General features: G+C 64.8%; 50 protein-coding genes and 1 pseudogene (2 of these 51 cut by a window edge). 29 read left to right on the top strand and 22 right to left on the bottom strand.

All coding sequences use genetic code 11. The features are described from left to right. On the top strand, positions 1–263 hold the final stretch of the coding sequence (locus AC4BBN_RS14235; protein WP_490592623.1) for an ABC transporter permease. 607 nt of this gene lie to the left of the window's left edge; 263 of the gene's 870 nt are visible here — the last part of the coding sequence; its start codon lies beyond the left edge, outside the window; it ends in the stop codon at positions 261–263. A 97-nt stretch (positions 264–360) separates the two neighbouring features. On the opposite strand, the gene dxs is transcribed toward AC4BBN_RS14235, so the two are convergent. From dxs to AC4BBN_RS14220, 3 genes are all read right to left on the bottom strand, one after another. Next, positions 361–2,277 (bottom strand): 1-deoxy-D-xylulose-5-phosphate synthase, encoded by a 1,917-nt coding sequence (gene dxs / locus AC4BBN_RS14230; protein WP_490592622.1) that lies wholly within the window; start codon positions 2,275–2,277, stop codon positions 361–363. A 140-nt stretch (positions 2,278–2,417) separates the two neighbouring features. Continuing rightward, entirely contained in the window at positions 2,418–3,380 is a 963-nt protein-coding gene (locus AC4BBN_RS14225; RefSeq protein WP_490592621.1) for a polyprenyl synthetase family protein, read from the bottom strand. Beyond that, positions 3,377–3,631, bottom strand: coding sequence for an exodeoxyribonuclease VII small subunit (locus tag AC4BBN_RS14220; protein WP_490592620.1), 255 nt, complete (start codon positions 3,629–3,631; stop codon positions 3,377–3,379). The genes AC4BBN_RS14225 and AC4BBN_RS14220 overlap by 4 nt, the downstream gene beginning before the upstream one ends. A 227-nt stretch (positions 3,632–3,858) precedes the next feature. On the opposite strand from AC4BBN_RS14220, the gene AC4BBN_RS14215 reads away from it, so the two are divergent. The 5 genes from AC4BBN_RS14215 to AC4BBN_RS14195 all read left to right on the top strand — a co-directional run bounded on the left by AC4BBN_RS14215 (position 3,859) and on the right by AC4BBN_RS14195 (position 9,722). Beyond that, the gene (locus AC4BBN_RS14215; protein WP_490592619.1) at positions 3,859–4,989 is read left to right on the top strand and encodes an aromatic ring-hydroxylating oxygenase subunit alpha; all 1,131 of its coding nucleotides are present in this window, start codon (positions 3,859–3,861) and stop codon (positions 4,987–4,989) included. A 66-nt stretch (positions 4,990–5,055) separates the two neighbouring features. Next, positions 5,056–5,964: a DMT family transporter gene (locus AC4BBN_RS14210; RefSeq protein WP_490592618.1), complete on the top strand. Its 909-nt coding sequence runs from the start codon at positions 5,056–5,058 to the stop codon at positions 5,962–5,964. Positions 5,965–5,977: 13 nt separating this feature from the next. After that, on the top strand, positions 5,978–6,832 hold the full coding sequence (locus AC4BBN_RS14205) for a sulfurtransferase (RefSeq protein WP_490592617.1): 855 nt from the start codon (positions 5,978–5,980) through the stop codon (positions 6,830–6,832). A 92-nt stretch (positions 6,833–6,924) separates the two neighbouring features. Further along, entirely contained in the window at positions 6,925–8,487 is a 1,563-nt protein-coding gene (locus tag AC4BBN_RS14200) for a DUF1800 domain-containing protein (RefSeq protein WP_490592616.1), read from the top strand. An 8-nt stretch (positions 8,488–8,495) separates the two neighbouring features. Then, positions 8,496–9,722 carry a DUF1501 domain-containing protein gene (locus AC4BBN_RS14195; protein ID WP_490592615.1) on the top strand — a complete coding sequence of 409 codons (1,227 nt, stop codon included), beginning with the start codon at positions 8,496–8,498 and terminating at the stop codon, positions 9,720–9,722. Positions 9,723–9,855: 133 nt separating this feature from the next. Here AC4BBN_RS14195 and AC4BBN_RS14190 read toward each other — a convergent pair. Beyond that, positions 9,856–10,090: pseudogene (locus AC4BBN_RS14190) on the bottom strand (transposase); the annotation flags it as partial. A gap of 91 nt (positions 10,091–10,181) precedes the next feature. Continuing rightward, on the bottom strand, positions 10,182–11,198 hold the full coding sequence (locus AC4BBN_RS14185; RefSeq protein WP_490592614.1) for a GGDEF domain-containing protein: 1,017 nt from the start codon (positions 11,196–11,198) through the stop codon (positions 10,182–10,184). 179 nt (positions 11,199–11,377) lie between these two features. Here AC4BBN_RS14185 and AC4BBN_RS14180 point away from each other — a divergent pair, with 179 nt between their 5' ends. Beyond that, positions 11,378–12,337 (top strand): DMT family transporter, encoded by a 960-nt coding sequence (locus AC4BBN_RS14180; RefSeq protein WP_490592613.1) that lies wholly within the window; start codon positions 11,378–11,380, stop codon positions 12,335–12,337. Positions 12,338–12,352: 15 nt separating this feature from the next. On the opposite strand, the gene AC4BBN_RS14175 is transcribed toward AC4BBN_RS14180, so the two are convergent. Further along, positions 12,353–12,793, bottom strand: a complete 441-nt coding sequence (locus AC4BBN_RS14175) for a GNAT family N-acetyltransferase (protein ID WP_490592612.1) — start codon at positions 12,791–12,793, stop codon at positions 12,353–12,355. A gap of 109 nt (positions 12,794–12,902) precedes the next feature. Next, positions 12,903–13,796, bottom strand: coding sequence for a LysR family transcriptional regulator (locus AC4BBN_RS14170; protein ID WP_490592611.1), 894 nt, complete (start codon positions 13,794–13,796; stop codon positions 12,903–12,905). 202 nt (positions 13,797–13,998) lie between these two features. On the opposite strand from AC4BBN_RS14170, the gene amaB reads away from it, so the two are divergent. The 4 genes from amaB (at position 13,999) to AC4BBN_RS14150 (ending at position 18,394) form a co-directional block, all read left to right on the top strand. Then, positions 13,999–15,531, top strand: a complete 1,533-nt coding sequence (gene amaB, locus AC4BBN_RS14165; RefSeq protein ID WP_490592610.1) for an L-piperidine-6-carboxylate dehydrogenase — start codon at positions 13,999–14,001, stop codon at positions 15,529–15,531. A 4-nt stretch (positions 15,532–15,535) separates the two neighbouring features. Beyond that, positions 15,536–17,206, top strand: a complete 1,671-nt coding sequence (locus AC4BBN_RS14160) for a thiamine pyrophosphate-binding protein (RefSeq protein ID WP_490592609.1) — start codon at positions 15,536–15,538, stop codon at positions 17,204–17,206. A gap of 82 nt (positions 17,207–17,288) precedes the next feature. Further along, on the top strand, positions 17,289–17,756 hold the full coding sequence (locus tag AC4BBN_RS14155) for a DUF4019 domain-containing protein (protein ID WP_490592608.1): 468 nt from the start codon (positions 17,289–17,291) through the stop codon (positions 17,754–17,756). A gap of 14 nt (positions 17,757–17,770) precedes the next feature. Further along, positions 17,771–18,394, top strand: a complete 624-nt coding sequence (locus tag AC4BBN_RS14150; protein WP_490592607.1) for a glutathione S-transferase family protein — start codon at positions 17,771–17,773, stop codon at positions 18,392–18,394. A gap of 72 nt (positions 18,395–18,466) precedes the next feature. Here AC4BBN_RS14150 and AC4BBN_RS14145 read toward each other — a convergent pair whose 3' ends face one another. Next, complete coding sequence (locus AC4BBN_RS14145; RefSeq protein ID WP_490592606.1) at positions 18,467–19,294, bottom strand: ZIP family metal transporter; 828 nt, start codon at positions 19,292–19,294, stop codon at positions 18,467–18,469. A 286-nt stretch (positions 19,295–19,580) separates the two neighbouring features. On the opposite strand from AC4BBN_RS14145, the gene AC4BBN_RS14140 reads away from it, so the two are divergent. After that, positions 19,581–21,551, top strand: a complete 1,971-nt coding sequence (locus AC4BBN_RS14140; RefSeq protein WP_490592605.1) for a methyl-accepting chemotaxis protein — start codon at positions 19,581–19,583, stop codon at positions 21,549–21,551. A 121-nt stretch (positions 21,552–21,672) separates the two neighbouring features. Here the strand turns inward: AC4BBN_RS14140 and polA are convergent, their stop codons facing one another. Next, positions 21,673–24,468 (bottom strand): DNA polymerase I, encoded by a 2,796-nt coding sequence (polA, locus tag AC4BBN_RS14135; protein ID WP_490592604.1) that lies wholly within the window; start codon positions 24,466–24,468, stop codon positions 21,673–21,675. A 197-nt stretch (positions 24,469–24,665) separates the two neighbouring features. Here polA and AC4BBN_RS14130 point away from each other — a divergent pair, with 197 nt between their 5' ends. From AC4BBN_RS14130 to AC4BBN_RS14105, 6 genes are all read left to right on the top strand, one after another. Continuing rightward, positions 24,666–25,673, top strand: a complete 1,008-nt coding sequence (locus AC4BBN_RS14130; protein WP_490592603.1) for an iron-siderophore ABC transporter substrate-binding protein — start codon at positions 24,666–24,668, stop codon at positions 25,671–25,673. Beyond that, a complete protein-coding gene (locus tag AC4BBN_RS14125) occupies positions 25,670–26,698 on the top strand; it encodes a FecCD family ABC transporter permease (RefSeq protein ID WP_490592602.1) in 1,029 nt (342 codons plus the stop codon). The genes AC4BBN_RS14130 and AC4BBN_RS14125 overlap by 4 nt, the downstream gene beginning before the upstream one ends. Further along, on the top strand, positions 26,695–27,723 hold the full coding sequence (locus tag AC4BBN_RS14120; protein ID WP_490592601.1) for a FecCD family ABC transporter permease: 1,029 nt from the start codon (positions 26,695–26,697) through the stop codon (positions 27,721–27,723). The genes AC4BBN_RS14125 and AC4BBN_RS14120 overlap by 4 nt, the downstream gene beginning before the upstream one ends. A gap of 4 nt (positions 27,724–27,727) precedes the next feature. After that, on the top strand, positions 27,728–28,531 hold the full coding sequence (locus AC4BBN_RS14115) for an ABC transporter ATP-binding protein (RefSeq protein ID WP_490592600.1): 804 nt from the start codon (positions 27,728–27,730) through the stop codon (positions 28,529–28,531). A 1,012-nt stretch (positions 28,532–29,543) separates the two neighbouring features. Continuing rightward, positions 29,544–30,059: a hypothetical protein gene (locus AC4BBN_RS14110; protein ID WP_490592599.1), complete on the top strand. Its 516-nt coding sequence runs from the start codon at positions 29,544–29,546 to the stop codon at positions 30,057–30,059. Positions 30,060–30,314: 255 nt separating this feature from the next. Then, positions 30,315–31,616 (top strand): UDP-N-acetylglucosamine 1-carboxyvinyltransferase, encoded by a 1,302-nt coding sequence (locus tag AC4BBN_RS14105; RefSeq protein WP_490592598.1) that lies wholly within the window; start codon positions 30,315–30,317, stop codon positions 31,614–31,616. Positions 31,617–31,823: 207 nt separating this feature from the next. Here AC4BBN_RS14105 and AC4BBN_RS14100 read toward each other — a convergent pair whose 3' ends face one another. The 3 genes from AC4BBN_RS14100 to AC4BBN_RS14090 form a co-directional block, all read right to left on the bottom strand. Then, positions 31,824–33,956, bottom strand: coding sequence for a TonB-dependent siderophore receptor (locus AC4BBN_RS14100; RefSeq protein WP_490592597.1), 2,133 nt, complete (start codon positions 33,954–33,956; stop codon positions 31,824–31,826). A 217-nt stretch (positions 33,957–34,173) separates the two neighbouring features. Then, a complete protein-coding gene (locus AC4BBN_RS14095) occupies positions 34,174–34,374 on the bottom strand; it encodes a YbdD/YjiX family protein (RefSeq protein WP_490592596.1) in 201 nt (66 codons plus the stop codon). Between the two features lie 7 nt (positions 34,375–34,381). Beyond that, a complete protein-coding gene (locus AC4BBN_RS14090; protein ID WP_490592595.1) occupies positions 34,382–36,451 on the bottom strand; it encodes a carbon starvation CstA family protein in 2,070 nt (689 codons plus the stop codon). A 145-nt stretch (positions 36,452–36,596) separates the two neighbouring features. On the opposite strand from AC4BBN_RS14090, the gene AC4BBN_RS14085 reads away from it, so the two are divergent. Together AC4BBN_RS14085 and AC4BBN_RS14080 are read left to right on the top strand one after the other, a co-directional pair. Continuing rightward, complete coding sequence (locus AC4BBN_RS14085; protein ID WP_490592594.1) at positions 36,597–37,973, top strand: cache domain-containing protein; 1,377 nt, start codon at positions 36,597–36,599, stop codon at positions 37,971–37,973. Next, positions 37,973–38,605 (top strand): response regulator, encoded by a 633-nt coding sequence (locus AC4BBN_RS14080; RefSeq protein WP_490592593.1) that lies wholly within the window; start codon positions 37,973–37,975, stop codon positions 38,603–38,605. Before AC4BBN_RS14085 ends, AC4BBN_RS14080 begins: the two co-directional genes overlap by 1 nt. 63 nt (positions 38,606–38,668) lie before the next feature. On the opposite strand, the gene AC4BBN_RS14075 is transcribed toward AC4BBN_RS14080, so the two are convergent. After that, on the bottom strand, positions 38,669–39,556 hold the full coding sequence (locus AC4BBN_RS14075) for a DMT family transporter (protein WP_490592592.1): 888 nt from the start codon (positions 39,554–39,556) through the stop codon (positions 38,669–38,671). Between the two features lie 108 nt (positions 39,557–39,664). Next, entirely contained in the window at positions 39,665–41,062 is a 1,398-nt protein-coding gene (locus AC4BBN_RS14070) for an MFS transporter (RefSeq protein WP_490592591.1), read from the bottom strand. Between the two features lie 606 nt (positions 41,063–41,668). Here AC4BBN_RS14070 and AC4BBN_RS14065 point away from each other — a divergent pair. From AC4BBN_RS14065 to AC4BBN_RS14040, 6 genes are all read left to right on the top strand, one after another. Further along, positions 41,669–44,062 (top strand): penicillin-binding protein 1A, encoded by a 2,394-nt coding sequence (locus AC4BBN_RS14065; RefSeq protein ID WP_490592590.1) that lies wholly within the window; start codon positions 41,669–41,671, stop codon positions 44,060–44,062. A gap of 8 nt (positions 44,063–44,070) precedes the next feature. After that, the gene (locus tag AC4BBN_RS14060) at positions 44,071–44,421 is read left to right on the top strand and encodes a GlpM family protein (protein WP_490592589.1); all 351 of its coding nucleotides are present in this window, start codon (positions 44,071–44,073) and stop codon (positions 44,419–44,421) included. A 108-nt stretch (positions 44,422–44,529) separates the two neighbouring features. Beyond that, entirely contained in the window at positions 44,530–44,796 is a 267-nt protein-coding gene (locus AC4BBN_RS14055) for a hypothetical protein (protein WP_490592588.1), read from the top strand. A 3-nt stretch (positions 44,797–44,799) separates the two neighbouring features. Then, a complete protein-coding gene (locus tag AC4BBN_RS14050; RefSeq protein ID WP_490592587.1) occupies positions 44,800–45,762 on the top strand; it encodes a homoserine kinase in 963 nt (320 codons plus the stop codon). A gap of 17 nt (positions 45,763–45,779) precedes the next feature. Next, entirely contained in the window at positions 45,780–46,577 is a 798-nt protein-coding gene (locus AC4BBN_RS14045) for a BPSS1780 family membrane protein (protein WP_490592586.1), read from the top strand. 43 nt (positions 46,578–46,620) lie between these two features. Further along, positions 46,621–48,027: an MFS transporter gene (locus AC4BBN_RS14040; RefSeq protein WP_490592585.1), complete on the top strand. Its 1,407-nt coding sequence runs from the start codon at positions 46,621–46,623 to the stop codon at positions 48,025–48,027. Positions 48,028–48,092: 65 nt separating this feature from the next. Here AC4BBN_RS14040 and AC4BBN_RS14035 read toward each other — a convergent pair whose 3' ends face one another. After that, positions 48,093–49,019 (bottom strand): LysR family transcriptional regulator, encoded by a 927-nt coding sequence (locus tag AC4BBN_RS14035; protein ID WP_490592584.1) that lies wholly within the window; start codon positions 49,017–49,019, stop codon positions 48,093–48,095. 61 nt (positions 49,020–49,080) lie between these two features. On the opposite strand from AC4BBN_RS14035, the gene AC4BBN_RS14030 reads away from it, so the two are divergent. Further along, positions 49,081–50,073: an NAD-dependent epimerase/dehydratase family protein gene (locus AC4BBN_RS14030; protein ID WP_490592583.1), complete on the top strand. Its 993-nt coding sequence runs from the start codon at positions 49,081–49,083 to the stop codon at positions 50,071–50,073. A 42-nt stretch (positions 50,074–50,115) separates the two neighbouring features. On the opposite strand, the gene arsH is transcribed toward AC4BBN_RS14030, so the two are convergent. The 7 genes from arsH to AC4BBN_RS13995 all read right to left on the bottom strand — a co-directional run bounded on the left by arsH (position 50,116) and on the right by AC4BBN_RS13995 (position 55,854). Then, entirely contained in the window at positions 50,116–50,820 is a 705-nt protein-coding gene (arsH, locus tag AC4BBN_RS14025) for an arsenical resistance protein ArsH (RefSeq protein ID WP_490592582.1), read from the bottom strand. Then, on the bottom strand, positions 50,810–51,238 hold the full coding sequence (arsC, locus tag AC4BBN_RS14020) for an arsenate reductase (glutaredoxin) (RefSeq protein WP_490592581.1): 429 nt from the start codon (positions 51,236–51,238) through the stop codon (positions 50,810–50,812). Before arsC ends, arsH begins: the two co-directional genes overlap by 11 nt. Further along, positions 51,231–51,935 (bottom strand): aquaporin, encoded by a 705-nt coding sequence (locus AC4BBN_RS14015; RefSeq protein WP_490592580.1) that lies wholly within the window; start codon positions 51,933–51,935, stop codon positions 51,231–51,233. Before AC4BBN_RS14015 ends, arsC begins: the two co-directional genes overlap by 8 nt. After that, positions 51,922–52,251 (bottom strand): ArsR/SmtB family transcription factor, encoded by a 330-nt coding sequence (locus tag AC4BBN_RS14010; protein ID WP_490592579.1) that lies wholly within the window; start codon positions 52,249–52,251, stop codon positions 51,922–51,924. Before AC4BBN_RS14010 ends, AC4BBN_RS14015 begins: the two co-directional genes overlap by 14 nt. A gap of 100 nt (positions 52,252–52,351) precedes the next feature. Further along, positions 52,352–53,011 carry an HD domain-containing protein gene (locus tag AC4BBN_RS14005; RefSeq protein ID WP_490592578.1) on the bottom strand — a complete coding sequence of 220 codons (660 nt, stop codon included), beginning with the start codon at positions 53,009–53,011 and terminating at the stop codon, positions 52,352–52,354. Positions 53,012–53,112: 101 nt separating this feature from the next. Beyond that, positions 53,113–53,358, bottom strand: a complete 246-nt coding sequence (locus tag AC4BBN_RS14000) for a hypothetical protein (protein WP_490592577.1) — start codon at positions 53,356–53,358, stop codon at positions 53,113–53,115. Positions 53,359–53,460: 102 nt separating this feature from the next. After that, entirely contained in the window at positions 53,461–55,854 is a 2,394-nt protein-coding gene (locus AC4BBN_RS13995) for a UvrD-helicase domain-containing protein (RefSeq protein WP_490592576.1), read from the bottom strand. 21 nt (positions 55,855–55,875) lie between these two features. Between AC4BBN_RS13995 and AC4BBN_RS13990 the strand changes: the two genes are divergently transcribed. Continuing rightward, positions 55,876–56,559 (top strand): hypothetical protein, encoded by a 684-nt coding sequence (locus tag AC4BBN_RS13990; RefSeq protein ID WP_490592575.1) that lies wholly within the window; start codon positions 55,876–55,878, stop codon positions 56,557–56,559. A 56-nt stretch (positions 56,560–56,615) separates the two neighbouring features. Beyond that, a protein-coding gene (locus tag AC4BBN_RS13985; RefSeq protein ID WP_490592574.1) for a CBS domain-containing protein crosses the window boundary here: on the top strand, positions 56,616–57,078 show its 5' portion. The gene runs 221 nt beyond the window's last position; only the first 463 of its 684 coding nucleotides appear in the window; the start codon lies at positions 56,616–56,618; its stop codon lies beyond the right edge, outside the window.

Here is a 57,078-nt window from a genome sequence, read left to right as displayed (position 1 = left end):
CCGCGCTGCCATCGATCCTGGCCGGGTTGAAGATCAGCTGGGCCTTTGCCTGGCGCACCTTGATCGCGGCCGAGCTGGTGTTCGGCGCATCCTCGGGCAAAGGTGGCCTGGGCTGGTACATCTTCCAGAACCGCAACGAGCTGTTCACCGACCGCGTGTTCGCCGGCTTGGTGATGGTCATCGTGATCGGTTTGCTGGTAGAAAGCCTGGTGTTCCAGACGCTAGAGCGCTTCACCGTGCGCCGCTGGGGCACGCAGCGCTGAGCTGCATGCAAGGTGGATTCTGGCGCCTTTTACAGGGTGCCGGCTCCCCTGCCCACGGGACGGCGACTGCCCATTGAGCGTCAGCTAGCGAAACAAATTACGCTACCAATTTAAGAGCAGACTTCGCAGTACTTACCTGCGCTGGAAAGCGTTTTTCTATAGATGCCTCAATGCCGGCAGCGTCCAGGCCTTGCATCGCCATCAGCTTCACCGGGTCGCCGTGTTCGATGAAGTCGTCGGACAGGCCCAGCTGCAGCACCGGTAGGTTCACGCCCGCAGCCTGCAGGGCTTCCAGCACCGCGCTGCCGGCGCCGCCCATCACGGCACCGTCTTCCACTGTGACCAGAGCGGCGTGGCTGGCGGCGACCTGCAGCAGCAGTTCCACGTCCAGCGGCTTGGCCCAACGCATATTCACCACGGTGGCGTCCAGCTTTTCGGCTACGGCCAATGCCGGGTACAGCAGTGTGCCGAAGGCCAGGATGGCGATGCCCGAAGTCTGCTTGCTCTGGCGGCGGATCTCACCCTTGCCGTAGGGCAGCGGCTGCAAGCCCGGCTCCATGGCCGCACCGGCACCCGCGCCACGCGGATAGCGCACGGCCACCGGGTTGTCCTGCGCAAACGCGCTGCTCAACAGGCGCCGGCATTCGTTCTCGTCGGCCGGGCAAGCTACGCCCATGTTCGGGATGCAGCGCAGGAACGGGATGTCGTAGGCACCTGCATGGGTGGCGCCGTCGGCACCGACCAGGCCGGCCCGGTCCAGAGCAAACACCACCGGCAGGTTTTGCAAGGCCACGTCGTGGATCAGCTGGTCGTAAGCGCGCTGCAAAAAGGTGGAGTAAATCGCCACCACCGGCTTCAGGCCTTCGCAGGCCAGGCCGGCAGCGAAGGTCACAGCATGTTGCTCGGCAATGCCCACGTCAAAGTAGCGGTCTGGAAACAGCTTTTCAAATTCCACCAGGCCAGAGCCTTCGCGCATCGCCGGCGTGATGCCGACCAGGCGACTGTCCTGCGCAGCCATGTCGCACAGCCAGCGGCCAAACACCTGGGTGAAGGTGGGCTTGCTGACGCCGCTGGCTTTTTGCAGACCCACGGCCGGGTCGAACTTGCCAGGGCCGTGGTAAGCCACGGGGTCGGCCTCGGCCAGCTTGTAGCCCTGGCCTTTTTTGGTGACCACGTGCAGGAACTGCGGGCCGGTCAGGTGCTTGATGTTTTCCAGCGTGGGGATCAGCGAGTCCAGGTCGTGCCCGTCGATGGGGCCGATGTAGTTGAAGCCAAACTGCTCGAACAGCGTAGCCGGCACCACCATGCCCTTGGCATGCTGCTCGAAGCGTTTGGCCAGCTCGAACAGCGGCGGCGCGCCCTTGAGCACCTGCTTGCCCACGCTCTTGGCGGCGGCATAGAACTGGCCGCTCATCAACTGGGCCAGGTAGCGGTTCAGCGCACCGACGGGCGGGCTGATGCTCATGTCGTTGTCGTTCAGGATGACCAGCAAATTGCAGTCGCTGACGCCGGCATTGTTCAGCGCCTCGAAAGCCATGCCGGCGCTCATGGCGCCGTCGCCGATGATGGCCACGCTGCGGCGGTTCTCACCCTTTTGCTTTGCCGCCAGGGCCATGCCCAGCGCGGCCGAGATGGAGGTGCTGGAATGCGCCGTGCCAAACGCGTCGAACGGGCTCTCGGAACGGGTCGGGAAGCCCGACAAACCGCCCAGCTGGCGCAGCGAGGCCATGCGGTCGCGCCGGCCGGTCAAAATTTTGTGCGGATAGGTCTGGTGGCCCACGTCCCACACCAGGCGGTCTTCCGGGGTGTTGAAGACGTAGTGCAACGCCACCGTCAACTCCACCGTACCCAGGTTCGAGCTGAGGTGGCCACCGGTTTTGGACACGCTGTCGATCACAAACGCGCGCAGCTCATCGGCCAGCGGTTTCAGCTCGGTGCGGGGCAACAGGCGCAGGTCCGCCGGGTCGTTGATGGTTTCCAGCAGCGGAAAGGTCGATGGTTTCGCGGTAGGCATAGTTTCAATTCTTGTGTAGGCGTAAACAACGGACCTCGCCAGAACACCCCAGAACCGGCTCTGCCGGGCTGGCGGTGTTGCCCCCTGCAAGGGGGTTGGCGTAGCGACACATAGTGCGCGAAGACTGGGGGTGTGCCATATCAGCTGGACCGGTTCACCACCATATCGGCCAGGGCACGCAGCGCCTGGGTGTTGGGCAGGTCGCTGGCGTCGAGCGCGGCCAGGGCCTGGGCCAGCAGTTCCTGGGCGTAGGCAGTGGAGCGCTCCAGGCCCAGCAGGGATACATAGGTGGGTTTGTCCTGGGCGGCGTCCTTGCCCACGGTTTTGCCCAGGGTGGCGGCGTCGGAGGTAACGTCCAGAATATCGTCCACCACCTGGAAAGCCAGGCCCAGCGCGGCACCGTAGTCACGCAGCGCCGCATGGGCGGTGGCGGACAGCGCGCCCTGTTTGCAGGCTGCGCCCATCATCACGCTGCCCTGCAGCAGGGCGCCGGTCTTCAGGCGGTGCATGCAGCGCAACTGGTCTTCGCTCAGCGCCAGGCCGATGCTGGCCAGGTCGATGGCCTGGCCACCGGCCATGCCCTGGTAGCCCGCGGCCTGGGCCAGCAGGCGGCACAGCGTGGCCTGCACGCTGGCCGGGGCTTCGCTGCCTTCGGGCGTGAGCAATTCAAATGCCAGAGCCTGCAACGCATCGCCAGCCAGCAGGGCCTGGGCCTCGCCAAACTGCACATGCACCGTGGGCTTGCCACGGCGCAGGATGTCGTTGTCCATGCAGGGCATGTCGTCATGCACCAGCGAATAGGCGTGGATCAGCTCGGCCGCGCAGGCGGCACGCAGGGCTGCGTCGTCCAGGCCCGCCGTGGCGGTGGCGGCTTCACCGGTGGCCACGGCTTCGCGGGCGGCCAGCACCAGCAAGGGGCGCAGGCGCTTGCCGCCGTCCAAAACGGCATAGCGCATGCCTTCGCGCAGAGCGGCAGGGGCGGGATGTTCGTCGTCCACCACGCCACCAGCGGCTACCCAGTCGCTCAGCGCCTGTTCTACACGGGCCAGCTGCTGGCTGCTCCAGCGGGGCAAATCAAATGCGTCAAATGCGGTCGTAATCATTCTTGCGTCCATGGCTTCAGTACACCCTGGTCCAGCACCTTGATCTGCTGTTCCACCGCGTCCAGCCGGTCGCGGCAGAACTGCAGCAGCTGGGCGCCGCGCTGGTAACCGGACAGCAGCTGTTCCAGGGGCAATTGGCCCGATTCAAGGCGGCTGACCAGTTGCTCCAGCTCCTGCTGGGCGGCCTCGTAGCTGGCAGGCAAGGCCTCTGGCGGGGCGTCGGATACGGTTTTGGCGGCGGCCTTGGGCATGGGTGGGGCAGAGGTTGGAATCGGCAAAGAGGGGGGATTTTACGGGCTGGCACGGGCGCCTGCGCCGCACGCGCCAGCCCAAAACACCCCGGCGGGTACAATCGGCCCTCTTTTCGCCACCGGTGACCGTGCATTTGCTGCACCGCCGGAGCTTCTTCCCGCGCAAAATCCCTGGATTCGCGCCTAACCTGCCCCTTCATAGGGGGAGTCTCTAGGTCAGGACAACCATGTCTGATTTAAGTCTTCAACTGCAGCAGGCCTCAAGCCAACTACCAGTTTCAAGCTATTTTGACGAAGCGCTGTTTCAGCGCGAGATCGAAACCCTCTTCCAGCGAGGGCCACGCTATGTCGGCCACAACCTGGCCGTGCCCGAGGTGGGCGATTACTACGCCCTGCCGCAAGAGGGCGAAGGCCGCGCGCTGGTGCGTACGCCGAACGGCGTGGAACTGGTTTCCAACGTATGCCGGCACCGCCAGGCGGTGATGCTCAAGGGTCGGGGTTCGCTGAACACCACCCAGCAGGGCAGCGCCGGTGGCAATATCGTCTGCCCACTGCACCGCTGGACCTACAGCGGCGGCAATGGCACGCCCACCGGCACGCTGCTGGGCGCGCCGCATTTCGCCCAAGACCCCTGCCTGAACCTGAAGCAGTACCCGCTGCAGGAATGGAATGGCCTGCTGTTCGAAGGCTCCAGAAATGTGCAAGCCGACCTGGCGGGCATGGGCCCGCTGGCCGACCTGGACTTCACCGGCCATGTGCTGGACCACGTGGAGCTGCACGAATGCGACTACAACTGGAAGACCTTCATCGAGGTCTATCTGGAGGACTACCACGTAGGCCCCTTCCACCCCGGCCTGGGTGGCTTCGTCACCTGTGACGACCTGCAGTGGGAGTTCAAGGACCAGTATTCGGTGCAGACCGTGGGCCTGGCCCAGCGCCTGGGTGTGGCTGGCAGCCCAGCCTACCAGCGTTGGCAGGATGCCCTGAAGGCGTACAACCAGGGCGCTGCCCCCAAGCACGGCGCCATCTGGCTGACCTACTACCCGAACGTGATGGTGGAGTGGTATCCGCATGTACTCACCGTCTCCACGCTGCACCCCATCAGCCCAAACAAGACGCTGAACATGGTGGAGTTCTACTACCCTGAAGAAATCGCCGCCTTCGAGCGCGACTTCGTCGAGGCCCAGCAGGCCGCCTACATGGAAACCTGCGTGGAAGACGACGAAATCGCCCTGCGCATGGACGCCGGCCGCAAGGCCCTGCTGCAACGTGGCGACAACGAGGTCGGCCCCTACCAAAGCCCGATGGAAGATGGCATGCAGCACTTCCACGAGTGGTACCGAAATGCTATTAAATAAATAGCTGCTAGCGCAGGATCTATTTGTGCTAGCGGCCTATTTTTCATAGATATAGAAAGCGGAGCGATGCAGGCTTTATGGATGGTGCTGGCGGCTTTTGTATTTGCCAGCATGGGGGTTTGCGTCAAGTTCGCCTCGGCGCACTTCAATCCGGCTGAACTGGTCTTCTACCGTGGGCTGATCGGCATGGCCTTCCTGGCCACCCTGGCGCGCGCCCAGGGCGTCAGCCTGAAAACCAGCTACCCCGGCATGCACGCCTGGCGCAGCACGATTGGCGTGGCCTCGCTGGGGGCCTGGTTCTACGCCATCGCCCACCTGCCCCTGGCCACGGCCATGACGCTGAACTACATGAGCAGCATCTGGATCGCCGCCTTTCTGATCGGCGGCGCACTGCTCACCTGGCGCCCCGGCCAGGGCAATTCAGCCCTGCAGCAAGGCCCACTGGTGCTGACCGTGATGGCAGGCTTCATCGGCGTGGTGATGGTGCTGCGCCCCAGCCTGGACCAGAATGAAATGTTTGCCGGGCTGATCGGCCTGCTGTCGGGCATGGCGGCGGCATTCGCCTATATGCAGGTGATGGCGCTGTCGCGCATGGGCGAGCCGGAGGCGCGCACCGTGTTCTATTTCGCCGTGGGCTCGGCCGTGGCGGGCGGTCTGGGCATGCTGCTGACCGGCGCATCCGCGTGGCACTGGCCTACGGCCTTGTGGCTGCTGCCCATAGGCGTGTTTGCGGCGCTGGGCCAGCTGTTCATGACGCGCGCCTACGCCTCCGCCAAAACCCAGGGCGCCATGCTGACGGTGGCCAGCCTGCAGTATTCGGGCATTGTGTTTGGCGCGGTTTACAGCCTGCTCTTGTTTGGCGACAAAATCTCGTCCCTGGGTTGGCTGGGCATGGGCCTGATCATGGCCAGTGGCATCGCCGCCACCGTGCTGCGTGGCCAGGCCGCGCCGAATGCCCCCGCCGAAGAACACTGAAAGGTAAGCACCGATGTACAGCACCCTCATCTCCGTCGAACAGCTCCAGGCCCTGCAAGCCAGTGGCCAGCCTTATATGGTGTTCGACTGCACATTTGATCTGGCCCAGCCCGACGCCGGCCAGCAGCAGTACCGCGCGGCCCACATCCCCGGCGCGGTATATGCGCATCTGGACCACGCCCTCAGCGCCAAGACCGGCCCGGCGGTATCCGGTGGCCGCCACCCGCTGCCCACCCAGGAAGCCTTTGCCACCTGGCTGTCCAGCGTGGGTTTCAGCAATGACATGCAGGCCGTGGTGTACGACCGCAACGGCGTCAACTACTGCGGTCGCCTTTGGTGGATGCTGAAGTGGATGGGACACGCCGCCGTGGCCGTGCTGGACGGCGGGCTGCAAGCCTGGCAGGCCGCAGGCGGCGCCGTGACCGACGCGGAAGAGCCGCATAAATTCACAACCAACTTCACTCCAGCGCAGAGCCTATCTGCGCTGGTAGCTACAGAAACTGTAGTAAGCAAGCTGGGCCGCCCGGGCCAGACCATCATCGACGCCCGCGCCACGCCACGCTTCAAAGGCGAGGTCGAGCCGCTGGACCCGGTGGCTGGCCACATCCCTGGCGCGCTGAACCGCCCGTTCGGCCTGAACCTGGGGCCGGACGGCAAGTTCAAGCCCGCCGCCCAGCTGCGCGCCGAGTTTGAAGCCCTGCTAGGGAACCGCGACCCCGCCAGCGTGGTCCACCACTGCGGCAGCGGCGTCAGCGCCAACCCGAACCTGATCGCCATGGAAATCGCCGGTCTGGGCACGACCGGCCTGTACGCCGGCAGCTGGAGCGACTGGTGCAGCGACCCGTCGCGGCCCGTGGCCCAAGGTTAAAAGCCGGTGACAGGGGCAAACTTATGTAAAGCCCGTCATCGCTGAGGACCGCGCGGTCGTTGCACACTGAGCGACTCACAAGGAGACATGCGATGAGCGTCCCGCCTTTCCGATGGTTTCCCCCCGCGCTACTGGCCAGCCTGCTGCTGGGTGCCTGCGCCACCCATGACCCAGCCAAACCCTCGGCCACATCGGCCAGCACATCCCGCCCCGCCCCGGTAGACGCCTACAAGCTGAGCAACCGCCTGACCTGGGGTGCCACCACAGCAACGCTGGAACAGGCCGAATCCAAAGGGCTGCCGGCCTTTCTCCACCAGCAGCTACACCCCGGCCCCGCCACCCTGCCCCCGGTCGTCCAGCAACAGATTGCGGCCATGACGATCAGCCAGCAGCCGCTGGTGCAACTGGCCACCGACATGGAGAAACGGCAGAAGGACGTCAACGCCACCTTCGCCAATGACGACGATAAAAAAGCCGCACAGCAGGCCTACCAGCAGGAGATGAACCGCCTGGGCCGCGAAGCCGCCACCCGGCACCTGCTGCGCGCCCTGTACTCCAGCAACCAGGTGCAGGAGCAAATGACCTGGTTCTGGCTGAACCACTTCAACGTGCACCTGTACAAAGCCAATCTGCGTGCCATGGTGGGCGACTACGAGGACACCGCCCTGCGCCCCCACGCTTTAGGCAAGTTCCGCGACCTGCTGGGCGCCGTAGCCCACCACCCGGCCATGCTGCGCTACCTGGACAACGAGCAAAACGCTGCCGGCCGCATCAACGAGAACTACGCCCGCGAGCTGATGGAGCTGCACACCCTGGGCGTCGGCGCGGGCTACAGCCAGCAAGACGTGCAGGAGATGGCGCGCATCCTCACCGGCGTGGGCTATAGCTTCAACCCCGACGCCCCCAAGCTGCGCAAAGAGCTGCAGGGCGACTACGTGCGCCAGGGCCTGTTCGAATTCAACCCCAACCGGCACGACTACGGCCCCAAAACCTTACTCGGCCAGCCCATCAAAAGCCGAGGCCTGGCCGAGCTGGACGAAGCACTGGACCGCCTGGCCAAGCACCCGGCCACAGCCCATTTCATCAGCCGCAAGCTGGCCCAGTACTGGCTCAGCGACACGCCGCCACCCGCCCTGGTGGAGCGCATGGCGCAAAGCTTTTTGCGCAGCGATGGCGACATCGCCGTGACCCTGCAGACCCTGATGACCTCGCCGGAATTTGCCCAGGGTGCCGGCCAGAAGTTCAAGGACCCGATGCACTACGTGGTGTCTGCTGTGCGCCTGGCCTATGACAACCAGCCCATCCTGAACGTAGGCCCTATGCTGAACTGGCTGAACCGCATGGGCGAGCCCTTGTACGGCCACCAGACGCCCGACGGCTACGCCCTGGACACTGCCGCCTGGGCCAGCCCCGGCCAGATGGCCACACGCTTTGAAATCGCCAAGGCCATAGGCTCGGGCAACGCCGGCCTGTTCAAGACAGACGGCCCGCAGCCCGTGGAAAAAGCCGCCTTCCCACAACTGGCCAATGCGCTCTACTACCGCGCGCTGGGCCAGACCCTGGGGCCGAATACGCAAAAGGCATTGGCAGAAGCCACCTCGCCGCAAGAGTGGAACAGCTTCCTGCTCAGCTCCCCCGAGCTGATGCACCGTTAGGAGAAAAAATGCAACGCCGCCACCTGCTCCAGACTGCTACTGCCCTGCCCTTTGCGCTGAACGCCGGCCAGCTGTTTGCTGCGGCCGCCGCCCCCAACACGGCCACGCCACGCCTGCTGTTCGTCTTTTTGCGCGGGGCCTACGACGCGGCGAACCTGCTGGTGCCCACCAGCAGCGACTTCTACTACGCGTCCCGGCCCGAGATCGCCATTCCGCGCCCTGGCACCGACCTGAACACCGCCATCGCGCTCAATGCCGACTGGGGCCTGCACCCGGCGCTGCGCGACACGGTGTACCCGCTGTTCCAGAAGGGCGAGGCCAGCTTCATCCCCTTCGCCGGCACCGACGATGTGTCGCGCAGCCATTTCGAGACACAGGACAGCATCGAACTTGGGCAGCCGCTGACCGGCCCAAAAAACTTCCGCTCCGGCTTTCTGAACCGGCTGGCGACGGTAGTCAACGGCGCCACGCCCATGGCCTTTACCGACAGCCTGCCGCTGTCCATGCAGGGCACGATGCAGGTGCCCAACACGGGACTCAAGTCGGTTGCCAAACCAGCCGTAGACCCGCGCCAGACGGCCATCATCGCGGCCATGTACCAGGGCACACCACTGGCCAGCCCTGTGACCGATGGCTTTGCGGTACGCGACGAAGTCACCCGCGAACTCAGCGGCGAGATGCTGGCCGCCAGCCGGGGCGCCATCAGCGCCAAGGGCTTCGAGCTGGAAGCCCAGCGCATCGCCCGGCTGATGAAAGAGCGCTACAACATCGGCTTTGTGGACGTGGGCGGCTGGGACACGCACGTGAACCAGGGCGGCGCCACTGGCTACCTGGCCTCGCGCCTGGACGAGCTGGGCCGGGGCCTGGCCGCCTTTGCGCAAGAGATGGGGCCGGCCTGGCGCAACACCACGGTGGTGGTGGCCAGCGAATTCGGCCGCACCTTCCGCCAGAACGGCAACCGAGGCACCGACCACGGCCACGGCTCGGTGTACTGGGTACTTGGAGGTGGTCTACGCAGTGGACCGAATGCAGGTGGACCCAATGCGGGCGGCCAAATCGCTGGCGAGCAGCAAAAGGTAGAACAAGCCACCTTGTTCCAGAACCGCGACTACCCGGTGCTCAACGAATACCGGGCGGTGCTGGCCGGCCTGTTTGCGCGGCAGTTTGGGCTGAACAGCAAGCAGCTGGACCAGGTGTTTGCGGGCGTGAAGGCCAAGGACATCGGGCTGGTGTAAGTCGCACCTGGCACAACGGGGTAGGCCCAACCCAGCAGCTTGCGGTACTTCACAAAGCCGCTCTTGTCGGCCGCCGCGCAAAGCGGGTGGGCAGCTTGCTGAAGGCGGCAAGCCAAGCATAGGTGCGCTCGGCCAGCAACGCCAAGTGCAAACAATGCCATACGCCTGCAGTTTGCCAATCGCGTAGGCGCCTGCAGCAGGGCATACCACTGTCGAAGCCCAGTTCCTGGGGCAGATGCTCCCATGGCGTGCCTGTACGCAGTACCAACAGAATGCCATTCAAGGCTTGCTCGTCACGCAGCCTGGGTCTGCCTCCCCGTGGGCGAAGGCTGGGAGACCGGCAGCAATGGCTCAATTCTTTTGGACATCGCTGCGCTGATCTCTTTGTTTCTGTTTTTCCCCATGCCGCGTCAACCGCACGACCTGCGTTGCACGATGACAGGCTTTTGTTAGCCGCTCTTATTGGGCTATGGCAGCTTTGCGGGCCAGCTTGACCTTGTACATGGCCGCATCGGCGGCCTTCAAAGCCTGAGCCGCATCGTACGTGCCTGGTGCCACCCCTAGCACCCCCACACTGGCGCCTGGGTAATGCAACAGCACCTCGCCCAGGTTGTATTCCCCCACCGTGGCCTGGAACACGCGTTCCTGGAAGGCACTTTGCGCGGCGGGCAATAGTTCGGGCTGTTCAGGCCCAAAGGCAATCACCACAAACTCATCGCCGCCCAGACGGCCAGCCAAGTCCTCGCTGCGCAGCAAGGTGCGCAAACGGTCGGCCAGCGCAACCAGAAATTGATCGCCCATGTGGTGCCCATGTGTGTCGTTGATGGCTTTAAACCCATCCAGATCAATAAAAGCCACCAGCACAGAGCTCCCCCGCCGCGCGCCCTGAGCCAGCAAGCGGGTCAGTTCCTCGTGCAGCGCGCGCCGGTTGGGTAGCTGGGTGAGCGAGTCGGAGGTCGCGTATTCGGTCAGCCGTGCATTCGCTTGGAGCAGTTTCTGCATCAGTTGCTCGCGCTCCACCTGCTGCCCAATCAAGCGGGCAAACAGTGACAGCAAGCGTTGCGCCTGGGGCGGCAGCGCGTGCCGCTCGGAACTGGCCGCGCACAAAGTGCCATACAGCGAACCGTCGGTCAACTGCACGGGGTTGCTGAGATAGGTCTGGATGCCTAGGGCGCGTGCCGCAACCGAATCGCCCCAGCGTGTGTCTACATCGTTAGCGAACGGGTGGCCGTCGTCCAGGGCCCGTTTGCACAAGGTGTCTTCCCAGGCCACGCTCAGCCCCTCTGGCATCTGCATCGTGCTGGCGTTGCGGGCGTAAAGAATGTGCTGAACGCTGTGTTGCAGGTCGATAGTGGTCAGATAGGTGGACTCCATGCCCGTGATCGACTCCAGCATTTCCAGCAGCGGACGCGTCAGCTCCTCCAGGGTATTGGCCGACGTGACCGTCGAGGAAAGGTGGTCGAGTAGGGTGTCCATAAAGTAATTATTGCCTACGTCGCCCCAGCCGGCGCATCCCGGTGGCTCCACCACGCGGCTTCAAATGGACCATGAACAGGCTGTGAACGTGTCGCATGCCAGCTATATTGTGGTGCCCGATTGAAAGCGACCGTTTCCTGAACGCATAGCCTAACTCCCTGCATAACGGGGACTTCTAGATGGAAAAACGGCTTGTACTGGGCATAGCGGCAGCCATCTTTGCCGCGTTTTCGTGGTCGCTAGGCTTTGTTGCGCCCTACGTGATCGGCCCCTATTCCATTTACGACCTGGCGGTATGCCGATTTGTGCTGTCAGGGGTGTTTGCACTCGCCATCCTGCTGGCGACACCAGGCCAGCTGCGTGGCCTGGGCGCCATGGACTGGATAGTCGCCGCATGGCTGGGGCTGATCGGCTATGTGGGGTACTTCTTGATCATCGCGGCCGCCGTGGTCTACGCGGGGCCCATCATTCCGCCGGCCTTTGTGGCGACGGTGCCGGTAGTTCTGGCTGTCATCGGCAACTTCGGGCCGGATCGTATCTCCTGGCGCGGCTTGGCATTGCCTCTGGCGCTGACCCTGGCTGGCCTGCTGATGGTGAATGCGAGCGGGCTGACAGGCCCCGGCGACGCAGCCCAGGGCAACGTCTTGCTGGGCATAGGCTTCTCACTTGCCGCCGTGGCGCTCTGGACGCTGTTTGGCATCAGCAACCAACGTGCGCTGCGCCAACGCGCCAACGTCAATGCCCTGACCTGGACCGCGCTGATGATGTTGGGCGGCGCGATTGAAGTCCTGGCCTTCATTCCCTTGGGCTTGCAGCTGGGGCTGTTCAACACCCCCGTGCTTGGCCTGCACTGGAGCGTGGCCGCGCCCTTGTTCCTGTCGTCCACTGCGCTGGCACTTCTAGGCGCCATCGGTGGATCGTGGGCCTGGTCCATCGCCACACGCCGACTACCCATCGGCCTGGCCGGCCAGCTGATCGCTACAGAAACGATATTTGCCACCAGCTTCGGCCTGATTGCACACCAGCGCGCACCCGCCTGGTCCGAGGCCGGCGGCATAGCACTCTTGCTGGTGGGCGTGATCACCGCCGTGGGTGCCTTCCACCGGGCGCAGCGCAGGCCTGCAGCACACGGCGGCTAGAACGCCCCGTGCGGATCAGCCCAGCAGCTTGCGGTACTGCACAAAGCCGCTCTTGTCGGCGATGTGGTCGTACAGCTGCATGGCTTGCAGATTGCTCTCGTGCGTCAGCCACCAGACGCGGGACGCATGGTCATGCTCGGCGCTGGCATACACATGCTCGATCAGCGCCCGGCCCACGCCCTTGCCGCGCAGGCCGGGCTGGGTGAACAGATCCTGCAGATAGACGTAGTCGCCCTCGGTCCAGCAGCTGCGGTGGAAGATGTAGTGCACCATCCCCACCAGTTCGCCATCGATCTCGGCCACCGCGCAGTGCATGGGTTCGCTGGCGTCCAGAAAGCGCGCCCAGGTGCGCTCGGTCACCGCCTCGGCGATATCGACCTTGTAAAAAGCCTGGTAGGCCTTCCATAGCGGCAGCCACTGCGCATGGTCTGCGGGCTGGGCCATTCGGATGTTCATTTGGCAACTCCATTGTTTGAAGCACCAAGGGTACGCACAAGCTGGCTCCTTCGCCAGCACCACCAAGCAGGAAAAAAATAGGTCCACGCCTGCTGGCACCAGCGCGGCATCAAGCCCCCGCCGCAGCCCGTATCCAATCCCGAAACGCGCGCACCAGCGGCGCCTCGGCACGCGACTCGGGGTAGACCAGGTAGTAGGCGTCGCTGCTGTTCAGCGCCTGCGCAAACAGCTGCACCAGCGCGCCGGATGCGATCTCGGCCTCGACCAGAAAACGCGGTAGCAGCGCAGCGCCCAGGCCCGAAACTGCGGCCTGGGCAATCATGGCGAACTGCTCGTAGCGCGGGCCGCGCAGGGCGTGCACGCCGTCGGCACCCACCTGTTCGAACCAGTCGGCCCACTGGGTGGGACGGGTGGTTTGCTGCAGCAAGACCACCTTGGACAAATCCTGAACGTGGGCCACACCGTGCTGGGCCTGGTAGGCGGGGCTGCAGACGGGCACCACCTGCTCGTGCATCAGGTACTCGCACACCGCACCGGCCCACAGCGGCGCGCCGAAGTGGATAGCGGCGTCCAGCGGCTCCTGGGCAAAGTCAAAAGGCTCGCTGCGGGCGGCGATGTTGACGGTGACATCCGGGTGGCGCCCGGCGAAGTCGCCCAGCCGTGGAATCAGCCAGCGGGTGCCGAAGGTGGGCAGCACGGCCAGATTCAGCAGGCCGCCGCCATCGGAATAGGCCATGGCCTTCTGCGTGGCGCTCGCCAGTTGCTGCAGCACGGCGCGCACGTCGGCGGCGTAGACCCGGCCCGCATCGGTGAGCACCACGCGCTGGCGCACCCGGTGGAACAAGGCCATGCCCAGCTGCAGCTCCAGCTGGCGGATCTGGCGCGACACCGCGCTTTGCGTCAGGTGCAGCTCTTCGGCGGCGCGCGAGATGCTGGTGTGGCGGGCGGCGGCCTCAAAAGCCAGCAGGTCGGCCACCGGTGGCAAGAAGGTTTTACGAAACATGGTTATGCCCCCGGGGAATGAAGCAGAGCGGCTGCTCTCAAGCCATTTCACGCTCTAGCGCAGATTTAATCTGCGCGAGCAGCTAGCATCTTTGCAAACACTTGATTCCATTTTCGCATCAAGTCGTTCTAATTTGTCGCTATGCAAGCCGTCCGTATTGCGCGATATTGGGGCCACTTCTCCACACCCCGCCTATCGCACCATGTCCCAAGCCATTGCCACCCTCCCCTCTGAAGTCGACCAGCTGCTGCAACGCCTGGGTGTGCCGCGCACCGCCTATACCGGTGGCACGCTGGCCGTGCGCTCGCCCATCTCGGGCGAGACGATTGCCAACCTGCCGCAAACCTCGGCCGCCGACGCCACAGCCGCTATCGCCCGCGCCCACGCCGCCTACCAGGCCTGGCGCAACGTGCCCGCTCCCCGCCGGGGCGAGCTGGTGCGCCTGCTGGGCGAAGAGCTGCGCGCAGCCAAGGCCGACCTGGGCCTGCTGGTCACGCTGGAAGTCGGCAAGGTGCCCAGCGAAGGCGCTGGCGAGGTGCAGGAGATGATCGACATTTGCGACTTCGCCCTGGGCCTGTCGCGCCAGCTGTATGGCCTGACGATTGCCACCGAACGCGCCGAGCACCGCATGATGGAAGCCTGGCACCCGATGGGCGTGGTCGGCGTCATTTCGGCCTTCAACTTCCCCGTCGCCGTATGGTGCTGGAACGCCGCGCTGGCCCTGGTCTGCGGCAATGCCGTGGTGTGGAAGCCGTCCGAGAAGACACCGCTCACCGCCCTGGCCACCATGGCGATTGCCCAGCGTGCGCTGGCCCGCTTTGGCGATGCTCCTGCGGGCCTGCTGGAGCTGCTGATTGGCCAGCGCGACATCGGCGAAGTGCTGGTGGACGACGAACACGTCAAAGTGCTGTCGGCCACCGGCTCCACCGCCATGGGCCGCGCCGTGGCGCCGCGCCTGGCCGGCCGCTTTGCGCGCGCAATTCTGGAGCTGGGCGGCAACAACGCTGCCATCGTCACCCCCTCGGCCGACCTGGACCTGGCGCTGCGCGGCATCGCCTTTGCCGCCATGGGCACGGCCGGTCAGCGCTGCACTACGCTGCGCCGCCTGTTCGTGCACGCCAGCGTCTACGACAAGCTGGTGCCGCAACTGGCCCAGGTTTACGGCAAGGTGCAGGTGGGCGACCCGCGCGCTGCCGGCACCTTGGTCGGCCCGCTGATCGACCGGGCAGCCTATGACGGCATGCAAAAGGCCCTGGAAGAGAGCCGCGCCCTGGGCGCCACGGTGCACGGCGGTGCGCGGGTGGACGGCATTGCCGGTGCCGATGCCTTCTACGTGCGCCCAGCGCTGGTCGAGTTGGACGCCCACGCCGGCCCGGTGCTGCGTGAAACCTTTGCGCCCATTCTGTACGTGCTGCGCTACGAGTCGTTTGACGATGCGCTGAAATGGCACAACGCGGTGGGCGCGGGCCTGTCGTCGTCCATCTTCACGCTGAACCTGCGCGAGGCAGAACAGTTCATGTCCAGCGCGGGCTCGGACTGCGGCATTGCCAACGTCAATATCGGCCCGAGTGGCGCGGAAATCGGCGGCGCCTTTGGCGGCGAGAAGGAAACCGGCGGCGGCCGCGAATCGGGCTCGGACAGCTGGAAGGCCTATATGCGCCGCGCCACCAACACCATCAACTACTCCACGGCCCTACCACTGGCACAGGGCGTGAAGTTTGATGTAGGGGACTGAAGCCATGGCCCACTCTCGCACAGGCGGCCAGATCCTCGTTGACCAACTGCTGACACACGGCGTACAGCAGCTCTTTTGCGTACCTGGCGAAAGCTTTCTGGCGGTGCTGGACGCCCTGCACGACACATCGATCGCCGTGACTGTTTGCCGCCAGGAGGGCGGTGCCACCATGATGGCCGAAGCCCAGGGCAAGCTGACCGGCCAGCCCGGCGTGTGCTTTGTGACACGCGGCCCCGGCGCCACCAACGCAGCGGCGGGCGTGCACATCGCCCACCAGGACTCCACGCCGCTGCTGCTGTTCGTCGGCCAGGTCGCGCGTGCAGCGCTGGGGCGCGAGGCGTTTCAGGAGCTCGACTACAACGCGGTGTTCGGCAGCATGGCCAAGTGGGTGGTGCAGATCGACGACCCCAAGCGCCTGCCCGAGCTGGTGTCGCGCGCCTTCCACGTCGCCACCTCGGGGCGGCCAGGCCCCGTGGTGATCGCCCTGCCGGAAGACATGCTGACCGAAGCCGCCACCGTGGCCGACGCCCTGCCCTATGCGGTCACAGAAACGTACCCCGGCCCTGGCCAGCTCACAGAACTACAACAACGCCTGGCGGGGGCCCAGCGCCCGGTGGTCATCCTCGGCGGCAGCCGCTGGAATGACGCTGCCGTGCAGCAGTTCAAAGCCTTTGCCGAGGCGTTCGCGCTGCCGGTGTTTTGCTCGTTCCGCCGCCAGATGCTGTTTGACCACCGCCACCCCTGCTACGGCGGCGACCTGGGCCTGGGCGCAAACCCACGCCTGCTGGCGCGCATACGCGATGCGGATCTGATCTTGCTGGTCGGCGGGCGCCTGTCCGAGGTGCCGTCGCAGGGCTACGAGCTGCTGGCCATTCCCACGCCCCGTCAGGCACTGGTGCATGTCTTTGCCGACGCCGATGAATTCGGCAAACTGTACCGCGCCACCCAGTCTATCCACGCCACGCCGCAGGCCTTTGCCGCAGCCCTTGGCACGCTGCGGCCGGCATCGCCCCCGGTGTGGGCGGCGAACACGGAAGCAGCGCACGCAGACTACCTGCGCTGGAGCGACCCCGCGCCCATCCATATCCCCGGCCCGTTGCAAATGGGCGAGGTGATGCAGCACTTGCGCGAGGTGTTGCCTGCCAACACCATCTTCTGCAACGGGGCTGGCAACTTCGCGACCTGGGTGCACCGCTTCTGGCCCTTCACCAGCTACGCCAGCCAGCTTGCGCCCACCAGCGGCTCCATGGGCTACGGCCTGCCGGCCGGCGTGGGCGCCAAACGCCTGTGGCCCCAGCGCGAGGTGGTGGTGTTTGCGGGCGACGGCGACTTCCTGATGCACGGCCAGGAATTTGCCACCGCCGTGCAATACGGCTTGCCCATCATCGTGGTGCTGCTGGACAACGCCATGTACGGCACCATCCGCATGCACCAGGAACGGCACTACCCAGGCCGCATCAGCGCCACCCAACTGAAGAACCCCGACTTTTGCGGCTACGCCCAGGTGTTTGGTGGCCACGGCGAAAAGGTAACCACCACCGAAGAGTTCGCCCCGGCCCTGGCCCGCGCCCGCGCCAGCGGCAAGCCCGCCATCTTGCACTGCCTGCTGGACCCGGAGGCCATCACACCCACCAGCACGCTGCAAGGCATACGCAGCGCGGCCCAGGGTGGCTGAATCACTTTGCGACACGGCTTTACACCCTGGTCGCATAGTCCGCCTACACTGCCGGTTCTGCATTTTTTGCTATCGGAATCCTATGCATCTGTTGAAACTGGCCCCGGCCGCACTGTGTCTGGCCGCATCGGCCTTGCTCTACACCCCGCTGGTATCGGCCCAGGCCGCAGCCCCCGCAGCCACCGCCGACAAGGAGCAAGCCGCTAAGGAGGCCGACGGCCAACTGGCCGCCGCCGGCTGGCTGATGATGCTGGACCAGCAAAACTGGGGCGGCGCCTACGAGGCGGCCAGCCAGTCCTTCCGCAACTTGGTACAGATCGGCCAGTGGATGGACAGCATCCCCGGCGTGCGTGCACCCTTTGGCGCATTCGAGAACCGCACCCTGGCGCGTGTGGTCTACAAAACCACCATGCCGGGGCGGCCTGATGGCGAATATGTCACTTCGATTTTCAACACCGACTTCGCCAACAAAAAAGGCGTGGAAGAAATCGTCGCCACCGTGCGGGACACCGACGGCAAGTGGCGCGTCATGGGCTACGCCCCGCGCTAAAACAGGCTTTAGCCATGCTGCAGATCCTGGGTAAACCCACGTCCATCAACGTACGCAAAGTGCTGTGGCTGTGCGTGGAAATGGACTTGCCTTATGCGCTGGAACCATGGGGTGCGGGCTTTCAGTCCACCGACACGGCGGCCTTCAGGGCACTCAACCCCAACGCCTTGGTCCCTGTCCTCCGCGACGGTGACTTTGTGCTGTGGGAGTCCAACGCCATATGCCGCTACCTGGCGGCCAAGCAAGGCCGCACGGATCTGCTACCAGCCGGGCCTGCGGCACGCGCCAAGGTGGAGCAATGGATGGACTGGCAAGCCACCGAGCTGAACAACGCTTGGCGCTATGCCTTCATGGGCCTGGTGCGGCACAGCCCAGACCACCAGGACCCAGCCCTGCGCGCCGCCAGCGTGCACAGCTGGAACCGCCACATGCAGATCCTGGAAGACCAGCTGCAAGGCACCGGCGCCTATGTGCTGGGCGAGGACTTCACGCTGGCCGACATCGTTTTGGGCCTGGCCGCCCAGCGCTGGTACATGGCGCCGATGGAGCGGCCCGCCCTGCCAGCGGTACAGGCCTATTACGAACGGCTGAACCTGCGCCCGGGCTACCGCCTGCACGGCCGCAACGGCATGCCCTGAGCCTGCGTCTACATCAGCAGGTTTTCGGCGATCTCCAACGCGACCACGTCGCCGGGCAGGCCGGCCATAGACTCAATGCGCATGGCCGTGGGCTAGCCCGCTGACAAAAGTCACCAGCCCTATGCCCAGCAAGAGCCAGGCGATTTGGGCCACAGTTTGCGCAGCACTCAGGCGCTTTTGCAGCTGGGGAATCAGGTCCGCCAGTGCCACATAGATAAAGCTGCTGGAGGCCACCACCAGAAAGTACGGCAGCCATTCGTGCAACAGGTCCACCAGGGCAAAGCCCACCACGCCGCCCAGGGCCGTTACCGCACCCGCCAGCGACACCTTGACCAGCGCCGCACGCCGGTTACTGGAGGTGCCACGCAGCACCACCAGGTCGCCCATATGGTGTGGCACCTCGTGCACCAGCACGGCCAGCGCCGCCACCCAGCCCAGGTGCGCATCGGCCATGAAGGCCGAGGCAATCAAGATACCGTCGCCAAAGGCATGCACGCTGTCGCCCGTAAGCACGGCCCAGCCGCCGGTGCGCAAGGGCGCAGCGTGGTGGTGGTCATGCGAATGGCCGTGGCCGTGATCATGCCCGTGGTCATGGCCTTGGCCATCGACCTGCGGACCTTGGTGGTGTTCATGGCCGTGGTGCCACAGCTCGGCTTTGTCGAGCAGGAAGAAGAACACCAGCCCCACCAGCAGCGTGCCAAACAGCTCTTGCGCGCCGGCCTGGCTCTCGAAGGCTTCGGGCAATAGGTGCATGAATGCCGTGGCTAGCAAGGCGCCCGCCGCCAAGCTCAGCATGTGCTGCGTATAGCGCGCCAGCACGCCAAAACTGAGCGCAGCCGCCAGCCACACACTGCCAATACCAGCACACAGGGTGCCAACCAGAATTGCAAGAAGAGTCATGGGGTCCATCAGACAAAAAGCCGACATCGACGGGCTTGGTACACATTTGTGTCACCTGATCTTAGCAAGACGACCCTAACCGCCCCGGCACTGGCTCAGCCCCCGCAATAAAAAGAATTGCAAGATATACATCTCGCGCCGCAGAATGCCCGCTCGGTCACCAGCAGAATGCAACAGGTTCTTATTTCGGTATGAAATTTGCGTGCATTTTTTCTTGGTTAAGTAAATGCCGCTGATTTAAACCCTACACTGTTTGTAGTTATTTGTAACTACTGGGACCTGATACATGAGCACTAGACACCCTAACTACGACGCCGGCTTCGGCTCCTTCTTTCGGTACCACGGTTGGCTAGCTCCTGGTGTCAAGCTCTTCCGCTCCATCAGCTTTCCTGCAAAAGCCGCCTGGATATCCATCATGCTGGTGATACCGCTGGCACTGCTGGTATGGCTATTCTGGCAACAGACCAGCGACCAGATCAACATCACCCAAAGCGAGCAGCAAGGCATTGCGTACGTAACGCCAATCACAGAATACATTGCAGCGGCACAAAACCTGCGCCGCTCGGCCACAGCCAAATCGGCTGACATGGCCGAGATGCAAACCAAGGCCAATGCCGCGTTCGAGAAAGTTGTAGCCCAGCAAAAATTGTTCACTGCATCAGCAACTGGCAGCAACAACAGATTTCAATCGCTGAGCAAGGCGCAGAGCGCCATTGCGCAGGCGCCTGTTGCGGCCACCCTTGAGGAAACGTTTGCAGCCCACTCCGCTGTGATCCATGAAGCCCTCAGACTGATCAGCGACGTCGCAGACGACGCACAGCTATCGCTGGACCCGGAACTGGAGAGCTACCACGTAATGAATGTGGGCGTGCTTCTGGGCCCCAAATATTCAGAACAACTGGCACGGCTACGCGGTCTGGGCTATGCGGCCATGGCAAGCAAAGAGCCTTTGGCACCCAAGGTATCTGAGCTTCTGCACGAAAACATGTCTTTGATTGAATTCATCGACGAGCAAGTTGAAAACTCCTACCGGCTGGGCGTAGAAGACTTTCCCGAAGTCGCCAAAACATTCGACATGAAGGGTGTGGACGACTCCCGCGGAGCCTTACTCAAAGCCATCGAAACAGACATTCTGGGCGAGTCCATCAAAGGCGACCCGGCGGCATTCTTAGCCATGGCTACAACGGCAGTGGATAAGCAGCGCGCCATTGACCTGCAACTGCGCGAACTCTTGAATGGCATGCTAGATGCGCGCATGACCCGGTTGAAGCGCGCTTTCTTCAGCGAACTGGGCATTTGCCTTTTATCCATCGCCCTGGCCGTGTACCTGATGCTGGCTTTCTACAAGGTCATGATGGGCGGCCTGCAAGAGGTGTCCGGGCATTTGACCGAAATCACCAAGGGCAACCTCACCACCGCGCCCAAGCCCTGGGGTACGGACGAAGTGGCGCAGCTGATGCTCACCATGGGTGCAATGCAGCTCAGTTTGCGCAAAATTGCCTCCAGCGTGCGAGAAGGTGCTGGCAGCGTACAGACTGCCAGCGACGAGATCGCCTCGGCCTCGCTGGACCTTTCGCAGCGCACTGAATCGAATGCCGCGAGCCTGGAGAAAACGGCTGCCAGCATGGAGCAAATTACCGCTACCGTGAAACACACGGCCGACTCGGTACAAGGTGCCACCAGCATCGTGCGTGAAAACGCGGCCTCGGCTACCCGTGGCGGCGAGGTGATCAGCCAAGTGGTGAAAACCATGGACGGCATTCGTACCTCGTCCAACCAGATCGGTGAAATCATTGGCGTGATCGATGGCATTGCCTTCCAGACCAACATCCTGGCACTGAATGCAGCGGTAGAGGCCGCACGCGCCGGTGAGCAAGGCCGGGGTTTTGCCGTGGTGGCGTCAGAGGTGCGCTCGCTGGCCGGCCGTTCGGCCGCAGCGGCCAAGGAAATCAAGACCCTGATCTCTGCCAGCATCGAGCAGGTGGAAGTCGGCACCCGGGTAGTGGCCGAAGCCGGCACCACCATTGGCGAAATTGTGGCCAACGCCGGCAAGATCGACACCCTCATGGGCGAAATCGCTACCGCCACCCGTGAACAGACCCAGGGCGTCGCCGAAGTTGCCACCGCCATCCAAGACCTGGACCAGTCCACCCAGCAGAATGCAGCGCTGGTGGAGCAAACCGCCTCGGCTGCCAGCAGCCTGGCCGAGCAGGCACAACGCCTGACCGACGACGTCGCGTTCTTCAAGTTCAAGTAACGGGGTTGCCGCCGGCTCCCTGGCATGGGAGCCGGCGGTATCACATGCCATTCAGGCCTTCAGGCCTTCAGGCCACCAGCGCAGACAAATACTGCGCTAGTAGCTATCAAAAAAATAGCAATCAATGGGCCTTGTCCCAGTTCGGGCCCACTCCTACTTCGGCCAGCAAGGGCACCTTCAAATCGGCCACACCGGCCATCAGGCGCGGGATCTCGGTGCGCAGCCATTCGACCTCGCCCTCAGGCACTTCGAACACCAGTTCATCGTGCACCTGCATGACCATCTTGGTGCCACGCTTCTCGTCATCCAGCGCCTTCTGCACCGCCACCATGCTGAGCTTGATCAGGTCGGCGGCCGTGCCCTGCATGGGCGCGTTGATGGCGGCGCGCTCGGCACCCGCGCGGCGCGGGCCGTTGGGTGAATTGATCTCGGGCAAGTACAAGCGCCGGCCCAGCACGGTTTCCACATAGCCCTGCTCCTTGGCCAGGGCCTTGGTTTCGTCCATATAGGTTTTGACGCCGGGGTAGCGCTGGAAGTAACGGTCGATGTAGTTTTTAGCAGCCGTGTTGTCGATGCCCAGGTTGCGCGCCAGGCCATAGGCACTCATGCCGTAGATCAGGCCGAAGTTGATGACCTTGGCGTAGCGGCGCTGCTCGCTGCTGACCTGCGCCACCTCCACGCCAAACACCTCGGCAGCAGTGGCGCGGTGCACGTCTATGCCTTCATGGAAGGCGCGCAACAGCGACGCATCGCCGCTGATGTGGGCCATGATGCGCAGCTCGATCTGCGAATAGTCGGCGCTGGCAATCAGGCTGCCTGCGGGGGCTACGAAAGCCTCACGCACGCGCCGGCCTTCGGGCGTGCGGATAGGGATGTTTTGCAGGTTGGGGTCGTTGCTGCTGAGGCGCCCGGTCACCGCCACGGCCTGAGCGTAGTGGGTGTGCACCCGGCCACTGCGCGGGTTCGCCAGCAGAGCCAGCTTGTCGGTGTAGGTGCCTTTGAGCTTGCTCAAACTGCGGTGTTCCAGAATCTTGGCCGGCAGCGGGTAGTCTTCGGCGAGCTTCTCCAGCACTTCTTCGTCGGTACTGGGCGCGCCGGTCGCGGTCTTCTTGACCACCGGCAGGCCCAGCTTGGTGAAGAAGATTTCGCCGATCTGCTTCGGGCTGCTGAGGTTGAACGGCTGGTCGGCCAGCACATGGGCTTCGGCCTCCAGCTGCAGGATGCGCGCGCCCAGCTCGCCGCTCTGCTTGGCCAGCGTGGGCGCGTCAATCAGCACGCCGTTGCGCTCTATGCGGTACAGGGCTTCGCTGGAGGCGATCTCCAGCTCGTAGATGCCGCGCAGCTTGGCATCGGCCTGCAGCTGCGGCCACAGGAAGCGGTGCACGTCCAGCGTCATGTCCGCGTCTTCGCAGGCGTATTCGGCGGTCTTTTCCACGTCCACCTGGTTGATGGTGAGCTGGTGCACGCCCTTGCCGCACAGGTCTTCAAAGCTGATGCCGCTGCGGCCCAGGTGGCGCTCGGCCAGACTGCTCAGGCCGTGCGGCTTGTGCACTTCCAGCACATAGCTTTGCAGCATGGTGTCGTGGGCGTAGCCCTGCACTTCGATGCCGTGGTTGGCGAACACATGGCGGTCGTACTTGATGTTCTGGCCCAGCTTCAGTTTGGCCGGGTTCTCCAGCCAGGGCTTGAGGCGTGCCAGCACCTCGTCGCGCGGCAGCTGGGTGGGTGCGTCGGGGTAGTTGTGCGCCACCGGCACATAGGCGGCCTCGCCCAGCGTCACGCTAAAGCTGATGCCGACGATCTCGGCCACCATTTCGTCGATGGAGTTGGTTTCGGTGTCCAGCGCCACCAGCTCGGCGGCTTCCAGCTTGGCCAGCCAGGCGTCGAATGCTTCCCAGGTCAGCACATTGTCAAAGCCTGGCGTGCGGCCACGCACTGCGGCGGGTTCGGTCGGTTCATCGAACAGGCCAGGCTCGGCGGGCGAGGCGGCCTTGGGTGTTTTGGCCGGCTTGGCCGGTGCCGGCTCGGCGGCTGCACCGTCCAGCTTGCTGGCCAGGCCCTTGAAGCCGTATTGCTCATAAAAAGCCTTCAGCGCGCCCGTATCTTGTGCGGTGTACGCTAGCAAATCTAGAGCAGGCAGCCCTTCGATGTGCTCCACCAGGTCGCAGTCGGTCTTGATGGTCACGAGGCGGCGGCCCTGGGGCAGCCAATCCACGGCATTGCGCAGGTTCTCGCCGGCCACGCCTTTGATCTCGGTCGCGCGCTCCATCAGCGCGTCCAGCGAGCCGTATTCCATGAGCCACTTGGCGGCTGTTTTGGGCCCCACTTTGGCCACGCCGGGCACGTTGTCCACGGTGTCGCCCACCAGGGTCTGGTAGTCCACCATCAGGCTGGGCGGCACACCGAACTCGGCCGTCACGCCCGCTACGTCGCGGCGCTTGCCATTCATGGTGTCGATGATGGTCACATGCTCATTCACCAGTTGGCTCAAATCCTTGTCACCGCTGGAGACAATCACCTCAACGCCCTGGTCGCCGGCCACCCGGGCCAGCGTGCCGATCACGTCATCGGCCTCCACGCCCGGCACGGCCACCACCTTCCAGCCCAGCAGGCGCACCACTTCGTGCACTGGCTCGATCTGGCTGCGCAGGTCGTCCGGCATGGGGCTGCGCGTGGCCTTGTAGGCGGGATACCACTCGTCGCGAAAGGTCGGGCCCTTGGCGTCGAAGATGCACACCGCGTAGTCGGCACGCACCTCTTTGCGCAGGCTGGTCATCATGTTGACCATGCCGCGGATGGCGCCGGTGGCCGCGCTGGTGGGGTCGCCGGGCACAGCGCGCAGGTCGGGCATAGCGTGGAAGGCGCGGTACAGGTAGCTGGAGCCATCGACCAGCAGCAGAGTTTTCTTGTTCGTCATGGGGGCATTTTGCCTGCGGGGGGCGCGGGCTTGTCCGCAGGTAAAGCCTCACCACAGCCATGCTATACAAAGCATAGCTGCTAGCGCAGACATTACCTGCGCTAGAGGCACAAAAGATATGTAAACGCTGCAGCGGTCTTCAAACAAACTTTAATTACAATCAATTCTTATTACCATTTGCATTTAAGAATCCCCGCATGCCTTCTTCACGCTGCCGCCGCAGCTTCCTGGCCTTGCTGCTCTGCGGGCTGGCCGCCGGCGCTGGCGCAGCCGACAAGGCCCCGGCCAAGCCTGCCGCCCCGCGCAAACTGGCCGCCGAGCTGGGCAGCGGCGCTGCCGACGGCGTCTTCCCCCGCACCGTGGCCCATTACCTGGGCACAACCACGCTGGCCCGGCAACCGCTGCGCGTGGCCGTGCTATCCACCGGCCAGAACGACGGCCTGCTGACCCTGGGCCTGGTGCCCGTGGGCACCACCCGCGACGACCAGGGCCGGCTATATGCCGATTACCTAGTCCAGGGCTTTGCCAGCCGCCAGGCCGAGATGCGCCGCTCTGCCGACCTGGGCGTGCGCAGCGCGCCCGACCTGGAGGTGCTGGCCGCCCTGCGCCCCGACCTGATCCTGGTCAACAAGGCCATGCTGACGCCGCAGATGCACGCCCTGTACCAGCGCATCGCGCCCACGGTGGTGACGCGCGGCAACGGCGTGAACTGGAAGATCGACTTCCTGCTGCTGGCCGACGCCCTGGGCCGCAGCGAGCAGGCCCGCGCCTGGCTCAAGCAATACCACGCCGATGCCAACGCGCTGGCCCAGCACTGGCAGGCGGATAGCGCCCCCAGCGTCTCCTTTGTACAGGCCAATGCGGTGCGCAACCGCGTGATGGGCGTACGCTCGTTCGCCGGCAGCATTGCCGAAGACGCCGGCCTGCAGCGCCCGCCCAGCCAGCGCTTCAACGGCAATTCGCAGGACATCAGCGGCGAGCTGCTCGACCAGGCCGATGCCGACTGGATCTTCTACGCCGCACGCGACAAGTCACTGCCCGGCCTCACCGGCTCGCCGCTGTGGGCGCGCCTGCGCGGTGCCGCCCAGGGCCACGCCGTGCGCGTGGGGCTGGACCCGTTTTATCTGAACGCCGGCCCGCTGGCGGCGCGCACCGTGCTGGATGCGCTGGCCCGCACAGCCTCTACTGCCCTGCCCACTCCATGACCGTCTTTCCTTCCGTCACCCCGGCGCGCCGTGCCGCCCGGGGCCTGGGCCTGCTGTTGCTGCTGGCCGCGCTGATCGGTTTGGTGCTGGCCAGTATTTCGCTCGGCTCGCGGCCGATTCCCTTGGCCCGTTTATGGCAACTGCTGTGGCAGCCGGACGGCAGCGTGGAATCCGCCATCGTCTGGCAGATGCGCATGCCACGCACCGCGCTCGGCCTGGCCGTGGGCGCGGCCCTGGGCGTGGCTGGCGGGCTGATGCAGGCGCTGACGCGCAACCCGCTGGCCGACCCAGGCCTGCTGGGCATCAACGCCGGCGCCGCGCTGGCCGTGGTGCTGGCCATGTCGGTGCTGGGCATAGGCAGCTACATCGGCACTGTGGGCTTTGCGCTGCTGGGTGCGATGCTGGCCGCCGTCGGCGTGTATGTGCTGAGCAGCGGCGCAGCCCCCAGCGCGCAGCGCGTGCGCCTGCTGCTGGCGGGCATGGCCATCAGCGCCAGCCTGGGCTCGTGCACCGGCATCGTCACCCTGTTCGACAGCAATACCTTCGACGCCTACCGCTTCTGGGTGGTCGGCGCGCTGGATGGTCGCGGCACCGACGTGCTGTGGCCCATGCTGCCCCTGGTGCTGGTGGGCTGCGCGATTGCGCTGTGGCAGGCGCGTGCGCTGGACGCCATAGCGCTGGGCGACGAGTTCGGCCAGGCCTTGGGCCTGAGGCTCAAGCCGGTGCGCGTATGGAGCTTCATCGCCATCGCCCTGCTGTGCGGCGCTGCCACGGCCGCTGCCGGGCCGATTGCCTTTGTCGGCCTGATGATTCCGCATGCGGTGCGCCTGCTGGTGGGGCCGCACTGGCGCTGGATACTGCCCTACGGTCTGCTGGCCGGCCCGGTGCTGGTGCTGGGCAGCGACATCGTGGGCCGGCTGATCGCGGTGCCCAGCGAGATCGAGGTGGGCATCGTCACCGCCTTCATCGGCGCGCCGGTGCTGCTGGCCCTGGTGCAGCGCAGCCGGCGCGGGAGCGCGGTATGAGCTTGAACATCAGCACCGGCATCTGGGCCGAACTCGCGCACCGCCGCACCCGCATCGTGCTCGGCGTTTTACTGGTCGCCGGCCTGGCCGTCACCCTGCTCGGCCTGCGCCTGGGCAGCTACGCCATGCCCTGGGGCCGCTTCTTCGCCACGCTGGCGGGCGGCGGTGAAGACATGGGCCGCATGGTTTTACTGGAGCTGCGCCTGCCGCGCGCCTTGGTGGCCCTGGGCGCAGGTGCAGCACTGGCCATGGCCGGCGCCATCTTCCAAAGCCTGTCGCGCAACCCGCTGGCCAGCCCGGACATCATCGGCCTGACAACAGGATCGGCCACCGGCGCGCTGGTCACCATTCTGTGGCTGGGCGACAAGGCGCTCAACTTGCCGCTGGGCGCGTTGGTCGGCGGCTTGGCCACGGTCGCGCTGGTCTATCTGTTCAGCCTGCAGCGCGGCATGCAGGGGCAGCGCCTGGTGCTGATCGGCCTGGCCGTCGCCGCTATGCTGGCCTCGGTCAACGACTTCCTGCTGACCCGCGCCGAGCTGGACCAGGCCCTGGCCGCCAAGATGTGGCTGCACGGCAGCCTGCAAGGCAGCGGCTGGCTGCAGGCCCGGCGCCTGGGCCTGGGCTGCGCCCTGCTGCTGCCGCTGGCCTGGCTGCTCAGCCCCCGCCTGCGCCTGCTGGAAATAGGCGACGAACTGGCCACCAGCCTGGGCCTGAACGTAGGCCGCAGCCATACTTACCTGACCCTGGTGGCCGTAGCGTTGACCGCGCTGGCCATCGCCTGCGCCGGGCCGATCGGCTTCATCGCGCTTGCCGCGCCACAGCTCGCGCGCCGCCTGTGCCGCGCGCCGGGCATCGGCCTGTGGGCCGCCGCCCTGGTCGGCGCCGTGCTGTGCGCCAGCGCCGACCTGCTGGCCCGGCTGTTGCTGGCGCCTTTCCAAATTCCCGTCGGCCTGGTGACCAGCGCGCTCGGTGGCGCCTATTTGACCTATTTACTCGCCCGCGAATGGCGAAGCCACGATCTTTGAGCTTATGCAAACACCTTCTGCTTGTCGCCTCCGTGGCGAAGACCTGACCCTGGCCTACGGCACCACCCACGTGGCCGAGCACCTGAGCGTGGCCATCCCCGACGGCGCCTTCACCGTCATCGTCGGCCCGAACGCCTGCGGCAAATCCACCCTGCTCAAAGCCCTGGCGCGGCTGCGCACACCGCAGGCCGGCCAGGTGTATCTGGACGGCGCGCAGATCGGCAGCTACCCCACGCGCGAAGTCGCGCGCCGCCTGGGCCTGCTGCCGCAAACTGCCATCGCCCCCGAAGGCATACGCGTGGCCGAGCTGGTGGCGCGCGGGCGGCACCCGCACCAAAGCCTGTTCGGCGGCTGGACGGCCAAGGACGACCGCATCGTCGCCCAGGCCCTGCGCGCCACCGCTATCGAAGACCTGGCGGACCGCCTGGTGGACGAACTCTCCGGCGGCCAGCGCCAGCGCGTCTGGGTGGCCATGGTGCTGGCGCAAGACACGCAGTTGCTGCTGCTCGACGAGCCCACCACCTACCTCGACCTGGCCCACCAGATCGACCTGCTGGAACTCTTCCGCGACCTGAACCGCCACCAGGGCCGCACCCTGGTCGCCGTGCTGCACGACCTGAACCACGCCTGCCGCTACGCCGACCACCTGGTCGTCCTGCGCCAGGGTCAGCTGGTGGCCCAGGGCGCGCCGAAGGACATCATCACGGCGGCGCTGGTGGAGCGGGTGTTTGATCTGCCGTGTCGCATCATTGAAGACCCGGTTTCGGGGACGCCGCTGGTGATACCGGAGGGGCGCGTGCGGGGGTGATGGGTAGGCGGTTACTCTCAAATTAATAGCTGGCTGTGCAGGTAGATCCTGCATTGGTGGGCGATTGGGTTTGAACCTTTAGGTTGAACTTTGACTGCCAACATCCCCGGCCGGGATGTGCGCCCGGCGGCGCAGTAACGTTTCTTTTGCGTGGCCAAAAGAAAGTCACCAAAGAAAAGGCCAGCCGAAGTCGTCGCCCCTTCGCTGCGCTACGGGTACGCTGCGTTGCTCGGTCTGGCCGGGGTCCTGCTCGAACTCGGCCTACGGCCTCAAACAATCGCAGGCCCTGATCCGCCCAGCCCTGCGCTACTCGCCGACGCCACACGGCGTGGGTGCGGACAGCCGGCCCGGCAAGCCGGGCATCGCGCCGCAGGCGCGAAGAATCCCCGTCGCGCCCTAGGCGCGATGCGGTGCGACGCACCGCCGATCCCGGTCCCCGAGGTCCCCCTCTGGATGCGCCGAGGAGCGCCGCGCCAAGTGGATCAGGGCCCGCGACTGTCTGAGGCCAAAGGCCGAGTTCGAGCGGGACCCCACTTGGCGTGAGCACCACAGGTTCCCCGACGCGATAGCGGCGGGGCGCAGACAGTGGGGGCGCCTTTCTTTTGGTGACTTTTCTTTTGCGCAAAAGAACAAGTTACTCGCCCGCCGGGGCGAACTCCCGGCCTGCGGCGACTGTGACGCCCACAGCCGCAAATACCGCCCACAACCAAGAAAACCGGCTCCAGAGCACACTTCACCTGCGCAAGCAGCTACGAAAAAAGAGCATTTAGCCCTTAACCCATTGAAGACAAGCTACAGGCAGCCAGAGTAGTCGCAAGACTTCATCGGGCTATAGTGAGCAACTGTTTGTCTGCGGTGTTTGTCAAAATTTTTATACCTGTATAAAAAACTAGGGCGCCCTACGGAAAGCCAATCAGCAAGCCACTTCCAGGAAATTTTGATGACCAATATAGACGGCAGCGAATTTTTTATCCCGCAGGTTTTGCGGTCTACATTACGTTAGAGCGCACAAATGAGTACCACCCCATGGGAACGTCAAGGATGCCGCGCTTGCCGTGCAGCGTGGAACACCCCGAGTCGCGAGCCACTGATATTCCAGGGCACCAACCTTGAACGCCACGCGCACCTACACCAGTGCGGCCGCTGTGGTGTGTATTGGGAGGAGGGCGAGCGTTATGCGTCGGAAATCTCGGGAGAGCAAGCCTCCGAGTTTCTGCTAGGTGTGCAAATGGAAGCGAAGGCCCGGGAAATCCTGGCAGATCTAACAGAGTCCTTCTACGGCCCGGAGGTCGTTTACGAGCTTTCTAACGACCTCCACAAGTTTCGAGTTGAAGGACGGCCACCGCACTGGATCTATCTGTCTCGCGATTTCGTTGATGACCACACGGCGTTAGAGATTGTTAGCTTTTTACCGCCTGACGACTTGGTTGAGGAACTGAAGCAGTCGGAGCAGAGCCGTTGGTTATTCATCGGCTCACACGGAGTGCGTGATGTTGACGATGCGTTCGGACGTGGCCATGCGCTCTAACATTTCGCTCCATCGGACCGCCTTCGGCGTCCGCTGAGCTCGCACGTTAAGCTTGGCACCAAGGCCCACCCTACAGTGACAAAACGTCACCCCACGCGCTACACAAACCGTAGCTATCCGCGCAGATAAATAAAGCTCCACCGCCTGATTTCGCCGGTAAACACGCTAGCCGCCCGTGACGCATTGGTTACGCGGGCTCGCCCAGGGCCATGGATAATTCGCCAGCTTTTCCATCCCCCCTCTCTCCACGCCCCCATGTCCAACCTCATCGTCCACGGCGGTACGCCTTTGCGCGGCCGCATCACCCCTTCTGCCAACAAGAACGCCGTGCTGCCGGTGCTGTGCGCCACGCTGCTGACCTATGAGCCGCTGCGGCTGCTGGGGGTGCCGGACATTACCGATGTGCGCAAGATCCTGGACATCTTCCGGCTGCTGGGCAGCGAGGTGCAGATGGACTATGCGACCGGCACGCTGGAGCTGCACCACCGCGAAACCGTGTTCGACGCGGCGCGGCACCGGCTGCCGGAGGAGATGCGCTCGTCCATCATGCTGGTGCCGCCGCTGCTGGCGCGCTTTGGCGTGGCGCGGCTGGAGGACAACGTGAAGGGCTGCACGCTGGGCGTACGCGAGATCGACCCGCACATCGACGTGTTCCGCCAGTTCGGCGGCCTGGTGGAGCGCAGCGAAGGCTCGCTGCTGGTGCGCTGCCGCGGCCCGCTGACGCCGACCGACCACTGGCTGGACTACGCGTCCGTCACCACCACCGAGAACTTTGTGCTGTGCGCGGCCTCGGCCAGCGGTGTATCCACGCTGACGAATGCCGCGTCGGAGCCGCATGTGCAAGAGTTCTGCCGCTTCATGCAGATGATTGGCGTGCAGATCGAGGGCATGGGCACCTCCCGCGTGACGGTGCACGGCGGCGGCACGCTAGGTGGCGGCGAGTACCGCTTTGACGAAGACTTCCACGAGATCACCACCTTCCTGGCGCTGGGCGCGATCACCAGCGGCGACGTGGTGGTGCGCAACAGCGCGCCCGAGAACTTTCCGCTGATCGACCGCACGTTTGCCAAGTTCGGCGTGCACATCACGCATGAAAACGGCTGGTCGCGCGCCGACTGCCCGGGCGCGTTGAAGGTGCAAACGCCGTTCACCAGCAATGTGCTGACCAAGGTAGAGGCCGCGCCCTGGCCTTACTTCCCGGTGGACCTGCTGCCTATCTTTGTCGCGCTGGGCGTGAAGGCGCAGGGCAATGCGATGTTCTGGAACAAGGTGTATGACGGCGCCATGGGCTGGACCACCGAGCTGTCGAAGTTCGGCGCGCATGTGTACCAGTCGGACCCGCACCGTATCGTCAGCTTCGGCGGCAGCCCGCTGACGCCGGCGGTGGTGGAAAGCCCCTACATCATCCGCGTGGCGATTGCGCTGTTCATGGTGGCCGCCAGCGTCAACGGCCGCTCCGAGATCCGCAACGCCACGCCGATCCGCCGCGCGCACCCGGGCTTTGTGGAGAACCTGCGCAGCCTGGGCGCGCAGGTGGAGTGGGCAGCGGACGAGTAACTTGCTACTGAATCCATAGCTACTGGCGCAGGTAGTTCCTGCGCCAGGCTCATATTTCACGCTCAATTTCGGGCGGAACACCTGGCTTGAAATAACGTGAGCAGCCCCCCAGAGATACCACGGAACTGGCTTCGCCAGGCCGTAGGTATCGCCCCCTGCAAGGGGGTTGGCATAGCGACACGCAGTGCGCGCAGCCTGGGGGTGTTCCTATAAATCCAGCTTGAACGTCAGCTTGGCCGTGCGCGGTGCGCCCGCAGCCAGGCGTGTCCCTCCAGCAGCCCAGTATTCCTTGTCGGCCACGTTGTCCACGTTCAGCTGCCAGGTGGTCTGGTAGCCGGCCAGGCGGGTGGCGTAGCGGGCGCCCAGGCTGTACAGGGTGACGCCGCCCAGCCAGGCCTGGTTCAGGTCGTTCACCGGGCGGCGGCCGGTGTAGTAGGCGCCGCCGTTCACGGTCAGGCCGGGCACGCTGTCCAGCGCGTACGACAGAAAGGCGCTGCCGGTGTTCTTGGCGGTGTTTTCCGGGCTCTTGCCGTTGTAGTCGGCGTTGATGTTGTCGAACTCGGCGTCCAGCCACTGGGCCGAGGTTTGCCAGGACAGCTGACGGGTGAGCTGGCCCTGGGTGGACAGCTCCAGGCCGGTGTAGTTTTGCCGGCCGTCCGCCGTATAGATGTTGCTGGTGGTGGTGTAGTAGCCGGGGCGGCTGATGTGGAACAGCGCGGTGGACAGTAGCGTGCCGCCGGGCGTGCGCCAGCGCATGCCCAGTTCTTTTTGCTTGCTGACGCCCGGTGCTAGGCGCTCGCCCGCGTTGGCCGTGCCGGTGGGCGCGGTGTCGCCCTGCTCCAGGCCGTTGGCGAAGGATGTGTAGAAGGACAGGTCGGGCGTCAGCTTATAGACCAGGGCCGCCATGGGCGTAGTCTTGCTGTCGTCGTAGTGGGCGCTGCCCTGGTCGCTTTGGTAGCGGCTTTGGCGCAGGCCCAGCATCAGCTGCCACTGGCTGGACAGCTGCAGCTGGTCCAGCGCGTACAGACCTGTGTCCACGGTGTCCAGCGCGGCGGTGGTCGGGGTGGTGGGCACCGCGCCATAGGTCACCGTGGTAATGGGCAGCGGGTTGTACAGGTTTTGCGAGGCGATGGTGTAGGTTTGCTGGTATACCGGGTCCTGGCTGTAGCGGGTGCGCGTGGCGCCCAGGGTCAGGCCGTGCTGTACGCCCAGCGCGGCAAAGCTGCCAAACAGCTCGGCGCGCAGCAAGTCCGAGCTGGCCTGCAGGTTCTGGATGTTGCCCTTGATGCTGCCCGCGCCCGAAGCCACGCCCGCGTTGTTGGCAAAGCTGAAGATGGCCAGCTGGCGGTCGCGCTCGACCTGGGACTGGCCGGCCTCCAGCGTCAGCCCCCAGTTGTCGCTCAATGCGTAGTCGGCGCGCAGCTGGGCGTTGGTGGTTTCGGCCTCAAAAGTGGACCAGTTGGGGCCCACCAGCTTTTTGGCATCGACCGCGCTGGGCAGGGTAATGACGCCGTTCACCGCTTTGGGCAGGGCCACGCCGACCTGCTCGGTGGTCTTGCGGTGGTCGTATTCCAGGTCGGCGCGCAGGGTCAGGCGGCTGTTCACGCGCCAGTCAAAGGCAGCGGACGCAAAGCCACGGTTGCCGTTGCCCGCGCCGTCCAGATACGAGCCCAGGGAACCACCGGCGGCGTTGACGCGCAGGCCGTACTGCTGGTCGTCACCAAAGCGCCGGCCCAGGTCCACCGTGGACAGGGCCGTGCCGTACTGGTCCACCACCAGGCCCAGCGATGTCACGGGCTGGGCGCCCGCGCGCTTGGTCACAAAATTGACGATGCCGGCTGGCGCAGTGAAGCCGTAGTACAGCGCCGACGCGCCCTTGAGCACTTCGACGCGCTCCTTGTTCTCCATCGGAATTTGCGAGAAGTTCAGCAGCGGCATGGAGCCGTTGAGCCGGTAGTTGGTGCGGTTTTCCACTCCTATGCCGCGGATCACCAGCTGGTCCCAGGTTTCGCCGCCGTTCTGCTGGCGGGTGACGCCGGCGGTGTTGCGCAGCGCGTCGTACACCCCCGCCGCGCCCTGCTGGTCCAGCACCTCGCGGGTGACCACGTTGACGGTGGACGGCACGTCCATGATGTCCGAACCCCGGAAACTGCCGGCCTCCACCGTTTCGGGCACAAAGCCTTGCGCCTTGGTGGCCCGCACGGTCACGGCGGAGAGGCTGGGCGCGTCGGTAGCCTTGGCGGGCTCTGCAGGCGCAGCCTCCTGGGCGTGCAGGGCCTGGCTACCGTAGGCGATGGTCAGGAGAAAAGGGAGATGGCGCAAGCGGAAGGAGCGGTTCATGGTCGGGACAAAGCGGCAAAGGGAAAACCCTGCATTGTAGTAATGCAAATAACAATTGTTTGCATTCATGAAATACCGCTTGGTAAAGGCGATAGCTGTCCCGATCGGCCCTGCCGAGTGCAGGGCTTGCTGCGGATCGAATCGCTATGAAAAAAAGAGCTGCCAGCGCAGATAAAACCTGCGCTGGCAGCTCTTTTTTCTTACAAGGCAGAAACGCCTAGCAGCAGCGCCCAATCCGCCCCTTGCCGCCGTAGCGCGCCTCCTGGCGTTCGCGGAAAAAGGCCTCGTAGCCCATCACCGGCTGGTCCGGGTGCTCGCGCTTTTGGTGGGCGACGTAGGTGTCGTAGCTGGGCACGCCGACCATCAGCCGGGCGGTCTGGCCCAGGTAGCTGCCCAGGTTGGCAATCTCTTTCAACATCGCTGCCTCAGGCCGCCAGCAAGGGGCCGCCAGCCTCTTGCACCGTCGGCCGACTGGAACGCCGGGCCACCAGGCAGGCGCGGATGCCGAACACCAGCACGCTGATCACCACGAACATGAAGAACACGCACAGGCCGGCGTCCAGGTAGTCGTTGAAGACGATGCGCTGCATCTGGCCGAGTGCCTTGGCAGGCGCCAGCAGCTCGCCCTTGTCCAGCGCCGTCTGGTACTTGTTGGCGTGGGCCAGGAAGCCGATTTTCGGGTTCTCGTGGAACACCTTTTGCCAGCCGGCGGTCATGGTGCAAGCCAGCAGCCAGGCGGTGGGCAGCAGCGTGACCCAGGCGAAGCGCTCGCGCTTCATCTTGAACAGCACCACCGTGCCCAGGATCAGCGCCACGCTGGCCAGCATCTGGTTGGAGATGCCAAACAGCGGCCACAGCGTGTTGATGCCACCCAGCGGATCGACCACGCCCTGGTACAAAAAGTAGCCCCAGGCGGCGACGCACAGGCCGGTGGCCAGGCCGTTGCTGATCCACGAGTCGGTCTTCTTCAGCGACGGCACAAAGGTGCCCAGCAGGTCCTGCAGCATGAAGCGGCCAGCGCGGGTGCCAGCGTCCACAGCGGTCAGGATGAACAGCGCTTCAAACAGAATCGCGAAGTGGTACCAGAAGCCCATCATGGCCTTGCCGCCCAGCATCTGCGAGAAGATGTGGGCCATGCCCACGGCCAGTGTGGGGGCGCCACCGGCGCGGGCGATGATGGTCTTCTCGCCCACGTCCTGGGCGGTTTGCAGCAGCATATCGGGTGTCACCACAAAGCCCCATTGCGAGATGACGTGCGCGGCGCTTTCGGCCGTGGGGCCGAGCACGGCCAGCGGGCTGTTCATGGCGAAGTACACGCCCGGCTCGATGATGGACGCGGCCACCAGCGCCATGATGGCGACGAAGGATTCGACCAGCATGGCGCCGTAGCCGATGAAGCGGGCATGCGCTTCGTTCTCGATCAGCTTGGGCGTGGTGCCCGACGAGATCAGCGCGTGGAAGCCCGACACCGCGCCGCAGGCGATGGTGATGAACAAGAAGGGGAACAGGCCGCCCGCCCACACCGGGCCGCTGCCGTCGATGAAGCGCGTGGTGGACGGCATCTTCAGGTCCGGCGCCACAATAACAATGCCAATGGCCAGCGCCACGATGGCGCCGATCTTCAAGAAGGTGGACAGGTAGTCGCGCGGCGCCAGCAGCAGCCACACCGGCAGCACCGAGGCGACAAAGCCGTAGCCGATCAGCATCCAGGTGAGCTGCTTGCCGTCGAAGGTGAACATGGGCGCCCACTCGGCGCTCTGCGCGACCTGGCCGCCCACCACGATGGCGGCGATCAGGAAAACGATGCCGATGACCGACACCTCGCCAATCTTGCCGGGCCGGATGTAGCGGGTGTAGATGCCCATGAACAGCGCCAGCGGAATGGTGGACGCCACGGTGAAGGTGCCCCAGGGGCTGTCGGCCAGCGCCTTGACGACGATCAGCGCCAGCACCGCCAGTATGATGACCATGATCATGAAGGTGCCGAACAAGGCGATCACGCCGGGGATAGGCCCCAGCTCGGACTTGATCAGGTCGCCCAACGACCGACCGTCGCGCCGCGTGGAGATGAACAGCACGATGAAGTCCTGCACCGCGCCGGCAAACACTACGCCGGCCAAGATCCACAGCATGCCGGGCAGGTAGCCCATCTGCGCGGCCAGCACCGGGCCGACCAGCGGGCCCGCACCCGCAATCGCCGCGAAGTGGTGGCCAAACAGCACGAACTTATTGGTCGGCACATAGTCCAGGCCGTCGTTATGGCGCATGGCCGGTGTGGCGCGGTTGGCGTCCAGCGACAGCACATGCTTGGCGATGAACTGGCTGTAGAAGCGGTAGGCGATGAGGTAGACCGCCAGCGCCGCCACCACCACCCACAGGGCGTTAATGGTTTCGCCGCGGTGCAGCGCGATGGTGGCCAGGGCGCCAGCGCCGCCTAGGGCGATCAGCGCCCATAGCGCCGTGCGGGCCAGGGGATTTTTGGTGAGGGTGTCCATTGTCTCTGCTCTTGTTAGGTGGAACGGATGTGCGAACGCACAGTGTCGAACGCGCAGCGCGGTGGCGCATTGGTGTGCTTGCAGGAGAGTTACGGAGTGATTACGTAATGGTTTTCCCTGGGCGGGGCTGGTTCAAAATCAACGCATGGGTGAACTCCGATTCCGCTTGCATTTACGCGCCATGGTGCTGCTGTTGGCCGCCGTGCCGCTGGTGCTGGCGATTGCCGCCGTGGTGTGGGTGGTGCGCCAGCAGTCGGACCAGTTGGCGCAGGACCAGATCGCCGCCATGCAGCCCATCCTGCTGCAGGCGCGCAAGGACGAGCTGAAGCACTTTGTGCAGGCCGGGCGGCGGGCCGTGGCCCATTTGTCCGAGCGGGCCCGTGACACGCCACAGGCCCGGCAGCAGGCGCTGGACCTGCTGCGCCGCATGGACTTTGGCAACGACAACTACTTCTTCGTCTACGACCTGCAGGGCAACAGCCTGATGCACCCGCGCCTGCCCGACCTGGAAGGCCGCCCCCAGTGGGAGCGGCACGACGGCGCGGGCGCGCCCATCATCCAGCAGCTGGTGCGCCAGGCCCAGGCCGGCGGCGGCTTTGTGGACTATCTGTGGAACCGCCCGTCCACCGGGCGCGAGGAGCGCAAGCTGGGCTATGTGGAGCTGGTGCCCGAATGGGGCTGGGTAGTGGGCACCGGCCTGTACCTGGACCACCTGCAGGAAACCCAGGCGCTGATCACCCAGTCCACCGCGCTGGCGGTGCAGAAGACGCGCAACCAGATCCTGCTGATTGCCTCTGCGGCACTGCTGCTGGTGGCGGGCGGCGGCCTGGCATTGAACATCTACGAGCAGCGCGCCGCCGACGACAAGCTGCGCGCCATGGCGCAGCAAGTGGTGCACTCGCAAGAAGACGAACGCGCCCGCGTGGCCCGCGAGCTGCACGACGGCATCAGCCAGCAGCTGGTGTCGGTGAAGTTTGTCGCCGAGTCGGCCCTGCTGCAGCTGGAGCGCGCCGGCAGCGACGCCGCCCCCACACTGCGCCAGGGCGTGGGCCTGCTGCAGGCCGTGATGCGCGACGTGCGCCGCATATCCCACGACCTGCGCCCCACCCTGCTGGACGACCTGGGCCTGGCCAGCGCGCTGGAGCAGACCGCCCGCGAATTTGGCGAACGCAGCGGCATCCAGGTCACGGCCCAGGTGGCCACGCTGCCGCCCATCCCCGAGGCCGTGGCCACCGCCCTATTCCGCGTGGCGCAGGAAGCCCTGGGCAATGTGGAAAAACACGCCAAGGCCCAGCATGTGGACCTGCAGCTGAAGCACGGCCCCGCCGGCCTGGCGCTGCAGGTGCGCGACGACGGCGCAGGCTTCGACGTGCAGGCCAGCCTGCGCCAGGTGCGCGCTGGCCTGGGCCTGACGAATATGCGCGAGCGTATCGAGATGCTGGGCGGGCAGTTCAGCATCACGTCTGCGCACGGCGCCACCCTGCTCAGCGCCCGCCTGCCACCCCACCTATTGAAACTCTGATGACCGCCACCCCAACCATCCGCCTGCTGATCGTGGACGACCACCCCATCGTGCGCCAAAGCCTGAGCGCACTGCTAGGCGCCTATGGCCCGCCCATGCAGGTGGTCGCCGATGCCGGCAGCGCCGAGGAAGCCCTGGTGCTGGCCGAGCAGCACACCCCCAACATCGTGTTGACCGACCTGCAGATGAAGCCCACCAGCGGCATTCAGCTGATACAGCAGCTGAGCCAGCGCCAGCCGGACATCCGTTACGTGGTGTTCACCGCGTCCACGCAGGACGAGCACATGCTGCAAGCCTTCGACGCGGGCGCACAGGGCTTTGTGCTGAAAGAATCCGAAGCGGCTGAACTGGTCAAGGCGATTGAAGCCGTGATGGGCGGCGCCACCCACTACCCCGCCGGCCTGAAGCGCGCCCTGGACCGGCGCCAGCAGCAACCCGCCCTGACCGCCCGCGAAACCGAGGTGCTGGCTCTGGTGGCGCAGGGCCTGACCAGCAAAGAGATTGCCCGAGCGCTAGCCATCGACTCACGCACCGTGGACGCCCACCGCGCCAACATCCGCCAGCGCTTTGGGCTGGACAGCAGTGCGGCGCTGCTGCGCTTTGCCATGGAGCACGGCGGCGGGAAGAAATGAATTTGCTATTCTTTAGATAGCTGTCTGCGCAGGTATTTATTGCGCTGCAGGCCAAAAACACGCTTAGCGCCCTGCCTGCTGCGCCCGCGTCGTCACCAGCACGCCCACGGCCACCACCGCCGCCCCCAGCCAGGTCAGCAGGCCGTAGTGCTCGCCCAGCACCAAGGTGCCGGTACCAAGCCCCACGGCGGCGGCCACGTAGCCGATCTGGCTCAGGTACACCGGCCCGCCCACGCTTTGCAGGCGAAAGAACACGGCAAACATGGCCGCGCTGATGGCGACCTGGGCCAGCAGCAGACCGGGCATAGCCAGGGCGGCCGATAGCGGTAGGCTGCCGGTCCACAGCAGGGACAGCACACCCAACACAGCACCAGCCCCCAGGTTGGTGCCCGCCGCCAGGGCCAGGCCGCTGGTGCCAGCGGGCCAGGCCAGCGTGCGGTAGATATTGCCGCAGGCCAGCAGCAACGGAATCAAAAAAGCCAGCGCCAGCCACAGGGCCGCGCCGCCACCGGGCGTGTCCACACGGCCTTTAGACAGCACGATGACCAGCGCCCCGGCAAAGCCCAGGGCAATGCCCGTCGCTCCCAAGGCACCGGGGCGCCGACGCTGCAGCAGGCTGTGCAGCACCAGGGTCAAGATGGGTGAAAACGCAAAGAAGATGGAGATGAAGCCCGCACCCAGGTGCGACATGGCGCTGAACACCAGCAGATTGGGCAGCGCGTTGGACACCGTGCCCGTCACCAGGTAGTAACGCAGGTGGCGTGCGTCCATCGGCAGCCGCACGCGGCCCAGCCGCAAGGCCAGCAGCAACACCAGCCCCGCGCCGACCGCCATGACCCAGGACCAGACGATGGGTGCAATACCGGCCACACCCGCCAGCTTGCCCAAAGGAAAGCCCAGGCCCAGCAGGCTGCCGGTGATTAATAGAAGGGGGAGTGGGCGGTTCAGCATGCGGTCTACAAAAAGCCAAACCCGCAGGATAACCCGCTATAAGAAAAATAGCTGCCGGCGCAGACTACATCTACGCGGGCAGCTAAAAGGAGACTGTATCCAGCAGACTTAGGCGCGGGCCTCTGCGGTGGCGATCAGCTTTTCGCGGGCGGCGTCGTAGGCCTTCTTGGGCACGGGCACGGCGTCGGGGTTGCCCAAGTCCACCATCTGCACGCGGTAGGTTTCGCGGGCGGTCCAGGCGGAGATGGCGGCAATCACCGTCACGGCCAGGGTGATGGAGCCAATGGTGAACGGGATATTCATGGCACCGGGGGGCGCCACAGCGGTGAACAGCGCGGGCAGCAAGGCGGTGACCAGCGTGCCCAGGTTTTGCGAAATGGCCATGGCCGACACCCGGGTGCGGGTGGGGAACATCTCGGGGTAGAAGCTGGGGAACACGGCGTTATAGCCCTGGTACACCACGCCCCACATCAGCAAGGACATGCCGATGGCCAGGGGCACGTTGTGCACGCTGATGGCGTACAGGTAGCCAAAAGACAGCAGGCCGGAGCCGATGGCACCCACCATGATGGGAATGCGGCGGCCGATTTTGTCCGACAGATTGCCCACGAAGGGGATCACCAGCACGGCGACGATATTGCCCATCACCGGAATCCACAGGTACACGTCTTTTTCGAAGCCGATGCCGTAGCCGGGCTGCACAGCATAGGCCGCGCCGAAGATGGTGGTGACTACGGGGATGACGTTCATCAGCGAGCAGCACATCACGCGCAGCATGTCGCGCCAGCTCTCGGTCACGGCCTGGACCATGGGGGCCTTGGGCACCTTGCCTTGGGCACCTTCCTCGGCGAAGGCCGGGGTTTCGTCCACTTCACGGCGGATGATGTAGCCGGCCACGATGACCAGGAAGCTCAGGATGAAAGGTATGCGCCAGCCCCAGGTGTTGAAGGCCTCGGTGGGCATGAAGTGCGCCAAGGGCAGGAACACCGCCGCCGCCAGAATCTGCCCGGCCTGCACACCCTGCAGCGTGAAGCTGGAGAAGAAGCCACGGCGCCCGAAGGGTGCGTGCTCCAGAATCATCGAGCTGGCGCCGGAGATTTCCCCCGCCACGGCAAAGCCCTGGATCAAACGCAGTATCACCAGCAGCGCAGGCGCCCACAGACCCACCTGTTCATAGGTTGGCAGCAGGCCCACGGCCACGGTGGAAAAGCCCATCAGGAACATGCAGATGATCAGCACTTTCTTGCGGCCCTGGGTATCGCCCCAGTGGCCCAGAAAGAAGGCCCCGATGGGGCGCGCCACATAGCCCACACCATAGGTGGCCAGCGAGGCGATGATGGCGGTCGTAGGGTCGCCCTTGGGGAAAAAGATCTGCGGAAAGATCAGCGACGCCGCAGTGGCGTAGATGAAGAAGTCGTAATACTCCAGCGCCGAGCCGATCCAGCCACTGGCTGTGGCCTTCTTCGACTGGTGCTTGGCGCGTGAATCGCCGGCGGTGGTGCTCATGCATGTCTCCTGGGTGGGTGAACGTTGTGCTGCAAGCGGCGCATGCCAGACAGAGGGCGAAAGGTGCGGTCGCGCCAGCGTTCAGATGGTCCGTTAGCGGCCAGACCTGGCCGCAGTGCGAAGCAGAATGTAGTGGCGACAAGGGCAAATCGCCATACAGCGGACCTGCATCCCGTGCGATTATCAAACTCTGGCGTGCATTAATCGCTCACAACTGGGGTAAGCCCTAGCATACCAGCGCAGGCCCTTTCAGCCCTCAGGCGAGCAGCGCACCGCCCGCCGCGCAACGCGTGCAGGTATTTTGCCAGGCTCTATTTTTATAAAAAATACGGCTCTAGCGCAGAATTTACCTGCGCGAGCAGCTACTAATTCAATAGCATTACAAATGCTTGCATGGGGTGCGGCACCCCGCTTTACACTCCCTTCACAGCCAGCCGCTAAGCTCCGCAACGACCGACCCCGGAGCCGCCCCATTAACTTGCCCAATCTTTGCAGGGCCCGCCGCCACTCCGATGCCAGCCCGCTCGCCCACGCGACGGAACGTCCAATATCCGCATTCAGAGCGCCCGTGCCCGTGCCCCAACCGGCACCCGCGCCATAGCTGACATGACCCCAAGCCCCCACACCTTTTCCTCCTCCCATCCCGTACCGCCCCGCGCCCAAACCGGCAAGCTCTGGCTCACCGCAATCTGGGTCTGCCTGGGCCTGGGCGTGATCGGCACGCTGGTGCTGGCGATTGCCGCCGTCTGGTACTACCCCGGCCTGCCGCCGCTGGACAAGGTCACCAGCTACCAGCCGCAACAGGCCATGCAGGTCTACACCAGCGACAACGTGGAGATTGCGCAGTTTGGCTCCGAGCGGCGTGACTTCCTGCCCATCGCCCAAATCCCCAAGCTGATGCAGGACGCGCTGCTGGCGGTGGAAGACGCGCGCTTTCGCGAGCACAGCGGCATCGACCCTATCGGCGTGCTGCGTGCCGTGGTGTCCAACCTGACGGGCGGGCGGCGCCAGGGCGCGTCCACCATCACCCAGCAGGTGGCGCGCAACTTCTTTCTGAGCAACCGCAAGACGGCCGAGCGCAAGCTGAAAGAAGCCATGCTGGCCATCAAGATCGAGCACAGCCTGAGCAAGGACGAGATCCTGGAGCTGTACATGAACCAGATCTACCTGGGCCACCGGGCCTACGGCTTCAGCGCTGCCGCCCAGGTGTACTTCGGCAAGACGCTGCCCGAGCTGTCCGTGGCCGAGGTGGCCATGCTGGCCGGCCTGCCGCAGAACCCGGCCTTCGCCAACCCCATCAGCAATATGGAACGCGCCACCCGGCGCCAGCAGCTGGTGCTGGGCCGCATGCTCAGCGTGGGCGTGATCGACCAGGCCCAGTTCGACGCCGCCACCAAGCAAAAGCTGGTGATCCGCTCGCCGCTGCAGGTGCCGGTACATGCCGAGTACGTAGCCGAAATGGCGCGCCAGGCGGTGTTTGAGCGCTATGGCCAACAAGCCTATTCGCAAGGCATCAAGGTCTATACCTCGCTGATCGCCGCCGACCAGCAGGCCGCCTACCAGGCGCTGCGCAAGGGTGTGCTGGCCTATGACCGCAAGCAGGCCTACCGGGGCCCTGAAGAGAACGAAGACCTGCCGCCCGCCCCGGCCGATGCCACCGAAGAAGACGCTGCCGCTGCCCAGGCGCTGAAAGACTACAGCGACGACGAAGACCTGCGCGTGGCCATCGTGCTGCAAGCCAGCCCGCAAGAAGTGGTGGCCCGCCTGGCCACCGGCGAGACGCTGCACATCCAGGGCGATGGCCTGCGCTGGGCCCAACCCGCGCTGAGCGCCAAGGCCCTGGCCCCGCTGGCGCTGCGCCGTGGCGCCATCATCCGCGTGCAACACCAGGACGGCAAGGGTGGCGGCTACTGGGCCGTATCGCAATGGCCCGAGGTGCAAAGCGCCCTGGTGTCGCTGACGCCACAGACCGGCCGGGTGCGTGCGCTGGTGGGTGGTTTCGACTTCTCCGACCAGCAGTTCAACCACGTGACCCAGGGTTCGCGCCAGCCAGGCTCCAGCTTCAAACCCTTCATCTACTCCGCCGGCATCGACAAGGGCGTGATGCCCTCCACCCTGGTGAACGACGCGCCGTTGAACACGCCGGCTGCGAACGGCGCACCGGCCTGGAACCCGCAGAACGACGACGGCCAGTTCCTGGGCCCAGTCAGCCTGCGCCAGGGCCTGTTCCAGTCGCGCAACCTGGTCAGCATCCGGCTGCTGCAGTTCCTGGGCGTGCAAACTGCCCGCGACTGGGCGGCCCGCTTCGGCTTTGACATCGACAAGCAGCCCGACAACCTGACGCTGGCGCTGGGCACGGGCAGCACCACGCCGCTGCAGCTGGCTTCGGCGTACTCGGTATTCGCCAACGGCGGGCATCTGCTACCGCCGGTGGTGATCGAGCGCATCACCGATGCCCAGGGCAAGCTGCTGTTCGAAGCCCCGCCTGCCCCCGCCCTGACCGATGAAAACCGTGTGGTGCCCGAGCGCAATGTCTTCATCACCAACAGCCTGCTGCAAAGCGTCACCAGCGTCGGCACCGCCGCCAAGGCCCAGGCCATGCTGAAGCGCCCTGACCTGTACGGCAAGACTGGCACCACCAACGACGCGATAGACACCTGGTTCGCCGGCTTCCAGCCCACCCTGGCCACGGTGGTGTGGATGGGCTATGACACTCCGCGCAGCCTGGGCAGCACCGCCTTTGGTGCCACGCTGTCCTTGCCCATCTGGATCGACTACATGGGCCATGCACTCAAGGGTGTGCCGGTGGCCCCGTTCGAGGCACCCTCCAGCGTGATGCGCGACGCGCTGAACGACTGGACCTATACCGAGCCACCGGAAAACGGCGAGCTAATACGCATAGGTTTTGACGAGCCTGCACCCGACGCCAACGTGGCCCCCGCCGTACCGGCGATGCAGCCCGTGGCGCCCGTGGTGCCCGCCACACCCGCAACCCGCTGAGCCGTCCCATGCTGTCCTTGTTTCTGAAATGCCTGTTGGGTGCGCTGGCGGTGCTGGCGATTGCGCTGCTGTCTCGCTCCAAGAATTTCGTGGTGGCCGGGCTGGTGCCGCTGTTTCCCACCTTCGCACTGATCGCCCATGCCATCGTGGGCAGCGAACGCTCGATGGCCGATCTGCGCACTACCGCCTTGTTCGGCCTGTGGTCGCTGCTGCCCTACACCGTGTATTTGCTGACCGTCTACGCCCTGAGCCTGCGCTGCACGCTGACCACCACCCTGCTGTCGGCCACGGCCAGCTGGGCGCTGGCGGCCACGCTGCTGATGCTGACCTGGTCAAGGGTCTATCCCACGGGCCACTAGGCCGCTTAACACCACGCTGGCCTATCAGCATTGGCGCATACACCTACAATCGTGCGCATGCGCGCCCTTCTATCCCTCCCCCTTGTCTTTCTGAGCCTGTTGCTGAGCATGTCTTCAGCCTGGGCCGCAGCACCTGCTGCCCCCACACCGCCCATTGACCAACGCATTGAGCACATTGAAGTCATCGACTCCGGCGCCCGCGTGAGCGAACTGCGCGTCGGTGGTGAAACGCAGAACATCAGCGTCCAGCCCAGCAACGGCATGCCCGCCTATGAAGTGGTGCCAGCCAATGGCGCGCGCAACCGCCGCATTGACGAGCGCGATGGCGGCTCGGGCAGCGTGGGCCAGCGGGTCTGGAAACTGATCAGCTTCTAAGCCATGGCGGTCTACACAAAGGTCTCGCTGAAAGAGGCACAGGCGCTGGCGCGCCAACTGGATCTGGGTGAAGTCAGCGCACTGCGCGGCATCGAAGGCGGCATCGAGAACACCAACTACTTCGTCACCACCGAGAGCGGCGAATTCGTGCTCACCCTGTTCGAACGCCTGAGCTTCGAGCAGCTGCCGTTCTACCTGCACCTGATGAAGCACCTAGCCCAGCGCGGCATACCGGTGCCCGACCCGGTGGCCACGAAAACCGGCAACATCCTGCACACCGTCAAGAAGAAGCCCGCCTCGGTGGTCAGCAAGCTGCGCGGCAAGAGCGAACTGGCACCGGGCGTGCAGCACTGCGCTGCCGTAGGTGACATGCTGGCACGCATGCACCTGGCCGGCCGCGACTTCGACATGGAGCAACCCAATCTGCGCGGCCTGCCCTGGTGGAACGAAACTGCGCCCGTGGTTATGCCGCACCTGGAGCCGGCCCAGGCCCAGCTGCTGCAAAGCGAGCTGGCCTACCAGAACCACATTGCCGAATCCAGCGCCTACGTGGCCCTGCCGCGCGGCCCCATCCACGCCGACCTGTTTCGCGACAACGTGATGTTCGACACGGTGGACGGCAGCCCGCAGCTCAGCGGCTTCTTCGACTTCTATTTCGCTGGCATCGACACCTGGCTGTTTGACCTGGCCGTGTGCCTGAACGACTGGTGCATCGATCTGGCCAGCGGCGCCAATGACGCGGCACGCTGCCAGGCCTTTTTAGACGCTTACTGCGCGGTGCGCCCGCTGGCCGCCGCCGAGCGCCAGCTGCTGCCCGCCATGCTGCGCGCCGGTGCTCTGCGCTTCTGGATCTCCCGCCTGTGGGACTGGCATCTGCCGCGTGAAGCGGCCATGCTGAAGCCCCACGACCCTGGCCATTTCGAACGTGTTCTGCGCGAACGCGTGGCCCACCCCATCACGCTCTGACACCAGCGAATCTCTCCATGAAACTCAAAATTGTCCCGGCACGCACTGGCATTGTGTGGGTGCGGCTGGGCATACAGGTGTTCTTCAAACAGCCGCTGGCGCTGACCGGCCTGTTCTTCCTGTTCATGGCCACGCTGTCGGTGCTGAACCTGGTGCCCATACTGGGCAGCGTGGTGTCGCTGATGCTGCTGCCCACGCTGGGCCTGGGCCTGATGGCGGCGGCCCAGCGCGCCAGCCAGGGCAGCTTCCCCATGCCCACGGTACTGCTCACCGGCCTGCGCGGCCCGCAAGCCAGCACCAAGCCCCTGCTGGTGTTGGGGCTGATCTACACCTTCTGGTTTTGCGTCATCGTGGCCCTGACCGCGCTGGCGGACGGCGGCGAATTCGCCCGCATGTTCTTTCTGCACGGCCCGCAGGACGAGGCGGCCGGCAGCGCAGCGGGCATGGAGCTGCCGCGCGGCATATTTTTGTTCATGCTTTTGCATCTGCCCTTGTCGCTGGCCTTCTGGCACGCGCCAGCGCTGACGCACTGGCACGGCATTGCGCCGGTGAAAAGCCTGTTCTTCAGCCTGGTGGGCTGCTGGCGCAACAAGGGCGCCTACGTGGTGTTCGGCCTGGCCTGGTTCGCAGTGGTGATGGCCGAAGGCATCGTGGTGCAGATCCTGGCGCTGCTGCTGAACTCAAGCGAAGTGCTGGTCATGGGCACCTACGCCGTCAGCCTGCTGACCACCAGCATGTTCATGTGCTCGGTGTACTTCAGCTTTCGCGACAGCTTCGAGGCCGACGAAACCCTGGAAGAGCTGCCAAAACCATAGCTGCCGGCGCAAATACCACCTGCGCTAGCGGCACTTTTCACCTATGCCCATCCCTAGCGCAGCAGCACCTGCTTTCTCCCGCCGTATTCCGCTGATCGTGGCGACGGCCTTCTTCATGGAGACGCTGGACAGCACCATCGTCACCACCGCGCTGCCGGCCATCGCCACCAGCTTCCACACCCATACGCTGGACCTGAGCCTGAGTATTTCGGCCTACCTGGTGGCGTTGGCGGTGTTCGTACCCACCGCTGGCTGGGCCAGCGACCGCTTCGGTACGCGCAAGCTGTTTGCCGGGGCCATCGCCCTGTTCACCCTGTCGTCGCTGCTGTGCGCGCTCAGCCCCAATTTGTGGAGCTTTATTGCCGCGCGTACGCTGCAAGGTATGGCCGCCGCCTTCATGTCGCCGGTAGGCCGGCTGGTGGTACTGCGCAGCACGCCCAAAGCCAGGTTGATCGAGGCCCTGGGCCTGATCACCTGGCCAGGGCTGATAGGCCCGGTGCTAGGGCCGCCGCTGGGCGGGTTGATCGCCACCTATGCGTCCTGGCATTGGATCTTCTTGATCAATCTGCCGCTGGGCCTGGTCGGCATCTGGCTGGTGCTGCGCCATGTGCCGAATGAAACCGCCCAGCGCACGCCATTCGACCTGGTCGGCTTTGTGTATACCGCCGTGGCACTGGCCGGGCTGGTGCATGGCCTGGCGCTGCTGGGCGAGGTGCAAGGCTCGGCCCAGGTCGCCCTGCTGTGGCTGGGCTGCGCCGGCGTTGCCGGGGTGCTGGCGACACGCCACGCGCTGCGCCACCCCACGCCCATGCTGGACCTAAGCGCCGTGGGCGTACCCAGCTTTTCCATCAGCACCCTGTCTGCCGGCATGCTGGCACGCATTGCGATCAACGCCACGCCGTTCCTACTGCCGCTGATGTTCCAGATCGGTTTTGGCTTGAACGCCTTCCAGGCCGGGCTGATGATCCTGGTCTACATGGGCGGCAACCTGGTGATGAAGAGTGCCACCACGCCGGTGCTGCGCCGCTTCGGCTTTCGCCGGGTTTTGACGGTGAATGGCGCCCTGTGCGCAGCGGCCATGGCGGCCTGCGGCTTGCTGGCGCCGGGCCAGCCCATGGCCCTGGTCTACCCGGTACTGTTCATCGCGGGCATGACGCGCTCCATGCACTTCACCACGGTGTCCACCCTGGCCTTTGCCGACATCCACGCCGAGCAGCGCGCCGGTGCCAGCACTTTGTCTGCCATGTCGGCACAGGTGGGTGCCACGCTGGGTGTGGCTTTTGCCGCGTTGGCCCTGGCCCTGTTCCAGCAGCTGCGCGGTGCGGCGGCCCTGGGGCTGGCCGACTTCCAGCACGCCCAGCTGGCCGGTGCCGCGCTAATGGCCGTGGCAGCCGCATGGTCCTTGCGGCTGGCGCCGAATGCGGGCCACGAGGTGAGCGGCAAGGCCTGAGTTGCTTGCTATGAAATTGGAAGCTGCCTGCGCAGGTTTTATCTGCGCTGGCGGTCTATTTCACCCTATTGCGTCACAGCGGCGCCGGCGCCTGCCGAAGCAGCGCGCAAATGCGCCGTCATGTGGTCGGCAAACAGCCGAATCCGCGGCAGCTTCGCGGTACGCTGGTGCATTACCAGCCAGAGTGTTTTTTGCGGCACGGCTTCACAGTCGCACAGCCGGCGCAGGCGGCTATCGGCCCGTACCAGTTCATCCGGAATCACCCCCGCGCCGATGCCGCGCCGCACTGCATCGATCAGCGAGCCCAAGGTTTCCGTTTGCAGCGCCACGGCACGCACGCATGCACTCAGCCACACCGTTTCCTTCAGCCCCGCCAGTTCGCCGCCGAGCACCACGCCTTCCATGCGCGCCAGCAGACCCGCCCCACGTTGTGCGGACCGGGCCAGCGGCAGTTGGCTGGACATGTAGACACCAAAATGCACCGGGCCGATGCGCCGCACCACCAGGCCGTCCGACTTGGGCCGGAGCATGCGCACCGCCACATCGGCTTCGTTTTTGCCCATGTCCAGGCTGCGGTGCGATGCGTCCAGCTCAAACACCACGCCCGGATGCGCCGTGCGGAAGGACTGAATAGCCTCCAGGGTCAAGGGCACCAGGCCTTCGGCAACCGAGACCTTGATGGCGCCTTCTATCTGGCTGTCGGCACCCGCGCTTTGCCGCAATGCAGCCTCCAGCTCCAGCGCAAGCGGCTCCAGGGCCGCGACCAACGCCTTGCCCGCCACGGTCAACACGGTTCCCACATGGGTTCGGTGCACCAGTTGCGCGCCCACGCCAGCCTCCAGCGCGGCTAGGCGGCGCGACACGGTGGTGGTCGCAATGCCCAGCACCCGCCCGGCCTCCAGCAAAGACGGATGGCCCGCCACCACGATCAGCAGACGCAGATCGTCCCAGTTCACCTGGTGGTTTTGCAAAGATGCTAAACGGATTTGCATGCATACCAGTGTAGCCAGCCCCTGCCTACAGTCTGTAGCTTCTGCAATATGGAGGTTTGAATTGGTAAAGACAGCATTTGTGACAGGCGCAGCGGGCTTCGTCGGGCGCAACCTGGTGGAGGCGCTACTCAAAGACCACTGGTCGGTGCATGCACTGGTGCGCAGCGCCGCTCCAGCGTGGATGCAGCAACGCGGGCTGACGGTGCGCCAAGGCACTTTGGAAGATGCCGCCAGCGTGGCGGCGGCCATGCCCGCGCGGGCCGACGCCGTATTCCATCTGGCCGGCAATACCTCGATGTGGTCCGGTGACGCGCAGCGGCTGCTGCGCGACAACGTGGCCGCCACCCAGGGCCTGCTGGACGCGGCCCACCAGCGCCAGGCCCGCCGCGTGGTGATGACATCCACGCTGGGCGTGTTCCAGGACAGCGACAGCCCCATCCACGAACACACGCCGCTGTGGCCCAGCACCGTCCGCAACCCGTATCTGCGTACCAAGCTGCTGGCCGACACACTGCTCAGCCAGGCCGCGCACAACGGGTTGTCGGTGGTCAGCCTGCACCCGGCCCACATCCTGGGCCCCTACGATGCGAGCGGCTGGATCGGCCTGTTTGACGATGCTGCCCAGGGCAAGATGCGGGCTGCCCCACGCGGCCGGGCCAGCTTTTGCGGCGTCTCGGCTGTCGCCCAGGCGCACATTGCGGCTGCCACGCACCCGGCTCCCGCCCGGCGCTATGTGCTGGGCGGCGAAGATGCCAGTTACCTGCAGGTGTTTGCCGACGTGGCCCGCCGCGTCCACGCCAAACCGGTGGCATCAACGGTGCCGAACAGCGTGCTTACCACCGTGGCGGCGCTGGCACATATAGGCGCGCTGTTCAGCGGTAAAAAGCCGTCCATCACGCCCGGACTGGCCGCTGTGCTGACGCGCACCATGCTGGCGGATTCCCGCCTGGCGCAGAAAGATTTGGCTTACCCCATGCTCGGGCTAAGCGACATGCTGGATGCGACCCAAGCCTACTGGGATGCACGCCAAGCTTCCAGCCATTCAAGGCGCTAGCGCACATGTCGCCTACGTCAGCCGCTCTTAACTTGATAGCAATTAAAGTGATTTCTGATTCACCCGCTGGGACAGCGCCTCGGCGCTTTCCTTGCGCTCGCTGTAGCGGTCCACCAAGTACGGCGTGGCGTCGCGGGTCAGCAGGGTGAACTTGACCAGTTCTTCCATCACATCCACCACCCGGTCGTAATAGGCCGAGGGCTTCATGCGTCCGGCCTCGTCGAACTCCAGAAAAGCCTTGGCCACCGACGACTGGTTGGGGATGGTCAGCATGCGCATCCAGCGGCCCAGCACGCGCAGCTGGTTCACCGCGTTGAAAGACTGCGAACCGCCGCTGACCTGCATCACCGCCAGCGTCTTGCCCTGGGTGGGCCGCACCGCCCCCTGGCTGAGGGGAATCCAGTCGATCTGGGTCTTCATGATCCCCGTCATCGCGCCGTGCCGCTCGGGGCTGCACCAGACCATGCCCTCGCTCCACAGCACCAGGTCGCGCAGCTCCTGCACCTTGGGGTGCGATTCGGGCGCGTCGTCGGCCAGCGGCAGGCCATGCGGGTCGAAGGTCCGTGTCTCGGCTCCCATGGCGGTCAACAGGCGGGCAGCTTCCTCGGTCAGCAGGCGGCTGAACGAGCGCTCACGCAACGAGCCATACAGCAGCAGGATGCGCGGCGGGTGGCTGCTGGGCACCGCAGGCTGCAACGCGGCCTGCGTGGGCACCACGAAAAGTGCCGGATCCAGGTTAGGAAGCAATGCGCTGCCCCTGGGCGTTGACGACTTTTTCGCCGTCTTCCTTGGCAAACGCGCCTCGCTGCGGCTGGGGCAAGATGTCCAGCACCGCCTCGGACGGGCGGCACAGCTTGGCACCCAGCGGCGTGATGACGATGGGCCGCTCCAGCAGGATGGGGTGGGCGACGATGGCGTCGACCAAGGCGTCGTCGCTGAGGGCCGGGTTGTCCAGCCCCAGCTCCTCATAGGGCGTGCCCTTTTTTCGCAGCACGGCACGCACCGGCAGGCCCAGCTGGGCGAGCAAGGCCAGCAGCTTTTCGCGGTCCGGCGGGGTTTTTAAATACTCGACCACGGTGGGCTCAACGCCCGAATTGCGGATCAGCGCCAGCACATTGCGCGAAGTACCGCAGGCCGGGTTGTGGAAGATGGTGGTGTCAGACATGGTGTGCTCCTGCAGAAGAGGTTTCTAAAAGTCTGCCCAGGCCCGCGCCCACCAGGGCGCCCAGGCACTGGGCCCCTACAAAGCCAGGCGCGCTGGCTGGCGCGATGCCGGCAAAGCTGTCGCTCAGCATGCGCCCCAGCACGGCGGCCGGGTTGGCAAAGCTGGTGCTTGCGGTAAACCAATAGGCTGCGCCGATGTAGCTGGCCACCAGCGCGCTGGCCTTGCCGCTGGGCGCGCGCAGTATGACCAGCACCAGGCCGGCAGTAGCCACCGCCTCGGCAAGCCACTGGCCGGCGCCACTGCGCACATGCTGGCTGGTCTGCAACAGGGGCAGCGCGAACATGGCATGTGCCAGCCAGGCGCCCAGCACCGCACCCAGCAACTGAAATGCTATGAAATAAAGAGCTACTCGCGCAGGTTTTATCTGCGCCAACTGGCCTTTTGAGCACATAAGCACAGTTACCAGCGGGTTGAAGTGCGCGCCGCTCACCGGGCCGAATATCTCGATCAGCACGTACAGCGCAAACACCGTGGCCAGGGTATTGGCCAGCAAGGCCAGGCCAACGTTGCCGCCACACAGGCGCTCGGCCATCACGCCAGAACCAATCACCGCGCACAGCAACGCAGCAGTGCCCAGACATTCGGCCAGCAACTGCTGCGGCAGGCTCGGCGGCGTGCCGGGTTTAACAGCAGGCATCAGGGGCTCGGCAGTCTGTGCCCTGGCAGCAATGCTCGGTCAGGTAGCCGAGCAAGGCGTTCATTTGGTCAAAGTTAGCGCGGTAAATCAGGTTGCGCCCGCGCGGCTCACTGGCGATCAAGCCGGCATGCGTCAACTCTTTGAGGTGGAACGACAGCCCGCTAGGCGCCACCCCCAGCTGCTCGCCCATGGCACTGGGCGTGAGCCCCTCAGCGCCCGCAACCACCAGCGCCCGAAAGGCACGCAAACGTTGCACCTGTGCCAGTGCCGCCAGCGACTGCACTGCAGTGGTTTCGGAGATGTTTGATATTTCCATAATTCAATGATAGTTGAAATATTCTATGCAAGTGAATCCCCATCACTTCCAAAGAGCAAGCGCCATTCGCACCCCGGCTGCAGCCGGCTATGGCGACTCTCTAAGTCGTCCCCAGCCACTCCTGCACAAATTGGTCTCGAAAGCGAATGAGCAGTTGCACACGGGATTGCGCCAACAGCCGGCCCGCCTCCGTCTGCATACTGGCGGGCAGATGGAGCAACTTGTTCTCAATATGGTCAAGGGTGTAACGCACATCGTCCAGCGGGCGGCCCTGCGCAAGGGGGTCGGTAGGGTGCGCCAACGATCGCCCCAACTGCCCACCAATGTGGAACATGCGCGCCAACCCCACTGCCCCTAAAGCGTCCAGGCGGTCCGCATCTTGGACGATCTTCGCCTCAATCGTTTCAGGTCGTATGGCAGCGGAAAAACTGTGCGCTTCAATGGCGTGCACCACGCCCCTCAATGTGTCCTGCGGAAACCCCAGCTTCGACAGCTCCGCCTGGCCATGCTGTGCAGAAAGCCGCGATGCCTGTGGCCGCGCAGGGTGGTTCTTGGGCAGATTAACAAGGTCGTGCAGGTAGCAAGCCGCCATCACCACCAGCGGGTCGGCCTGTGGATGCGAGGACAGCAAAGTCTTGGCCGTAGCCCACACGCGCTCCAAGTGGTTGAGATCATGCGCATGGTCCGTCGCGCCAGCTTGGGTGGCCATTCGAACCAATGCAGGTCGCCAATGGCTAAGCAGGTCTTTCCATTCGTTCATAAGGCAAGCAGGCTTGAGCAATCCATAGCTTGCCATCCTAAACCCGGGAAGCCTGTGCCTTGAAGACCAAGGCCGCCATCCAACTACCGGAAAACCAACCGTCAAGCACCCATCTGCAAAAACGCCACTGGGTCGCGCGCGATGCGCAGGCCTTGCTCGCGGGCATGGGCCAGGGCAGAGTCTTCGGACATGAAGGGGTTGTCGAAGCTCAGGGTACGCTGGCAGGGGATCGGCATGCCGTAGTGCTGGGCGATGCCTACGCGGGCCAACCAGGTGCCATCAATCATGGGTTTGGCAAACAACGAGACGACGCAGTCGCCTACGTGGAATTCGGTCAGGTCGGTCATGGTGCGCTCCTGGAGTGTTCTGTGGCTTCAACACAAGCATGCTGCGCCCGCTGTATGACAGCCAGAAGACACAAACCGGATACAAACCAGATACCGTGTGTATCAGGGCACGGGTGTCAATTTCGCAACACTTAGCGCCAGCCACTTCACGCCGTGGCGTGGGAAGTTGATCTGCGCGCGCGCGTCGTCGCCCTTGCCTTCCAGCAAATTGACCTTGCCTTCGCCGAACTTGGTGTGGAAGACCTTCATGCCCACACGCAGGCCGTGGCTGGGTGCCTCTTTTTGCGGCGGCACGGGTGGGCTGGCAAAGGGCGCATCTTCTTTATTGAATCGGCCTCCAGCGCTGTATCCACCTGCGCTAGCAGCTCCAAATTTAGGAGCAAAGCTGGATGTGCCGTAGCCCGCGCTTTTGGAGGTGATCCACTTCAACGCAGATTCGGGCAGCTCTTCAAAGAAGCGGCTGCGCGGGTTGTAGCGGGTCTGGCCGTGCAGCAGCCGGCTTTGCGAGAAGCTCAGGTACAGGCGCTGGCGCGCGCGGGTGATGGCGACATACATCAGGCGGCGTTCTTCCTCCAGGCCCTGGCGGTCGCTGAGCGAGTTCTCATGCGGAAACAGCCCCTCTTCCATGCCACCGACGAACACCGCGTCGAACTCCAGGCCCTTGGCCGAGTGCACGGTCATCAGCTGCACGGCGTCCTGGCCAGCCTGGGCCTGGTTGTCTCCAGCCTCCAGGGCGGCGTGGGTCAGGAAGGCAGCCAGCGGCGACAGGGTTTCGCCGCTGTCCTGGTCCAGGAAGCCGTCGGCCGGCGCGGCGTTCGGGTCCAGGCCCTGGCTGACCGGCGACTGGCTGAGTTCGTCCACCGGCAGCGCGATGGCGTCGCGGCCAAAGCCTTGCTGGGACACAAAGCTCTCGGCAGCGTTGACCAGTTCTTCCAAGTTTTCCACCCGGTCTTCGCCCTCGCGGTCGGCCTTGAAGTGGGCCATCAGACCGCTGTGTTCCAGCACCAGCTTGATGATGTGGGCCAGGCTGCTGCCCTGGGTCTGCTCGCGCAGCACGTCCAGCTTGGCGACGAAGGCACCGAAATTGGCGCCGGCCTTGCCGGGAATCGCGCTGACCGCATCGTGCAGCGAGCAGCCGCTGGCGCGCGCCGCATCCTGCAGGATTTCGAGGCTGCGCGCACCGATGCCGCGCGGCGGAAAGTTGACCACGCGCAGAAAGCTGGTGTCGTCGTTGGGGTTCTCCAGCAGGCGCAGATACGCCAGCGCGTGCTTGATTTCAGCCCGCTCGAAGAAGCGCAGGCCGCCATACACGCGGTAGGGAATGCCGGAGTTGAACAGCGTGGTTTCGATCACCCGGCTCTGCGCATTGCTGCGGTAGAGCACGGCGATTTCCTTGCGCTCCATTCCGTCGCGGACCAACTGCTTGATTTCATCGACGATCCACTGGGCTTCGTCCAGGTCACGCGGGCTCTCCACCACGCGCACGGGCTCGCCGGGGCCCTGGTCGGTGCGCAGGTCTTTGCCCAGGCGGTTGCTGTTGTGGCTGATGAGGTGGTTGGCCGAATCCAGGATGTTGCTGAAGCTGCGGTAGTTTTGCTCCAGCTTGATCTGCTGGGTGACGCCAAATTCGCGCACAAAGTCGGCCATATTGCCCACCCGCGCGCCACGGAAGGCATAGATGCTCTGGTCGTCGTCACCCACGGCCAGCACGCTGCCGCCGGGGATGGAGGTGCCGGCAGCGAGGTCTTTCTCGCCATAGCCGCTGAGCATCTTGATCCAGGCGTACTGCAGCTTGTTGGTGTCCTGGAACTCGTCGATCAGGATGTGGCGGAAGCGGCGTTGGTAGTGCTCGCGCACTGCATCGTTGTCGCGCAGCAGCTCGTAGCTGCGCAGCATCAGCTCGCCAAAATCGACCACGCCTTCGCGCTGGCATTGTTCTTCATACAGCGCATAGATTTCTACCTTCTTGCGGGTTTGCGGGTCGCGCGACTCGACCATGCTGGGACGCAAGCCCTCTTCCTTGCAGTTGCCTATGAACCACTGGGTCTGCTTGGCGGGGTACTGCTGGTCGTCGATATTGAACTGCTTCATAAGCCGCTTGATGGCGCTCAGCTGGTCCTGGGTGTCCAGAATCTGAAAGGACTGCGGCAGGTTGGCCAGCTTGTAATGCGCGCGCAGCAGGCGGTTGCACAAGCCGTGGAAGGTGCCGATCCACATGCCACGCACGTTGATGGGCAGCATGGTGCCCAGGCGGACCACCATCTCCTTGGCAGCCTTGTTGGTGAAGGTCACCGCCAAAATGCCGCCGGGCGTGACGCGTCCGGTCTGCAGCAGCCAGGCGATGCGGGTGGTCAGCACCCGGGTCTTGCCCGAGCCGGCCCCGGCCAGAATCAGCGCGTGCCCGGTCGGCAAGGTCACTGCGGCCAGCTGCTCCGGGTTCAGGTTGTGTAAGAGCGGCGAATTTTCTGCGACCAAGGGTGTATTTGCTGAGAACATATGTCGATTGTAGGAACCCCCATGAAACCCAGACTTGCCGTCGGCCCCGCCACCCTGTTCGCTGCACTGATCCTGGCCCTGGGCCAGCCTGCCGTTGCCCAATCCAGCTGCTCCAGCGATGGACAACCGGCATTCCAGGCCGTACGCGACCGCTTCATCAGCGCCGACTGCGAAGCCTGTTGGAGCAATCCCCAAACCTCGCCACCCAGCCCGCAAGCAATCGCACTCGACTGGATACTGCCCGGCGCGCTGGGCGAAGATGCCCCCCTATCAGCCGCAGCCCGCCCAGAAGGCCTGGAACGCATGCAAGCCCGGCAGCAGGCAGCGAGCAACGCAGCCACCTCAGCGCCACTGCAGACGCAGCCAAAACTGCGCGTCGCACGTGGGCCGCTTCTGAACGGCTACGTAGGCACCTCCATCGCGTTGCTGCCGGCAGACACGCCCACCGAGCCGTTGACGGCCTGGCTGGTGTTGGTAGAAAGAATCCCAGCCGGAGAAGACGGTACGCCGATCCCACGCAACCTGGTACGCAACGCCCTGGTGCTGGACTGGGGCAACCCGGGCAGTAGCAGGCAAGAGCTGCGCGCCATGTCCGTACCGGAAGGCGCCAAACCTGAGCGTCTCCAGGTCGTAGGCTGGGTGGAGGACGCGGGTGGGCACACCCTGGCGGCAGTGCAGTCCCACTGCGAGGCGGAAGCGGAATAGGCCTTCCACCCACCTGCGCAATATGGTACTTTGCGCCACGCAGGAGGGTTTTAGACATGTTTTCGGTCTACGGGGTTTCGGGCAGGGTGTTCACAGGCACCGTAGAGCAGTTGCGCCATATCGACCAGGTGCACGCCGTGGCGCGCATGCACCGTATCGAAAACAATGAGCTGGAGATCCTGCCCGAACTCCCCCTGGAAGTGGAAGCTCCGACGGAGCAAGAGCACACGCACAAACCGCTGCCCAACCCGGCTCTGGCGGCCTACGCGCAGGCCGCCCAGCCGGACACGCCTCGCCAGCCGCTGACCCATGTCGCGCAGCTGATGTCCCAGCCCGCCACCACCATCCAGGCCAATACCCTGCTATTCGATGCGGCAGACCTGCTGGCTCGAAAAAGAATTGGCCAAGCTCCGGTGCTGGACACGAATGGCCAGTTGGTGGGCATGTTGCTGCGTGCCGACCTGTACCGCACCGACTTGACCCCCAACACATCCGGCCCGCCCAGTGCACCCGACTACT

This window comes from Rhodoferax sp. SPJ21, assembly GCF_058216335.1.
Note: the sequence above shows the minus strand (reverse complement) of the source record. Positions and strands in the feature narration are given on the sequence as shown.

Coding starts and splice junctions, on each gene's coding strand:
- AC4BBN_RS14150 (WP_490592607.1), top strand. CDS start 17,771: ATGCTGCAGATCCTGGGTAAACCCACGTCCATCAACGTACGCAAAGTG.
- AC4BBN_RS14095 (WP_490592596.1), bottom strand. CDS start 34,374: ATGTTGAAAGAGATTGCCAACCTGGGCAGCTACCTGGGCCAGACCGCC.
- AC4BBN_RS14100 (WP_490592597.1), bottom strand. CDS start 33,956: ATGAACCGCTCCTTCCGCTTGCGCCATCTCCCTTTTCTCCTGACCATC.
- AC4BBN_RS14125 (WP_490592602.1), top strand. CDS start 25,670: ATGACCGTCTTTCCTTCCGTCACCCCGGCGCGCCGTGCCGCCCGGGGC.
- AC4BBN_RS14000 (WP_490592577.1), bottom strand. CDS start 53,358: ATGACCGACCTGACCGAATTCCACGTAGGCGACTGCGTCGTCTCGTTG.
- AC4BBN_RS14060 (WP_490592589.1), top strand. CDS start 44,071: ATGCTGTCCTTGTTTCTGAAATGCCTGTTGGGTGCGCTGGCGGTGCTG.
- AC4BBN_RS14015 (WP_490592580.1), bottom strand. CDS start 51,935: ATGCCTGCTGTTAAACCCGGCACGCCGCCGAGCCTGCCGCAGCAGTTG.
- AC4BBN_RS14055 (WP_490592588.1), top strand. CDS start 44,530: ATGTCTTCAGCCTGGGCCGCAGCACCTGCTGCCCCCACACCGCCCATT.
- AC4BBN_RS14110 (WP_490592599.1), top strand. CDS start 29,544: ATGAGTACCACCCCATGGGAACGTCAAGGATGCCGCGCTTGCCGTGCA.
- polA (WP_490592604.1), bottom strand. CDS start 24,468: ATGACGAACAAGAAAACTCTGCTGCTGGTCGATGGCTCCAGCTACCTG.
- AC4BBN_RS14185 (WP_490592614.1), bottom strand. CDS start 11,198: ATGGACACCCTACTCGACCACCTTTCCTCGACGGTCACGTCGGCCAAT.
- AC4BBN_RS14155 (WP_490592608.1), top strand. CDS start 17,289: ATGCATCTGTTGAAACTGGCCCCGGCCGCACTGTGTCTGGCCGCATCG.
- arsC (WP_490592581.1), bottom strand. CDS start 51,238: ATGTCTGACACCACCATCTTCCACAACCCGGCCTGCGGTACTTCGCGC.
- AC4BBN_RS14050 (WP_490592587.1), top strand. CDS start 44,800: ATGGCGGTCTACACAAAGGTCTCGCTGAAAGAGGCACAGGCGCTGGCG.
- AC4BBN_RS14005 (WP_490592578.1), bottom strand. CDS start 53,011: ATGAACGAATGGAAAGACCTGCTTAGCCATTGGCGACCTGCATTGGTT.
- AC4BBN_RS14085 (WP_490592594.1), top strand. CDS start 36,597: ATGGGTGAACTCCGATTCCGCTTGCATTTACGCGCCATGGTGCTGCTG.
- AC4BBN_RS14205 (WP_490592617.1), top strand. CDS start 5,978: ATGTACAGCACCCTCATCTCCGTCGAACAGCTCCAGGCCCTGCAAGCC.
- AC4BBN_RS14130 (WP_490592603.1), top strand. CDS start 24,666: ATGCCTTCTTCACGCTGCCGCCGCAGCTTCCTGGCCTTGCTGCTCTGC.
- AC4BBN_RS14225 (WP_490592621.1), bottom strand. CDS start 3,380: ATGATTACGACCGCATTTGACGCATTTGATTTGCCCCGCTGGAGCAGC.
- AC4BBN_RS14145 (WP_490592606.1), bottom strand. CDS start 19,294: ATGACTCTTCTTGCAATTCTGGTTGGCACCCTGTGTGCTGGTATTGGC.
- dxs (WP_490592622.1), bottom strand. CDS start 2,277: ATGCCTACCGCGAAACCATCGACCTTTCCGCTGCTGGAAACCATCAAC.
- AC4BBN_RS14010 (WP_490592579.1), bottom strand. CDS start 52,251: ATGGAAATATCAAACATCTCCGAAACCACTGCAGTGCAGTCGCTGGCG.
- amaB (WP_490592610.1), top strand. CDS start 13,999: ATGTCCCAAGCCATTGCCACCCTCCCCTCTGAAGTCGACCAGCTGCTG.
- AC4BBN_RS14200 (WP_490592616.1), top strand. CDS start 6,925: ATGAGCGTCCCGCCTTTCCGATGGTTTCCCCCCGCGCTACTGGCCAGC.
- AC4BBN_RS14070 (WP_490592591.1), bottom strand. CDS start 41,062: ATGAGCACCACCGCCGGCGATTCACGCGCCAAGCACCAGTCGAAGAAG.
- AC4BBN_RS14215 (WP_490592619.1), top strand. CDS start 3,859: ATGTCTGATTTAAGTCTTCAACTGCAGCAGGCCTCAAGCCAACTACCA.
- AC4BBN_RS14065 (WP_490592590.1), top strand. CDS start 41,669: ATGACCCCAAGCCCCCACACCTTTTCCTCCTCCCATCCCGTACCGCCC.
- AC4BBN_RS14210 (WP_490592618.1), top strand. CDS start 5,056: ATGCAGGCTTTATGGATGGTGCTGGCGGCTTTTGTATTTGCCAGCATG.
- AC4BBN_RS14040 (WP_490592585.1), top strand. CDS start 46,621: ATGCCCATCCCTAGCGCAGCAGCACCTGCTTTCTCCCGCCGTATTCCG.
- AC4BBN_RS13990 (WP_490592575.1), top strand. CDS start 55,876: ATGAAACCCAGACTTGCCGTCGGCCCCGCCACCCTGTTCGCTGCACTG.
- AC4BBN_RS14035 (WP_490592584.1), bottom strand. CDS start 49,019: ATGCAAATCCGTTTAGCATCTTTGCAAAACCACCAGGTGAACTGGGAC.
- AC4BBN_RS14075 (WP_490592592.1), bottom strand. CDS start 39,556: ATGCTGAACCGCCCACTCCCCCTTCTATTAATCACCGGCAGCCTGCTG.
- AC4BBN_RS14045 (WP_490592586.1), top strand. CDS start 45,780: ATGAAACTCAAAATTGTCCCGGCACGCACTGGCATTGTGTGGGTGCGG.
- AC4BBN_RS14115 (WP_490592600.1), top strand. CDS start 27,728: ATGCAAACACCTTCTGCTTGTCGCCTCCGTGGCGAAGACCTGACCCTG.
- AC4BBN_RS14105 (WP_490592598.1), top strand. CDS start 30,315: ATGTCCAACCTCATCGTCCACGGCGGTACGCCTTTGCGCGGCCGCATC.
- AC4BBN_RS14170 (WP_490592611.1), bottom strand. CDS start 13,796: ATGTTTCGTAAAACCTTCTTGCCACCGGTGGCCGACCTGCTGGCTTTT.
- AC4BBN_RS14180 (WP_490592613.1), top strand. CDS start 11,378: ATGGAAAAACGGCTTGTACTGGGCATAGCGGCAGCCATCTTTGCCGCG.
- AC4BBN_RS14160 (WP_490592609.1), top strand. CDS start 15,536: ATGGCCCACTCTCGCACAGGCGGCCAGATCCTCGTTGACCAACTGCTG.
- AC4BBN_RS14195 (WP_490592615.1), top strand. CDS start 8,496: ATGCAACGCCGCCACCTGCTCCAGACTGCTACTGCCCTGCCCTTTGCG.
- AC4BBN_RS14175 (WP_490592612.1), bottom strand. CDS start 12,793: ATGAACATCCGAATGGCCCAGCCCGCAGACCATGCGCAGTGGCTGCCG.
- AC4BBN_RS14140 (WP_490592605.1), top strand. CDS start 19,581: ATGAGCACTAGACACCCTAACTACGACGCCGGCTTCGGCTCCTTCTTT.
- AC4BBN_RS13995 (WP_490592576.1), bottom strand. CDS start 55,854: ATGTTCTCAGCAAATACACCCTTGGTCGCAGAAAATTCGCCGCTCTTA.
- AC4BBN_RS14090 (WP_490592595.1), bottom strand. CDS start 36,451: ATGGACACCCTCACCAAAAATCCCCTGGCCCGCACGGCGCTATGGGCG.
- AC4BBN_RS14080 (WP_490592593.1), top strand. CDS start 37,973: ATGACCGCCACCCCAACCATCCGCCTGCTGATCGTGGACGACCACCCC.
- AC4BBN_RS14220 (WP_490592620.1), bottom strand. CDS start 3,631: ATGCCCAAGGCCGCCGCCAAAACCGTATCCGACGCCCCGCCAGAGGCC.
- AC4BBN_RS14120 (WP_490592601.1), top strand. CDS start 26,695: ATGAGCTTGAACATCAGCACCGGCATCTGGGCCGAACTCGCGCACCGC.